This is a genomic window from Streptomyces sp. NRRL F-4489 (assembly GCF_001509485.1).
GTDB lineage: Bacteria > Actinomycetota > Actinomycetes > Streptomycetales > Streptomycetaceae > Streptomyces.
In genome coordinates this window covers 54,994-104,870 of the sequence record NZ_LLZI01000024.1, presented here as the reverse complement: position 1 = coordinate 104,870, position 49,877 = coordinate 54,994, and the positions used below count along the sequence as shown (strand labels likewise).

Annotated in this window: 47 protein-coding genes and 1 tRNA gene (1 of these 48 running past the window's edge); 26 read left to right on the top strand and 22 right to left on the bottom strand. The window is 73.3% G+C overall.

Annotated features, from left to right (window positions below):
* Nucleotides 1–329 precede the first annotated feature (329 nt).
* Nucleotides 330–746 carry a response regulator gene (locus tag ADL22_RS04360; protein ID WP_234430532.1) on the bottom strand — a complete coding sequence of 139 codons (417 nt, stop codon included), beginning with the start codon at nucleotides 744–746 and terminating at the stop codon, nucleotides 330–332.
* 216 nt (nucleotides 747–962) lie between these two features.
* Here ADL22_RS04360 and ADL22_RS04355 point away from each other — a divergent pair.
* Both ADL22_RS04355 and ADL22_RS33520 read left to right on the top strand, forming a co-directional pair.
* Nucleotides 963–1,034, top strand: a tRNA-Arg gene (locus ADL22_RS04355).
* Between the two features lie 183 nt (nucleotides 1,035–1,217).
* Nucleotides 1,218–2,459: a pentapeptide repeat-containing protein gene (locus ADL22_RS33520; protein ID WP_159048575.1), complete on the top strand. Its 1,242-nt coding sequence runs from the start codon at nucleotides 1,218–1,220 to the stop codon at nucleotides 2,457–2,459.
* On the opposite strand, the gene ADL22_RS04340 is transcribed toward ADL22_RS33520, so the two are convergent.
* The gene (locus ADL22_RS04340; protein WP_199836208.1) at nucleotides 2,420–3,718 is read right to left on the bottom strand and encodes a cytochrome P450; all 1,299 of its coding nucleotides are present in this window, start codon (nucleotides 3,716–3,718) and stop codon (nucleotides 2,420–2,422) included. The genes ADL22_RS33520 and ADL22_RS04340 overlap by 40 nt on opposite strands.
* A 461-nt stretch (nucleotides 3,719–4,179) precedes the next feature.
* Between ADL22_RS04340 and ADL22_RS04335 the strand changes: the two genes are divergently transcribed.
* The 4 genes from ADL22_RS04335 (at nucleotide 4,180) to ADL22_RS04320 (ending at nucleotide 8,822) form a co-directional block, all read left to right on the top strand.
* Complete coding sequence (locus ADL22_RS04335; protein ID WP_066974017.1) at nucleotides 4,180–5,559, top strand: FtsW/RodA/SpoVE family cell cycle protein; 1,380 nt, start codon at nucleotides 4,180–4,182, stop codon at nucleotides 5,557–5,559.
* Nucleotides 5,556–7,019 (top strand): penicillin-binding transpeptidase domain-containing protein, encoded by a 1,464-nt coding sequence (locus tag ADL22_RS04330; RefSeq protein WP_066973999.1) that lies wholly within the window; start codon nucleotides 5,556–5,558, stop codon nucleotides 7,017–7,019. Before ADL22_RS04335 ends, ADL22_RS04330 begins: the two co-directional genes overlap by 4 nt.
* 288 nt (nucleotides 7,020–7,307) lie before the next feature.
* Entirely contained in the window at nucleotides 7,308–7,790 is a 483-nt protein-coding gene (locus ADL22_RS04325; protein ID WP_066973997.1) for an HD domain-containing protein, read from the top strand.
* A gap of 249 nt (nucleotides 7,791–8,039) precedes the next feature.
* The gene (locus ADL22_RS04320; RefSeq protein WP_066973995.1) at nucleotides 8,040–8,822 is read left to right on the top strand and encodes an ABC transporter ATP-binding protein; all 783 of its coding nucleotides are present in this window, start codon (nucleotides 8,040–8,042) and stop codon (nucleotides 8,820–8,822) included.
* Between the two features lie 76 nt (nucleotides 8,823–8,898).
* Here the strand turns inward: ADL22_RS04320 and ADL22_RS04315 are convergent, their stop codons facing one another.
* Nucleotides 8,899–9,822, bottom strand: a complete 924-nt coding sequence (locus ADL22_RS04315) for an ADP-ribosylglycohydrolase family protein (protein ID WP_066974016.1) — start codon at nucleotides 9,820–9,822, stop codon at nucleotides 8,899–8,901.
* 234 nt (nucleotides 9,823–10,056) lie between these two features.
* Here ADL22_RS04315 and ADL22_RS04310 point away from each other — a divergent pair, with 234 nt between their 5' ends.
* The 3 genes from ADL22_RS04310 (at nucleotide 10,057) to ADL22_RS04300 (ending at nucleotide 12,165) form a co-directional block, all read left to right on the top strand.
* Nucleotides 10,057–11,004: an AurF N-oxygenase family protein gene (locus tag ADL22_RS04310; RefSeq protein WP_066973993.1), complete on the top strand. Its 948-nt coding sequence runs from the start codon at nucleotides 10,057–10,059 to the stop codon at nucleotides 11,002–11,004.
* A gap of 140 nt (nucleotides 11,005–11,144) precedes the next feature.
* A complete protein-coding gene (locus tag ADL22_RS04305; RefSeq protein ID WP_199836207.1) occupies nucleotides 11,145–11,885 on the top strand; it encodes a TetR/AcrR family transcriptional regulator in 741 nt (246 codons plus the stop codon).
* 10 nt (nucleotides 11,886–11,895) lie between these two features.
* Nucleotides 11,896–12,165: a hypothetical protein gene (locus tag ADL22_RS04300; protein ID WP_066973989.1), complete on the top strand. Its 270-nt coding sequence runs from the start codon at nucleotides 11,896–11,898 to the stop codon at nucleotides 12,163–12,165.
* A gap of 92 nt (nucleotides 12,166–12,257) precedes the next feature.
* Here ADL22_RS04300 and ADL22_RS04295 read toward each other — a convergent pair whose 3' ends face one another.
* From ADL22_RS04295 to ADL22_RS04275, 5 genes are read right to left on the bottom strand one after another with little or no spacing between them, the layout of a single operon-like run.
* Nucleotides 12,258–13,514, bottom strand: coding sequence for a styrene monooxygenase/indole monooxygenase family protein (locus tag ADL22_RS04295; RefSeq protein WP_066973987.1), 1,257 nt, complete (start codon nucleotides 13,512–13,514; stop codon nucleotides 12,258–12,260).
* Nucleotides 13,515–13,572: 58 nt separating this feature from the next.
* Nucleotides 13,573–14,199, bottom strand: a complete 627-nt coding sequence (locus ADL22_RS04290; RefSeq protein WP_066974014.1) for a GTP-binding protein — start codon at nucleotides 14,197–14,199, stop codon at nucleotides 13,573–13,575.
* A gap of 4 nt (nucleotides 14,200–14,203) precedes the next feature.
* Complete coding sequence (locus ADL22_RS04285; RefSeq protein WP_066973984.1) at nucleotides 14,204–14,605, bottom strand: DUF742 domain-containing protein; 402 nt, start codon at nucleotides 14,603–14,605, stop codon at nucleotides 14,204–14,206.
* Entirely contained in the window at nucleotides 14,602–15,099 is a 498-nt protein-coding gene (locus ADL22_RS04280) for a roadblock/LC7 domain-containing protein (protein ID WP_066973982.1), read from the bottom strand. The genes ADL22_RS04285 and ADL22_RS04280 overlap by 4 nt, the downstream gene beginning before the upstream one ends.
* Entirely contained in the window at nucleotides 15,096–18,068 is a 2,973-nt protein-coding gene (locus ADL22_RS04275; RefSeq protein WP_066973981.1) for a nitrate- and nitrite sensing domain-containing protein, read from the bottom strand. The genes ADL22_RS04280 and ADL22_RS04275 overlap by 4 nt, the downstream gene beginning before the upstream one ends.
* Before the next feature lie 630 nt (nucleotides 18,069–18,698).
* On the opposite strand from ADL22_RS04275, the gene ADL22_RS04270 reads away from it, so the two are divergent.
* A complete protein-coding gene (locus tag ADL22_RS04270) occupies nucleotides 18,699–19,544 on the top strand; it encodes a hypothetical protein (RefSeq protein WP_066973978.1) in 846 nt (281 codons plus the stop codon).
* Nucleotides 19,545–19,658: 114 nt separating this feature from the next.
* On the opposite strand, the gene ADL22_RS04265 is transcribed toward ADL22_RS04270, so the two are convergent.
* A complete protein-coding gene (locus tag ADL22_RS04265; RefSeq protein ID WP_066974012.1) occupies nucleotides 19,659–20,105 on the bottom strand; it encodes a MarR family winged helix-turn-helix transcriptional regulator in 447 nt (148 codons plus the stop codon).
* 361 nt (nucleotides 20,106–20,466) lie between these two features.
* Here ADL22_RS04265 and ADL22_RS04260 point away from each other — a divergent pair, with 361 nt between their 5' ends.
* Nucleotides 20,467–21,327, top strand: a complete 861-nt coding sequence (locus tag ADL22_RS04260) for a lysozyme (RefSeq protein WP_066973976.1) — start codon at nucleotides 20,467–20,469, stop codon at nucleotides 21,325–21,327.
* A gap of 90 nt (nucleotides 21,328–21,417) precedes the next feature.
* Here ADL22_RS04260 and lon read toward each other — a convergent pair whose 3' ends face one another.
* The 3 genes from lon to ADL22_RS04245 form a co-directional block, all read right to left on the bottom strand.
* Nucleotides 21,418–23,844 carry an endopeptidase La gene (gene lon, locus ADL22_RS04255; protein WP_066973973.1) on the bottom strand — a complete coding sequence of 809 codons (2,427 nt, stop codon included), beginning with the start codon at nucleotides 23,842–23,844 and terminating at the stop codon, nucleotides 21,418–21,420.
* Between the two features lie 141 nt (nucleotides 23,845–23,985).
* Nucleotides 23,986–24,843 carry a pentapeptide repeat-containing protein gene (locus ADL22_RS04250; RefSeq protein ID WP_066973971.1) on the bottom strand — a complete coding sequence of 286 codons (858 nt, stop codon included), beginning with the start codon at nucleotides 24,841–24,843 and terminating at the stop codon, nucleotides 23,986–23,988.
* A 110-nt stretch (nucleotides 24,844–24,953) separates the two neighbouring features.
* Nucleotides 24,954–25,805 carry a rhomboid-like protein gene (locus tag ADL22_RS04245; RefSeq protein ID WP_066973969.1) on the bottom strand — a complete coding sequence of 284 codons (852 nt, stop codon included), beginning with the start codon at nucleotides 25,803–25,805 and terminating at the stop codon, nucleotides 24,954–24,956.
* A gap of 183 nt (nucleotides 25,806–25,988) precedes the next feature.
* Here ADL22_RS04245 and ADL22_RS04240 point away from each other — a divergent pair, with 183 nt between their 5' ends.
* The 7 genes from ADL22_RS04240 to ADL22_RS04210 all read left to right on the top strand — a co-directional run bounded on the left by ADL22_RS04240 (nucleotide 25,989) and on the right by ADL22_RS04210 (nucleotide 35,160).
* On the top strand, nucleotides 25,989–26,723 hold the full coding sequence (locus ADL22_RS04240) for a spermidine synthase (RefSeq protein ID WP_066974011.1): 735 nt from the start codon (nucleotides 25,989–25,991) through the stop codon (nucleotides 26,721–26,723).
* An 83-nt stretch (nucleotides 26,724–26,806) separates the two neighbouring features.
* The gene (locus ADL22_RS04235; protein ID WP_066973967.1) at nucleotides 26,807–27,547 is read left to right on the top strand and encodes a response regulator transcription factor; all 741 of its coding nucleotides are present in this window, start codon (nucleotides 26,807–26,809) and stop codon (nucleotides 27,545–27,547) included.
* The gene (locus ADL22_RS04230; RefSeq protein WP_066973965.1) at nucleotides 27,544–28,668 is read left to right on the top strand and encodes a HAMP domain-containing sensor histidine kinase; all 1,125 of its coding nucleotides are present in this window, start codon (nucleotides 27,544–27,546) and stop codon (nucleotides 28,666–28,668) included. Before ADL22_RS04235 ends, ADL22_RS04230 begins: the two co-directional genes overlap by 4 nt.
* Nucleotides 28,669–28,905: 237 nt before the next feature.
* Nucleotides 28,906–32,709 carry a multifunctional oxoglutarate decarboxylase/oxoglutarate dehydrogenase thiamine pyrophosphate-binding subunit/dihydrolipoyllysine-residue succinyltransferase subunit gene (locus ADL22_RS04225; protein WP_066973963.1) on the top strand — a complete coding sequence of 1,268 codons (3,804 nt, stop codon included), beginning with the start codon at nucleotides 28,906–28,908 and terminating at the stop codon, nucleotides 32,707–32,709.
* A 193-nt stretch (nucleotides 32,710–32,902) separates the two neighbouring features.
* Nucleotides 32,903–33,082 carry a DUF6104 family protein gene (locus ADL22_RS04220; protein ID WP_066973960.1) on the top strand — a complete coding sequence of 60 codons (180 nt, stop codon included), beginning with the start codon at nucleotides 32,903–32,905 and terminating at the stop codon, nucleotides 33,080–33,082.
* A 99-nt stretch (nucleotides 33,083–33,181) separates the two neighbouring features.
* Entirely contained in the window at nucleotides 33,182–34,066 is an 885-nt protein-coding gene (locus ADL22_RS04215) for a DUF4097 family beta strand repeat-containing protein (protein ID WP_066973958.1), read from the top strand.
* A gap of 2 nt (nucleotides 34,067–34,068) precedes the next feature.
* A complete protein-coding gene (locus ADL22_RS04210; protein ID WP_066973957.1) occupies nucleotides 34,069–35,160 on the top strand; it encodes a PadR family transcriptional regulator in 1,092 nt (363 codons plus the stop codon).
* A gap of 88 nt (nucleotides 35,161–35,248) precedes the next feature.
* Here the strand turns inward: ADL22_RS04210 and ADL22_RS04205 are convergent, their stop codons facing one another.
* The gene (locus tag ADL22_RS04205; RefSeq protein WP_066973955.1) at nucleotides 35,249–35,809 is read right to left on the bottom strand and encodes a Clp protease N-terminal domain-containing protein; all 561 of its coding nucleotides are present in this window, start codon (nucleotides 35,807–35,809) and stop codon (nucleotides 35,249–35,251) included.
* Nucleotides 35,809–36,018, bottom strand: coding sequence for a helix-turn-helix domain-containing protein (locus ADL22_RS04200; protein ID WP_066973953.1), 210 nt, complete (start codon nucleotides 36,016–36,018; stop codon nucleotides 35,809–35,811). The genes ADL22_RS04205 and ADL22_RS04200 overlap by 1 nt, the downstream gene beginning before the upstream one ends.
* Before the next feature lie 173 nt (nucleotides 36,019–36,191).
* On the opposite strand from ADL22_RS04200, the gene ADL22_RS04195 reads away from it, so the two are divergent.
* Nucleotides 36,192–36,926, top strand: coding sequence for an antibiotic biosynthesis monooxygenase (locus tag ADL22_RS04195; RefSeq protein ID WP_066973951.1), 735 nt, complete (start codon nucleotides 36,192–36,194; stop codon nucleotides 36,924–36,926).
* Here ADL22_RS04195 and ADL22_RS04190 read toward each other — a convergent pair.
* The 3 genes from ADL22_RS04190 to ADL22_RS04180 all read right to left on the bottom strand — a co-directional run bounded on the left by ADL22_RS04190 (nucleotide 36,898) and on the right by ADL22_RS04180 (nucleotide 40,044).
* A complete protein-coding gene (locus ADL22_RS04190) occupies nucleotides 36,898–37,518 on the bottom strand; it encodes a HutD family protein (RefSeq protein ID WP_066973949.1) in 621 nt (206 codons plus the stop codon). The two genes, ADL22_RS04195 and ADL22_RS04190, sit on opposite strands and share 29 nt — an antisense overlap.
* A 67-nt stretch (nucleotides 37,519–37,585) precedes the next feature.
* Complete coding sequence (locus ADL22_RS04185) at nucleotides 37,586–38,548, bottom strand: zinc-binding dehydrogenase (protein ID WP_066973947.1); 963 nt, start codon at nucleotides 38,546–38,548, stop codon at nucleotides 37,586–37,588.
* Between the two features lie 266 nt (nucleotides 38,549–38,814).
* Nucleotides 38,815–40,044 carry an NAD(P)-dependent malic enzyme gene (locus ADL22_RS04180; protein ID WP_066973945.1) on the bottom strand — a complete coding sequence of 410 codons (1,230 nt, stop codon included), beginning with the start codon at nucleotides 40,042–40,044 and terminating at the stop codon, nucleotides 38,815–38,817.
* A gap of 560 nt (nucleotides 40,045–40,604) precedes the next feature.
* Here ADL22_RS04180 and ADL22_RS04175 point away from each other — a divergent pair.
* The 4 genes from ADL22_RS04175 to ADL22_RS04160 all read left to right on the top strand — a co-directional run bounded on the left by ADL22_RS04175 (nucleotide 40,605) and on the right by ADL22_RS04160 (nucleotide 44,256).
* Nucleotides 40,605–41,579 carry an ABC transporter substrate-binding protein gene (locus tag ADL22_RS04175; RefSeq protein ID WP_066973943.1) on the top strand — a complete coding sequence of 325 codons (975 nt, stop codon included), beginning with the start codon at nucleotides 40,605–40,607 and terminating at the stop codon, nucleotides 41,577–41,579.
* 74 nt (nucleotides 41,580–41,653) lie between these two features.
* Nucleotides 41,654–42,592 (top strand): amino acid ABC transporter permease, encoded by a 939-nt coding sequence (locus tag ADL22_RS04170; protein WP_066973941.1) that lies wholly within the window; start codon nucleotides 41,654–41,656, stop codon nucleotides 42,590–42,592.
* A gap of 56 nt (nucleotides 42,593–42,648) precedes the next feature.
* Nucleotides 42,649–43,401, top strand: coding sequence for an amino acid ABC transporter ATP-binding protein (locus ADL22_RS04165; protein ID WP_066974009.1), 753 nt, complete (start codon nucleotides 42,649–42,651; stop codon nucleotides 43,399–43,401).
* Between the two features lie 243 nt (nucleotides 43,402–43,644).
* Nucleotides 43,645–44,256 carry a CGNR zinc finger domain-containing protein gene (locus ADL22_RS04160; protein WP_066973939.1) on the top strand — a complete coding sequence of 204 codons (612 nt, stop codon included), beginning with the start codon at nucleotides 43,645–43,647 and terminating at the stop codon, nucleotides 44,254–44,256.
* Here the strand turns inward: ADL22_RS04160 and sodX are convergent.
* The gene (gene sodX / locus ADL22_RS04155) at nucleotides 44,178–44,624 is read right to left on the bottom strand and encodes a nickel-type superoxide dismutase maturation protease (protein WP_066974007.1); all 447 of its coding nucleotides are present in this window, start codon (nucleotides 44,622–44,624) and stop codon (nucleotides 44,178–44,180) included. The two genes, ADL22_RS04160 and sodX, sit on opposite strands and share 79 nt — an antisense overlap.
* Before the next feature lie 165 nt (nucleotides 44,625–44,789).
* Between sodX and sodN the strand changes: the two genes are divergently transcribed.
* Together sodN and ADL22_RS04145 are read left to right on the top strand one after the other, a co-directional pair.
* Nucleotides 44,790–45,185: a superoxide dismutase, Ni gene (gene sodN, locus ADL22_RS04150; RefSeq protein WP_066973937.1), complete on the top strand. Its 396-nt coding sequence runs from the start codon at nucleotides 44,790–44,792 to the stop codon at nucleotides 45,183–45,185.
* Nucleotides 45,186–45,453: 268 nt separating this feature from the next.
* Nucleotides 45,454–46,437: a GNAT family N-acetyltransferase gene (locus ADL22_RS04145; RefSeq protein ID WP_066973935.1), complete on the top strand. Its 984-nt coding sequence runs from the start codon at nucleotides 45,454–45,456 to the stop codon at nucleotides 46,435–46,437.
* A 416-nt stretch (nucleotides 46,438–46,853) separates the two neighbouring features.
* Here the strand turns inward: ADL22_RS04145 and ADL22_RS04140 are convergent, their stop codons facing one another.
* Nucleotides 46,854–47,831, bottom strand: a complete 978-nt coding sequence (locus ADL22_RS04140; RefSeq protein ID WP_066973933.1) for a LysR family transcriptional regulator — start codon at nucleotides 47,829–47,831, stop codon at nucleotides 46,854–46,856.
* Nucleotides 47,832–48,074: 243 nt separating this feature from the next.
* Here ADL22_RS04140 and snpA point away from each other — a divergent pair, with 243 nt between their 5' ends.
* The gene (gene snpA, locus ADL22_RS04135) at nucleotides 48,075–48,734 is read left to right on the top strand and encodes a snapalysin (protein ID WP_066973931.1); all 660 of its coding nucleotides are present in this window, start codon (nucleotides 48,075–48,077) and stop codon (nucleotides 48,732–48,734) included.
* A 229-nt stretch (nucleotides 48,735–48,963) separates the two neighbouring features.
* Here the strand turns inward: snpA and crcB are convergent, their stop codons facing one another.
* The 3 genes in view from crcB to ADL22_RS04120 are tightly spaced (each overlapping or abutting the next) and all read right to left on the bottom strand, a layout consistent with a single transcriptional unit that may run on beyond the window.
* Nucleotides 48,964–49,338 (bottom strand): fluoride efflux transporter CrcB, encoded by a 375-nt coding sequence (gene crcB / locus ADL22_RS04130; protein ID WP_066973929.1) that lies wholly within the window; start codon nucleotides 49,336–49,338, stop codon nucleotides 48,964–48,966.
* Nucleotides 49,335–49,751, bottom strand: coding sequence for a DUF190 domain-containing protein (locus ADL22_RS04125; protein WP_066973927.1), 417 nt, complete (start codon nucleotides 49,749–49,751; stop codon nucleotides 49,335–49,337). Before ADL22_RS04125 ends, crcB begins: the two co-directional genes overlap by 4 nt.
* Nucleotides 49,748–49,877: the end of a fluoride efflux transporter FluC gene (locus ADL22_RS04120; RefSeq protein WP_066973925.1), read on the bottom strand. It continues 308 nt past the right edge of the window; the window shows 130 of its 438 coding nt (coding positions 309–438); the start codon falls outside the window, past its right edge — the gene reads right to left on this strand; its stop codon occupies nucleotides 49,748–49,750. The genes ADL22_RS04125 and ADL22_RS04120 overlap by 4 nt, the downstream gene beginning before the upstream one ends.

Sequence of the window (49,877 nt, the reverse complement as noted above, 5' to 3'; positions counted from 1 at the left end):
AAGCGTGGGGGAGACCGACCCCCCCCACGCCAACCGGTTTCCCCCTGTCGACCCCCCCCCCCCAGCCCCTACCCCACCGCCCCCCGAAAGCCCCTCCGGCCCCGCCCCGCTCCCCCCGCAAACCCCACGGCGAACCCCGGCCCCCACCGCAAACCCACCGGCAGCCCGCACTTCACCCCCAGCAGCGCACCCCACCCGAAACCCACCCCGTGAGACACACCACACCCGCACACCCGCCCCAGGCGCCCACTCCTGCCTCCCGCCGGTGGGCCGGCTGCTCCCCTCCCGCCTCCGGCCCACCGCCGAGCTCCCGCCCCGGACGGCAGGGATCAGCACCCCGAATACCCCTGCTGCCCGCTCGCCCGCTGGCGCCCCTCCCGCACCAGCATCCCCACCGTGCGCACCAGCTCCGTCGGCTCGAACGGCTTCGCCAGGAAGGCGTCGATGCCCACCGACGCACCGCTGTCGACCTCGCCCTCCGTACAGGCGCTGACAATGGCGATCGGGATGTCCCGGGTCCGCGGATCGGACCGCAGCCGCGCCGCGGTATGCAGCCCACCCAGCCGCGGCATGGCGACGTCGAGCGTCACCACGTCGGGTCTGACCTGGTGCACGACGTCCAGACACTCGGCACCATCAGCCGCGGTCACGACCTCGAAGCCCTCCAGCTCAAGGTTGACCCTGATCAACTGCCGGATCACCTTGTTGTCATCGACCACAAGGATCCGACCGGACAAGCCAGGCACACCATGAGACTAGGTGCCCACCTGCGGCTGCGTCCCGGTTTTGCCCACTTCCGCCCCCGTGCGGGGGACCTTTCCCCGACCACCGCCGACAGCCCCTCCCCATGCGGTAAGGGCGCCCTTCCTTCCCCCTCCCCGCGGCCGCCCCCCGAAGTGTTCATGAGCACCCCATCGGAGCTGGTAGTGTTCTACTCGTCGCCGCAACGACCGGCCGACAAAGCCCCCGTAGCTCAGGGGATAGAGCAACGGCCTCCGGAGCCGTGTGCGCAGGTTCGAATCCTGCCGGGGGCACTTCATTCGAAGTGCCAGAAGACCCCGCGACCAGCTTTCACATGGTCGGCGGGGTCTTTGCATATGCGCGGTCGGCAGGTCAACGGTCCCGGTTACCGGGCTCCCTCCGTGCGGGCCGGGGGCTCCTTACGGCGGAAAACCCCGGCGACGAGCCGCTGCTACAACAGCGTCCATGAAGAGGGCATGGGGATGGTGCGCGGCGATCATCGGCATCGCAGGCTTCTTGCTGTTGATGTGGAAGGGCCCTGGTGGCTCGATGGCGGGCATCTGCGCCGGACGGACTTACAACCCGCTGACGGAGCGATCATCACCGGGTTTCGCACGATGCTTGCAGCGCTCCTCGCCGGCGTCGTCGCTGCGCTCGGACTCTGGTATACGCATCGCAATCATGTCCTTGCAAGGCGTCAGTTCGAGGAGACGCTGGCGCAGTTCGAGCACATGAGGCACAAGGATCGGCAAGAGGTGGAAATTGCCCGCGACGGCCAGGCCACGAAGCGGTATGTCGAGGCGGTGCAACTCCTGGCCTCCGAGAAGCTGACCGCGAGGCTCGGCGGGATTTACGCGCTGGAGCGCATCATGCGGGACTCCGAGAAGGACCATGGGACCATCGTCGAAGTTCTGGCAGCGTTTATTCGGCAGAACGCACCGGCGCTCCCGGACGAGGCGGCCGTCAGCAGCGAATACCCGGTACGGGTGGACGGCACGCGGCAACACGTCAGGGAAGACACACAGGCAGCCTTGAGTGTCCTTGGACGCCGCCCCCGGCGCACACAGCACGATGTGATCGACCTCAGCCGCACCTGCCTCCGCCGCGCGGATCTGTCACGCGCACAGCTTCGCGGCGCGAACCTGGCGCATTCTCAACTGGAGCACGCGGACTTGAGTGGTGCGCAGCTCTCGGATGCAGATCTCTGTGAGGCTCGCTTGGAACACGCCCGTCTCACCGGGGCGGGTTTGGAGCGAGCCCGACTGGAAAGGGCCCGTCTGGAGCACGCGGATCTCTCCGTCGCGAATCTTGAGCGCGCTCGTCTTCGTGAAGCGCACTGCGCGCATGCCACCTTCGCTCACGCCCAACTGGCCCGCGCGGATTTCGGCAAGGCACATGGAGAGCACGCCGACTTCACCGACGCGGACGTAGAAGGGGCCAATTTCGTGCAGGCGCATCTGGACGGTGCGCATTTGGGGGGCGCGGTGGGAAATCCGGTGCTGTGGCTTCCTGGGGGAGGTGATCGCGAGCACGCTGGGCATGTCCCGGAGCAGGGCGGGGAGTCACCGGCGTTATCCGCGGCGCTGGGCTGCGTGGGGCGGAGTGGCAGGGGCGGGGCTCGGTTTTCCGGCTTCGGACCTTGGCCTTTGCGTCCCCGCGCCCCACGCCCCCCTTTTTGTCAGCCGTCCACCCGTACCGGCAAGGAGTCCAGGCCGTAGACGATGGAGAGTTTGCGGAAGGCGAGGGTTTCGGGGGAGGTGGCCAGGCGCATGGTGGGGAAGCGGCGGACCAGGGCGGGGTAGGCGGCGCGGAGTTCCATGCGGGCGAGTTCGGCGCCTACGCAGCGGTGGATGCCGTAGCCGAAGGCGAGGTGGGAGGGGATCTTGGGGCGGTCGGGGTCGAACTGCTCCATGCCGGGGCCGAGTCGGTCGTCGCGGTCGGCGCCGCTGAGGGAGCACAGGACGACGTCGCCGGCGGCGATCTTGACGCCGGCGATCTCCATGTCCTCGCGGGCGAAGCGGGGGAAGGCGACCTGGACGACGGTGAGGTAGCGCAGGAGCTCTTCGACGTAGCGGTCGACGGCGTCGTCGCCGTCCTTGAGGGCGGCGAAGTGGCGCGGGTCCTGGAGGAGGACCAGGGCGCCGAGCGCGAGCATGCTGGCGGTGGTCTCGAAGCCGCCGGTGAGGACGCCGTCGGCGAGGCCGGCCAGTTCCTCGTCGCTGACCGCGTCGCCGTGTTCGCGGACGATCATGCCGAGGAGGCCGTCGCCGGGGTTGGCGCGCTCCTTCTTGACGACCTCGCGGAAGTAGGCGAGCGATTCGGATATGGCGCCGAAGGAGGCGTTGGCGCCGCTGAAGAGGTCGAAGCGGGCGGCGCTCAGGCGCTCGAAGTCGTCGCGGTCCTCGTAGGGGACGCCGAGGAGTTCGCAGATGACGAGGGAGGGGATGGGGAGGGCGAAGGCGGTGACGAGGTCCACCGGGGAGCCGTCGCGGCCGGCCTGCTCCATCGCGTCGAGGCGCTCCTCGACGATGTCGTGGATGCGGGGGGTGAGCCGGCTGAGCCGGCGCATGGTGAATTCCGGGGTGAGCAGGCGGCGCAGGCGGGTGTGGTCCGGCGGGTCGGCGAAGCCGAGGCCGCCGGGGTTCTGCTCGGCGCCGGCGCCGGCCTTGCCGACGAGGTTGGTGAAGTCGGAGCTGAAGGCGTTCGCCTTGCCGAGCACCGCCTTGGCCTCCTCGTGGCCGGTGACCAGCCAGACGTTGGCGGCTATCGGCACCGGCAGCTTGCTGATCGGCTCGCGCGCGCGGACGGCGGCCAGCTCGGGCACCGGGTCGAGGCCGTCGCGGCGCAGCGGCATCAGCACGGAGTCCGGGAGGAAGGACATCCGGGAGAGGTCGAAGCCCTTTTTCCTCGTTCTCGCCAGGTAGAGGCGGCCGGCCCAGGCGAAGATCCGGGAACGGAGGGTCGTCATGGCGCTCATACTGCCTTTCGTCGCGGGGGACGGTCACCCGCGCTCGGCCGCCCCCGTGGGCCGAAACGGCGCGGGACCTTCACTCGGCGTGCACTGTGTCGTACGCCATAGCCCCTCGCGTGCGACGCCATGGCGCTGGTCCATGGCGTCGACCGGTGCGAACGGTCGTCCGCATCAGCGTGACGAGCTCGGCCTTCTGCTTTTCGTTCTGACCGAGTTTACAAAGTGCTGACGGAGACGTTCACGGGAACGGGCGCGTGCGGGCCCGGGCGGAACCCTGATTCTTCCCCTAGGGGATGGGAAGGGCGGGCGGCGGGGGCGGGAGGGGCGTTCGGCCCTGGTGCGGCGGGCGGCGGCGGTGGCCGCGGCCGGGGCGGCAGCTTGCGGGCGTTATGGGTGACTTGAGTGGAATGTGGTGAATTGCTTGCTACGTTGCCGCTGTGGACGTGGTGGACGGGTCGGACGGATCGGTGGTGGTGGACGGGGCCGCCGCCGCGGCGCCGCGGGGGGCCGGGCGGCGCGGGGTCGAGCTGGCGCTGCTGCTGGGCGCGGTGCTCATCAGCGTCTGCGGCTATCTGGTGGTGGGGGTGGCCAGATCGCACGCGGTGCCGGGCGGCGCGCTGCGGTACGCGGCCGGGCTGGGCGGTCTGGCGCTGCTGGCCCATCTCGCGGTGCGGTTCGGCGCCCGGCACGCCGATCCGCTGCTGCTGCCGACCGCCGTACTGCTCAACGGCCTCGGGCTGGTGCTGATCTTCCGGCTCGACCTGGAGACCGCCCGCGACCGGGCCGCGCCCGCCCAGCTGGTGTGGTCGGCGCTGGGGGTGACGCTGTTCATCGGGGTGGTGGCGGTGCTGCGGGACCACCGGGTGCTCCAGCGCTACGCCTACGGGTGCGCGGGGCTGGCGCTGGCCCTGATGGTGGTGCCGATCCTCTTCCCGGCCGTCAACGGGGCGCGGATCTGGATCCGGGCGGCCGGATTCTCGCTCCAGCCGGGCGAGTTCGCCAAGGTGCTGATCACGGTGTTCTTCGCGGCGTACCTGGCGGCCAACCGGGAGGCGCTGGCGCACACCGGGACGGCGGTGGGGCGGCTGCGGCTGCCGGCCGGGCGGGTGCTCGGGCCGGTCGTCGGCATCTGGCTGGTGAGCGTCGGGGTGCTGGTGCTGGAACGGGACCTGGGGACGTCGCTGCTGTTCTTCGGGGTCTTCGTGGTGCTGCTGTACGTGGCGACGGGGCGGGCCTGGTGGATCGCGGTGGGGGTGCTGCTGGCGGCGGCCGGGGCGGCGGCGGTGGGCACCCTGGAGCCGCATGTGCACGGCCGGGTGCAGGACTGGCTGCACCCGTTCGCCGGGATCGCGGCGGGCCGGGGGCCGGGGCAGCTGGCGCAGTCGCTGTTCGCGTTCGCCGCCGGCGGGACGTTCGGGACGGGGCTGGGGCAGGGGCACTCCTCGCTCATCGGCTTCGCGCTGAAGTCGGACTTCATCCTGGCGACGGTCGGCGAGGAGCTGGGGCTGGCCGGGCTGTGCGCGCTGTTCCTGCTGTACGCGCTGCCGGCGGTGTGCGGCTACCGGACGGCGCTGGGGCTGCCGGACGCGTTCGGGAGTCTGCTGGCGGTCGGGCTGGCGGCGCTGCCGGCGCTCCAGGTGTTCGTGATCGCCGGCGGGGTGATGGGGCTGATCCCGCTGACCGGGATGGCGATGCCGTTCCTGGCCCAGGGCGGTTCGTCGGTGGTCACCAACTGGATCATCGTGGCGCTGCTGGTGCGGCTCAGCGACCGGGCGCGCGGGCCGCGGCCGGCCGCCCCCGCCGGACCCGCCCGCGCCGCGCCGGACGCGGTCGGGGCGGCCCGGTGAGCCGCGCGATCCGGCGCACCGCCGCGTTCTCCTTCCTGCTGCTGGCCGCGCTGCTGGTCAACGCCGTCCGGGTGCAGGTCATCGAGGCGGACGGGTACAACGGGAGCCCGGCCAACCGGCGGGCCGCGATCGCCCGGTACGCCCAGCCGCGCGGCGCGATCCTGGTGGGCGGCCGCCCGGTCACCGGCTCCCGGGACAGCGGGGGCCGGCTGCGCTACGAGCGGACGTACACCGACGGCCCGCTCTACGCGCCGGTCACCGGCTTCGCCTCGCAGACGTACGGGACCTCGCTGCTGGAGAGCGCCGAGGACGGGGTGCTGGCCGGGACGGACCGGCGGCTGGCCGCGTTCCCGTGGTGGGACCGGCTGGTCCGCCGCCGGCCGCCGGGCGGCCGGGTCGAGACCACCATCGAGCCGGCGATGCAGCGCGCCGCGTTCCGGGGGCTGGCCGGGCGGAAGGGCGCGGTGGTGGCGCTGGAGCCGCGCTCGGGGCGGGTGCTGGCGCTGGTCAGCTCGCCGTCGTACGACCCGGGGGAGCTGTCCGGGAACGGGCCCTCGGTGACGGGTGCGTGGCGGCGGCTCAACGAGGCGCCGGACCGGCCGATGCTCAACCGGGCGCTGCGGCAGACCTATCCGCCCGGTTCGGTCTTCAAGGTCGTCACCGCGGCGGCGGCGCTGGAGAGCGGGCTGGTCCGGGACCCCGACGCCCCGCTGGACGTACCCGACCCGTACACCCTGCCGGGCACCCGGACCGCGCTGGGCAATCCGGCGGAGGGCTGCGAGCACGCCGGGCTGCGGGAAGCCTTCCGGCTCTCCTGCAACACCGTCTTCGCGCGGCTGGGGGGCGCGGTCGGGCTGCGGACGATGGCGGCGGCGGCGGAGCGGTTCGGGTTCAATGATCCGGGGCTGCGGATCCCCTCCCCCGTCGCGCCGAGCACCTTCGACCGGCGGATGGACGCGGCGCAGCTGGCGCTGTCCTCGATCGGCCAGTACGACACCGCGGCCACGCCGCTCCAGATGGCGATGGTGGCGGCGGCGGTGGCCGACGACGGGCAGCTGGCGCCGCCGTACCTGGTGGAGCGGGTCACCGATGCCTACGGGGCGCCGCTGGTCCCCGGGCCGCCCCGGGAGCCGGCCCGGCAGGTGATGAGCCCGGCCACCGCGCAGCTGCTCCAGGAGATGATGACGGAGGTCGTGGAGCACGGGACCGGGCGGACGGCGGCGATCGACGGGTTCACGGTGGGCGGGAAGACGGGGACGGCGCAGCACGGGGTGCGCAACGAGGGCACACCGTACGCGTGGTTCATCGCGTGGGCGCGGGACCGGCGCAGCCATGAGCCGGCGGCGGCGGTGGCGGTGGTCGTGGAGGACGCGGAGGCCGAGCGCGCCGATATCAGCGGCGGCGGCAGCGCCGGCCCGATCGCCCGCGCGGTACTGGCGGCGGGGGGGGGGGTGCGGTGAGGGGGCCGGTGGGCGGGCCGGTGTCGATGCGGCGGCCCACCTGAACGCCCCCGGCGCGCACCGCTTTGTACGACGAAAGCCCGCCGCCTGTGGATAACTCCGGCACGGGTCGGCCGGCCGGAGCATGCTGGGGGCAGGACGAGACGAACGGGGGGTGGATGACATGCATCCGATGCTCAAGCCCGCGCCGCGGCGCGGCTGGCGGGACCGGGAGACGGTGGGCTCCCGTCGCCTTCGGTGTCCGGGACGGGGGCGTCGTGGCGGTCCGCGCGGCGGCAGAATGGGGGCATGGATTCTGACGCGGCGTCCGCGCCGTCCCGCGCGGCGCGTCCCCTGCTCTCGCTCGACGAGGTGGCCGCGCTGGCCCGGCGGGCGCACGCGGGGCAGACCGACAAGGCCGGCCGCCCGTACGCCGAGCATCTGGCGGCGGTCGCGGAGGGGGTGCGGGCGCGCGGGGGCGGTCCGGCGCAGATCGCCGCGGCCTGGCTGCACGACGCGGTGGAGGACGGGGCGGTGAGCGCGCAGTGGCTGGCGGGCGCGGCGCTGGACGAGGCGACCAAGGCGATCGTGCTGGCGGTCACCAAGCGGCCCGGTGAACCGGTCGAGGAGTACACCGCCCGGATTCTGGCCACGCCCGGAGCGCTGCTGGTCAAGGAGGCGGATCTGGCGCACAACGCCGATCCGGCCCGGCTGGCGGTCCTCGACGCGCCGACCCGGGACCGGCTGGCGGCGAAGTACGCGCGGGTGCGGGGGCTGCTGGGGCTGGTGTGATGGGGGCGGGCCGGGCCCCGCGACCCGTGGGATGGCCGGAAACGGGCCCCGCGGTCCCCCCGCGGTTCCACACCCCGGACGCGCGCGCGGAAAGGTGCCCTACGCAGCTAATCTGCCGCGATGACTCCTACGCAGCCTTCGGAACCGCGGCCTTCGGAACCGCGGCCCTCGGAGCCGCAGCCTTCGGCGGACCGGCAGTCCTCGGAATCCCAGCCCTCGGAGCCGCAGTCCTCGGACCGGCGGCCCCCCGTGATCGCCGCGCTGGCCGGCGTCGGCGTCCGCCGCTACACCACCGGCCAGGTCATCCTCGACGGTATCGACTGGACCGTGCGCGCGGGCGAGCACTGGGCGCTGCTCGGCGCCAACGGGGCCGGCAAGACCACCGTGCTGCGGCTGATCGGCGCGCTGATGTTCCCCACCGTCGGCACCGTCGAGGTGCTCGGCCACCGGCTCGGCCGGGTGGACGTACGGGAGCTGCGCGCCGCCATCGGCTTGGTGTCCAGCGCGCAGAAGGTGCCGCAGGACGCGACCGCGCACACGGTGGTGCTGACCGGCGCGACCGGCACCGTTCAGCCGCTGTGGCGGAAGTACGACGAGGCCACCCGGGAGCGGGCCCATCAGCTGCTGGCCGAACTGGACTGCAAGGAGCTGACGGACCGGCCGTTCGGCGTCTGCTCGGGCGGGCAGCGGGCCAGGATCCTGATCGCCCGCGCGCTGATGGCCGACCCGTCGCTGCTGCTGCTCGACGAGCCGTTCAACGCGCTGGACCTGCCGTCCCGCGAGGACCTGATCGACGCGCTGCACCGGCTCGCCGCGGGACGGCCGGAGCTGGCGACGGTGACCGTCACCCACCACCTGGAGGAGCTGTCCCCGGCCATCGGGCACGCGGTCCTGCTGCGCGAGGGGCGGGTGCAGGCGCTCGGCCCGGTGGCGGAGGTGCTGACCGGTGAGCGGATGACGGCCTGCTTCGGGCGGCCGATCGAGGTCTCCCGCCACGAGGGGCGGTGGCTGGCCCGGTCGGGACGGCGGTAGAACGCGGCGGGCGGCCGGGCGATCGGGCGGCCGGGCGATCCGGGGGGGGCGCCTCACCCGCCCGCCTCCCACCAGGTCACAACTCCCGCACCCACCCCGGTAGTTGCTCCCTCCGCCCGCGCCACTCCTCGCCCAGCGGCACCGCACCCGTAGCGGCCCCCACCACTCCCCCGGTGATCGCGCACGTGGTGTCCACGTCGCCGAGGCCGGCCGCGGCGGTCCAGAGGGCGGCGGGGAGGTCGCCGGGGTGGGCGGCGGCGCACCAGAGGGCGAACGGGACGGTGTCGTCGGCGCGGATCCGGCGGCCGCTGCCCAGGGCGGCGGCGGCCTCCTCGGGTGCGGTACCGGGCGGGAGTCCGGCCGCCCGCAACAGGCCGTCGCGGACCGGGCCTTCGGGCGTACGGGCGGCGACCGCGGACAGCGCGGGCGGTTCGCCGCGGGCGTTCAGCGCCGCCGCGACCGCCACGGCCACCGCGCCCGCGATGCCCTGCGGGTGGGCGTGGGTGACCTCCGCGGAGCGGGCGGCCTGCGCGGCGGCCCGGTCGAGGTCGTCGTGGAACCACGCGCCGAGCGGCGCGACGCGCATGGCGGCCCCGTTGCCGAGGCTGCCCTCGCCGCCGAAGAGGGCGCGGGCCACCTCCCGCCACTTGGCCGGTTTGGCGGCCACCCGGGGCAGCAGGGCGTGCATCCCGGAACCGTAACCGCGGCCGGGGTCGGCGCGGTGGGTGGCGGCGAAGCGTTCGGCCAGGGCCCGCTGACGCACCTCGCCGTGCTCCACGAGGACCGCGAGCAGATCCAGCGCCATGGCGGTGTCGTCGGTCCAGGGCCAGTCGGGCTCGGGCGGCAGGCGGCGGTCCGCGATCAGCCGCCGGGCCTCCTCCTCGGGCCGGAACAGCCCGAAGAAGCGCTCACCGAAGGCGTCCCCGTGCGCCAGTCCCTCGATACTGCCGCGGACGGCGGCGCGCCGCCGTTCGCCGGCGGGATCCGTGGAGTGGTCCATGGCCGGATCCTGCCACGCGGTACGGGAGTTGGCGCCGCCGAGGCCGGGAACGAGGACGTCCACGCAGGCGCGGCACGGACCCCGTACGCCCCCTCCCCACCCCCGGGCCAAGAAGTCGCGCCCGAGGGATTGACGTGCTTGCTGACAGGCAGTCTCATAAGAGGCGACCCCATGTGACCGCGGGTAACTCCAACACCCCCCCGCATCCCCCGACTGTGAGGTGTGGCCAGAGCCATGACGAGCGCGCCGACCGCAATGACCGTGGCGGACACCGACGTCCTGCGGGACGCCCTCGGGCTGCTCAAGGACCGGGAGCAGGTCGCCGAGCGGCTGCTCGACTCCTCCGCCAAGCACTCCTTCGACCCCGACACCGAGCTGGACTGGGACGCGCCCCTGGAAGAGGGCAAGTGGTTCTGGCCGCCGGAGCTGGTCTCGCTCTACGGCACCCCGCTGTGGAAGCGGATGTCGCTGGAGCAGCAGCAGGACCTCTCCCGGCACGAGGCCGCCTCGCTGGCCTCGCTGGGCATCTGGTTCGAGATCATCCTGATGCAGCTGCTGGTCCGGCACATCTACGACAAGCCGGTCACCAGCGCCCATGTCCGCTACGCGCTCACCGAGATCGCCGACGAGTGCCGGCACTCCAAGATGTTCGCCCGCATGATCCAGAAGGGCGGCGCCCCCACCTACCCGGTCTCCCGGCTGAACCACAACCTCGCCCGGGTCCTCAAGACCGTGTCCACCACGCCCGGTTCGTTCGCCTGCACCCTGCTCGGCGAGGAGATCCTGGACTGGATGCAGCGGCTGACGTTCCCCGACGAGCGGGTGCAGACGATCGTCCGCGGGGTGACCCGGATCCACGTCGTCGAGGAGGCCCGGCACGTCCGGTACGCCCGCGAGGAGCTGCGCCGCCAGATGGTCACCGCGCCGCGCTGGGAGCGGGAGCTGACCCGGATCAGCTCCGGCGAGGCGGCCCGGGTCTTCTCCGTCGCCTTCGTCAACCCGCAGGTCTACACCAATGTCGGCCTGGACCGGCGGGAGGCGGTCGCCCAGGTCAGGGCCAGCGGGCACCGCCGCGAGGTGATGCAGAACGGCGCCCGCCGCCTGACCGACTTCCTGGACGAGATCGGCGTACTGCGCGGCGCCGGCCGCCGCCTGTGGCGCAGCTCGGGCCTGCTGGCCTGAGCGGGCGGCCCGGAGGGGACGCGCGCGAACGGTGCCCGGAACGGGTCGCCGGCCAACCGGTGTCCGGAACGGGTCGTTCGCGCGCCGTACGCCCCGAGCACCTGTACGACTCCGAATTCCCGGCGGTTACGCTGCTGTTCATGAACGGCAGCGGCACCGCCCCAGCAGTACCCAGACCCGCCTACCGAAGGCTGAGCGTGGAGCAGCGCCGCAGCCAGCTGCTGGCCGCCGCGCTGGGCCTGTTCGCCCAGCGCGCGCCGGAGGACGTCTCCCTGGACGACGTGGCGACCGCCGCCGAGGTCTCCCGGCCGCTGGTCTACCGCTACTTCCCCGGCGGCAAGCAGCAGTTGTACGAGGCGGCGCTGCGCAGCGCCGCCGACGAGCTGGAGCAGTGCTTCGCGGAGCCGGAGACCGGTCCGCTCACCCGGCGGCTGGGCCGCGCCCTGGACCGCTACCTCGCCTTCGTCGACGAGCACGACGCCGGGTTCAGCGCGCTGCTCCAGGGCGGCAGCGTGGTGGAGACGTCCCGGACGACCGCGATCGTGGACGAGGTGCGGCGCGCCGCGGCCGAGCAGATCCTGCGCCACCTGGGCGAGCCGGCGCCGGGGACGCGGCTGCGGACCACCGTCCGGATGTGGATCACGGCCGTCGAGGCGGCCTCGCTGATCTGGCTGGACGAGGGCAAGCGGCCGCCGCTGGACGAGCTGCGGGACTGGCTGGTGGACCACTTCGTCGCCCTGCTGACCGCCACCGCGGCCCGGGACCCGCAGACCGCCCGGGTGATGCGCGCGGCACTGCGGCGGGAGACCGCGGACGGTCCGGCCGGCGATCTGGCGCGCCGGATCCTGCCCGTCGTGAGCGACGCCGCCCACCTGCTGTGACACTGGGCCGGTGCGCAGCGAGAACACCCTCTTCACCGGCGGCCCGCTCGACGGCCGGGTCCTGCCCGTCCTCGTCGGCCCCACCGGCCTGCCCCCGAAGACCTACGAGGTCCCGGTGCCCCGCGACGACGGCCGGCCCCCGGAGGTCCACGTCTACCTCCGCGTCCCCGGCCCCCCGGGCCGCCTGGGCCTCCCCCGGGGCTGGCGCTACGCCTACGCCCCGGAGGGCCGGCCCGACCGCCGCCTGAACTGGCCCTGGCGGGGCCGCGGTTCGCGCTGAGCACGGGTCCCGGGCGGAACCGGCGGGCCGGGCCGGGGCCGCGGCCCTGGCCCGGCCCCGGTACGACCCGTCAGACCCTGATCAGGCCCCGATCAGGCGCCCGTCAACGACGCCAGATACGCCGCCGTCTTCTCCGGCTCGTAGAAGAAGTTCTCGAAGTCGGCGGGGTTGTCGAAGCCGTTGGCGAAGCGGTCGGCGACGGGCTGGAGCTGGCCGGCGGCGCCGAGGAGGTTCAGGATGTGCTCCGGCGGCGGGGCGAGCATGGCGTTGGTCCACTTGGTGACGTGCTGGGCGGTCTGCCAGTAGCGGTCGAAGGTGGCCCGCATCCACTCCTCGTCGAACGGCTCCTCGCCGCGCTCCACGATGGACGCGAGGTAGGCGGCGGCGCACTTGGCGGCCGAGTTGGAGCCCTGGCCGGTGATCGGGTCGTTGGCGACGACCACGTCCGCGACGCCGAGGACCCGGCCGCCGGAGGGCAGCGTGCCGACGGGGTTGCGGACGGTGGGGGCGTAGCGGCCGGCCAGCGTGCCGTTGGCGTCGGTGAGTTCGACCTCGGTGCAGCGGGCGTACTCCCACGGCAGGAAGGTCTTCATCAGCTCCAGCGTGAGGTCCAGGTGCTCCTTGGGGTCCCGTACGCCCTGGAAGGCGTCCACCGGGCCGCCGGGGATGCCCTCCCAGAAGAGGATGTCGGCGCGGCCGGAGACGGTCAGCGTCGGCATCACGAACAGCTCGCCGACGCCGGGGACGATGTTGCAGCGCACCGCGTCGAACTCCGGGTGCTCCGGGCGCGGGCCCATCCCGTGGACGTAGGCGACGGCCAGCGCGCGCTGCGGGGCGTCGTACGGGGAGCGGGCGGCGTCCCGGCCGAACATCGACACCAGCTCGCCCTTGCCGGCCGAGACCAGCGTCAGGTCGTAGCGCCGCGCGAAGAAGTCCAGGTCGGAGACGGCCGCGCCGTGGATGACCAGCTGGCCGCCGCGCTGTGCGAAGGTCTCCATCCAGCCGGCCATCTTGACCCGCTGGTCGACGGACTGGGCGTAGCCGTCGAGCCGGCCGACCCAGTCGATGGCGCGCTGGGTGCCGCCGGGCGCCGCGTGGCTGCCGGGGGCGGCGACCGAGACGCCCAGGCCCTCGATGTTCGGCGCCTGGTTCTCCCAGAAGTTGAGCGCGAGGTCCCGCTCGTGCTGGAGGGCGGTGTGGAACATGCACTGCGTGGACATGACCCGGCCGGAGCGGATCTCGTCGGCGGTGCGGTTGGACATCAGCGTGACGTCGTAGCCCTGGGCCTGGAGGCCGAGCGCGAGCTGGAGACCGGACTGGCCGGCTCCGACGATGAGTATCTTCCGCATGGCGGGGCTCTTCTCTGTTCCTGCTGTTCGGGGGAGGTGAGGGGTGGCGGGAAAGAGGCTATTCGGGGGTGATGTCGAGGGCGTGGCCGACCAGGGCGAGCAGCGCCTGGATGACGGTGGGCCGGCGCCGGGCGTCCATCACGACGATGGGGACCTCCGGCGGCACGGTCAGCGCGTCGCGGACGTCCTCGACCTCGTAGCGCTCGGTGCCCTCGAAGTGGTTGACCGCGACGACGTACGGCAGACCGCAGCTCTCGAAGTAGTCCAGCGCCGGGAAGCAGTCCTCCAGCCGGCGGGTGTCGGCCATCACGATCGCGCCGATCGCGCCGCGCACCAGGTCGTCCCACATGAACCAGAAGCGCTGCTGGCCCGGCGTGCCGAAGAGGTACAGCACCAGGTCCTGGTCGAGGGTGATCCGGCCGAAGTCCATGGCGACCGTGGTCGTGGTCTTCTCCGGCGTCGCCGTCAGGTCGTCGGTCCCCTCGCTGGCCTCGGTCATCACCGCCTCGGTCTGGAGCGGGGTGATCTCCGAGACCGAGCCGACGAACGTGGTCTTGCCGACACCGAACCCGCCCGCGACCACGATCTTGGTGGCGATCGGCGCGTGCGACCGGTCGGTCTGCCAGCTCTGCAGCCCCGCGTCGTCGGTGGCGGGACCGGCGGCGGGTCCGGCCCCGCCCGCTATCGTGTCAGAGCCTGTGAAGTCCACTCAGCACCCTTTCGAGCAGCGCCCGCTCCGGCCGGCCGGTGCCGTGCCCGGTGCCGTAGACGCGAATCTTTCCCTGGTCGGCGAGGTCGCTGAGCAGGACGCGGACCACACCCAGCGGCATCTTCAGCAGCGCGGAGATCTCCGCGACCGAGCGCATCCGGCGGCACAGCTCGACGATCGCGCGCATCTCCGGCATCACGCGGTCGCCCCAGTTGCCGGCGGTCAGCTCGCGCCGCTCGTCGGGGGCGTCCAGCGCGGCCACGAACGTCTCGACGAGCAGGACGTGGCCGAACCGCGTCCGGCCGCCGGTGAGCGAGTACGGGCGGACCCGCGCGGGTTTGCGGTCCCCGCCGCGCACGGGGAGTTTGGGAGTGCTGCTCACTGGGGGCTCTCCATCGACTTGCGGAGTTCGGTGCGGAGTTCGGGGGTGAGGACGTGGCCGGCCCGGCCGACGAAGAGCGCCATGTGGTAGGCGATGACGCTCATATCGCAGTCCGGGGTGGCGTGCACGCCGAGCAGCGAGCCGTCGCTGATCGACATCACGAACAGGCTGCCCTCGTCCATCGCGACCATCGTCTGCTTGACGGCCCCGCCGTCCATCAGCTTCGCGGCGCCGTTGGTGAGGCTGCCGAGGCCGGAGACGATGGTGGCGAGGTCGGCGCTGGAGCCGCGGGGGCCGTCGTCCTCGCCGCCGTGGCCGGGGGCGTTCTCCATCCGCCCGGGGTCGGAGGAGAGCAGCATCAGGCCGTCGGAGGAGACCACCGCGACCGAGTGGATGCCGGGCACCTCGTCGACCAGATTGCTCAGCAGCCAGTGCAGGTTACGTGCCTGAGTGCTCAGTCCCTGTCCCTGAGCAGTGGGCGCTTGCGCCTTCAATCGCGTGCCTCCTCGCCGGTATGGCTGTGTCCCGGGGCCCCCGCTCCGTCGGTGTCCGTGTCTGGGATGGTCTGCTCCGCGGTGTGTTCCGCGATCTCGGCGGCGACATCGCGCCGGCCGGCGGACGCGCCCTGCTGGAAACCGCCGAGGCGGCGGCGCAGCGCCTCGGCGTTGGCCGCGCCGCTCCGGCGCGGGGCGGTGGGCGCCTTCTGCTGCGCCACGACCTTCGGGGTGCGCTTGGGCAGCCCGGTGCCGGTGCGGCGGCGCGGTGCGGGCGCGGCGGGCGCCTGGGGCGCCTCGTCCCGGGGTGCCTGGGCCGGGATGGCCGCCTCCGGGGCGGGCGCCTCCGGGGCGGGCTCGGCGGCGGGCGCCGGGCGGGTGTGCTCGTCCGGCCCGATGGCGTACGGGTCGGCGGCGGGCGCCGGGGCGGCGTGCCGGGCCTTCCCGGGCGCCGGGGCGTCGCCGGCCGGGGCGTCCCCGGGGCGGGTGTGCTCGGCCGGGGTGGCGGCGGGACCGGTGGTCGGGCCGGTCGCCGGTCCGGTGGGCGTGGCGGTCGCGTACGGGCCTGGTGACTGGGGGCCGTACGGGCTGGGGGTGGCGCCGGGGTCGGCGGCCGGGGCGTCCTCGTCCGCCGGGGCCGGGGCCGGGGCCGGGGTGCCGAGGCCCGCCGCGTCGATGGCGCGTTCGGCGGCGGCCACGAACGGGTCGCCGGCGAGCCCGGCGGCGCGGGCCGGCTTCCCGGAGGCGGCGGGGTCGGCGGCCGGTGCGGACGGGGCCGGGACCGGAACGGACGGTTCCGAAGCCGCCGGTGCCGGAGCGGCCGGCGCCTGGGCCGCCGGAGCCGCCGAGGCGGGCGCCGGGGCCGACGCCGGAGCGGCCGCGCCGCCCCCCGCCTCCAGCCGGTTCATCCGCGTCTGGAGCGTGTTGGAGTTGGCCTCCGCGACCGAGCCGGGCAGGACCGGGCCGGCCGCCGCGCCCTTGGCCGGGGCCGGGCCGCCGGCCGCCGCCGGCGCCGGGCGGTTCGGCAGGATCGAGCCGGGCAGCACCACGACGGCGGTGACGCCGCCCTGCTTGCGGTCCCGCAGCTGGACCCGTACGCCGTGCCGGGCGGCCAGCCGCACCACCACGTACAGCCCCAGGCCCAGCGCCTCGTCCACGGTCTCGGAGGTGGCGGCGGTCTCGGCGTCCGAGAGCCGCTCGTTGACCTCCGCGAGCCGGTCCGCGGTCATCCCGATGCCCTCGTCCTCGACCGAGAGCATCAGCTCGCCGCTCTCCAGCAGCCAGCCGGACAGCTCCACATGGGCGTCCGGCGGGGAGAACGCGGTGGCGTTCTCCAGGAGTTCGGCGATCAGGTGGCTGAGGTCGTCCGCGGCGAAGCCGGCGACCTGCGCGTGCGGCGGCAGCGAGGTGATCCGCACCCGCTCGTAGCGCTCGATCTCGCTGACCGCGGCGCGCAGCATGTCCAGCAGCGGCACCGGGCCCGAGTGGCTGCTGCCGTGCTGCTCGGCGCCGGCCAGGACGAGGAGGTTCTCGCTGTTGCGGCGCATCCGCGCGGCGAAGTGGTCGAGCTTGAAGAGGGTGTCCAGCCGCTCCGGGTCCTGCTCGGACTCCTCCAGCGACTCGATGACCGCGAGCTGGCGCTCCACCAGGCCCAGGGTGCGCAGCGAGAGGTTGACGAACCGGCCGTGCACGCCGGTGCGCAGCACCGCCAGCCGCTCGTGCAGCGCGGCGACCTCGTCCTTGAGGGCCTCGGCCTGCTCCTGGAGGGCCTCCCGTTCGGCGACCAGCCGCTGCCGGCCGCCGACCAGCCGCTTGCGCTCGGCCTCCATCTCGGCGGAGCGCCGGGCCGTTTCGGAGACCTGGGCGTGCAGGGAGTTGATCGAGCGGATGGCGGCGGCGTACTCGTCGTTGCGGCCCTTGTAGCCGATCGGCTCCTCGTGGCCGGGGTCGGCCGCCAGCCGCTTGGCGCCCAGCCGCAGCGCGGCCAGCGGCTGGGTCATCGTGCGGGCGGCCCAGACGGCGGTGCCCACGGCCACCAGGAGGCACAGCCCCTCCAGGCCGATGGTGATCTCCAGGGCCGTCACGTCGTCGTCGCGCAGCGCGGCCAGGCGGTGGAACTCGGCGGTGGCGATGGCCGATTCGGTGCCCCGCATCAGACCGATCCGGCTGGTCAGCGCGGCCTGCACCCGGCTCCGGCTGAGCGCCGCGTCGGCGGCGTCGAGGTAGGGCTGGTCGGTGAGCCGGGTCAGATAGCGCTCGGCGGTGTCGACGTCGGTGCCGTTGACGGTGCGCTGGTAGCGGTCCCGGGCGCTCTGGCTGGCGTCCTGGTTGAAGTCGCCGAGCGCGCCCTGCTCGCGGATGTGGGCGATCTGGGCGGCGGCGGTCAGCCGGGGCTGGGAGCCGCCCGCCTTGAGGCCGGCCAGCAGCAGCGCGCGGGTGCCGGCGGCCTGGTCGGCGGCGCGGCCGAGCGCGGGCAGCGCGCGGGTGTCGGCGGCGCCGCCGTCGGCCCGGGCGGGCAGGCCGCGGGCGATCTCGTCGCTGATCCCGCCGAGCGCCTGGACGGCCTCGCTGTACGCGTCGTAGACCTGGTCGGCGGTGGCGGGCCCGGCGAGCGCCTTCTGGCGGGTCTCCGGGAGCTGCTTGAGGAGCTTGTCGGCGGCGGCGAACGCGGCGCTGCCGTCCGCCACGCCCCGGGACTGGTTGCGCAGGTCCTCGATCTGCCGGTCGATCTGGGCGCGCAGGTCGTCGGCGGGGGCCGCGGTGAGGTTGCGGCCGGTGCGCCCGGCGGCCACGTACGCGGTCATCGCGTCGCGTTCGTCGGCGAGGGCGTGCGCGAGGTTGATGGCGCCGGCGTTCAGCCCGGCGAGGTCGACCAGATGCTGACTGGCGTGCGCGTCGCCGGCGGCGGTCGCCACGGCGGGGGCGCCGGCCCCCAGGACGGCGACGGCGACCACGGCCACGGCGCCCATGAGGCGGTTGCGGACCCGCGCGGGACGCCGTCCCGGGCCGTCCGCGCCGCCCGCCGTGCCCGGTCCCGTACCGGATCCCGTGGCCGGTCCGGAGACCGATCCGGCCGGCGAACCCGGCTTCCCTGCGCCGCCCCGAAGCCGCTTCTTCCGCACCGCTGCTCGCATTCCTGTCTCGCCTGCCCACGCCCTGCCGGCGTCGCGGACCCGGCTCGCTCACCGCTCGCGGGACGGATCTGCGCGAAGTCCACGGCAGCGCACGATTCCGCGAGGGCGAACAGTCCGGCTCTGCGCGTCGCGACGGACGTCCTGGCCACCCCGGTTGATCCGGGAGACGACCATTCCACCGGCGCCGCGCAGTGGCTCGGCAACACATGTCCGGCCACCTGAACGAGTGAACAACAATCGGAGTTTGACGTTCAACTTCCGCCCGGCGGTGTATCCCGCCGCAACCCCGCGCAACCCCCGGACGGGTTTGGAGATGCGTGCCGGTCCTGGAAGGATGCCCCGCCCGCCGCCCGCCGGCGCCGCAATCCGGACCAATCGCCCCTGGTCCGGGGGCCCTTCCGCGGCGGTCGCCGGAACGGGCCCGCCACCGGCCCGGATCCGGCCGCCTCCGGCAGACTTCCCCCCATGCGCATCGAACTCGCCACCGAGCCGGGCGACCCCCAACGCCCCAATGAGGACTACGCGTCGGTCGCCCTCCCGGCCTCCGGCGAGGGCGGCGCCCTGGTGCTGCTGGACGGGGTCACCCCGCCCGAGGAGGACTGCGGATGCGTCCATTCCGTCCCGTGGTTCACCGCGCGGCTCGGGGGCGCAATGCTCGAACTGTCGGTTTCACACCGGGACATGACGCTCCCTGAGGCGCTCGCGGCGGCCGTCCGCAGAGTGGGCGACGCCCATCGCGACACCTGTGACCTTTCTCACCCCCGTACGCCGCAGGCGACGGTGGTCGCCGCGCGCTGGTCCGGCGAGGTGGTCGAGCATCTGGTGCTGTCCGATTCCGTACTGCTCCTGGAGAAGGCGGACGGGTCGGTGCATCCCGTACAGGACACCCGGCTGGCCGACCTGCCGGCACCGGTGCCGGCGCTGCGCGCGGCGGTCCGGGCGCTGCCCCGCGGCTCCGCCGAACGGGCCGCGGCGGCCCGGGAGTACGTACGGGCGGTGGAGGCGCTGCGGAACGCCGAGGGCGGTTTCTTCACCGCGGCCGCCGACCCGGCGGTGGCCGCGCGCGCGGTCACCGGCACCACCCCGCGCGCCGCGCTGCGCTCGCTGACCGCGCTGAGCGACGGCGCGAGCCGCTGGGTGGAGGTCTTCGGCGCGGGCTCCTGGGACCGGTGCGCGGCGCTGGTGGCGGCCGGCGGGCCGCGGGCGCTGATCGAGCGGGTCCGGGCGCTGGAGGCGGACGACCCGGAGTGCGCCGCCTTCCCGCGCGGGAAGGCCCGGGACGACGCGGCGGTGGTGCACGTGGCGCCGTGAGCCGGTGGGCGCGGGGCCGGGGCCCGGGGCGCGCTACGGGGGCGCGCGCTACGGCCCGGCGGGGCGCGCTACGGGGCCGCGCGCCTTACGCGTCATCGCCCCGGCCGGGCCCCCCTACGCCTCCTCGCCGTCCTGCTCCCCGTTCAGCCGGTGCAGCAGCCGGGCGAGTTCGGCGACCTCGGCGCGGTCCCAGGAGGCCAGCCGGCGAGCGTAGCGGGCGCGGCGGGCGGTGCGGACGCGGTTGAAGCGGTGCCGGCCCTCGTCGGTGACGCGGACCAGGACCGCGCGGCCGTCCGCCGGGTCCGGGGCGCGGGCGACCAGGCCGAGCTGCTCCAGGGCGTGCAACTGGCGGCTTATGGTCGCCTTGCCCACGCCGAAGTAGGCGGCGAGGTCGGTGGCGCGCTGGGCGCCGGCGTCGGCGAGCCGCACCAGCAGGCCGTACGCGGCCGGTTCGAGGTCGGGGTGGACCTCGCGGGCCAGTTCGCCGGAGGAGGCCCGGGCGCGGCGCAGGAAGACCGCCAGTTCGCGTTCCAGGGAGAGGAACGCCGGGTCGACGCCCATCGGCTCGCCGTCCCCCGTGGTGCCGCCGCTTCCGGTCTCGTGCACGTCAGCGCCCTTTCCCGCCTCGTCCCGCGTGTCCCGCTCCTTGCGCCGCGTTCCCCGCGCCGCGCCTTTCGGCGGGCTGAAAATTTCCGTTCCGGGCGGACGGAGAGCGCAGTTGGGCCAGTATTTCGCAGGAGTAGACCAACGGCAGCCCGCGCCCCCCTCTTGTCACGGGGGTCTACGCGCGTATCGTCATTTATGGCATGGCCGCGCCAAGCGCCCGTGCCGGTTCCCCCCTCCAGAACCGTTCCGTTGCGCAGCGAACCGTTCCGTTCCACGTCATCGCACCGTGATCGACCGAGATCTCCGGAGGCACGCCATGTCCGTGCTCAGATCCGGCTCCCCCCACCGCTCCGCGCGCTCCCGCGCGACCGTGGCCGGGATCCTCCTCGCGACCGTCTCCCTGCTCGCCGGCCTGCCCGGAACGGCCGGTGCCGCGGCCCCCGGGCACGCGCCCGAACCGCGCCATCCCGACCAGGACTGGGCCGGCTCCCAGATCGCCAAGCACGAGGGCGCCCGCACCGGCGTCCTGCCGCCGCTGCCCTCGCTCACCGCGTCCGTCGAGGGCGTGGACGTCAGCAGCCACAACGGCAACGTCGCCTGGTCCACGCTGTGGAGCAGCGGCGTGAAGTTCGCCTACGTCAAGGCGACCGAGTCCACCAGCTACACCAACCCGTACTTCGCGCAGCAGTACAACGGCTCCTACAACAGCGGCATGATCCGCGGCGCCTACCACTTCGCCACCCCCGACACCTCCAGCGGTGCCGCCCAGGCGAACTACTTCGTGGACCACGGCGGGGGCTGGTCCAAGGACGGCAAGACCCTGCCGGGCGCGCTGGACATGGAGTACAACCCGTACGGCGCGACCTGCTACGGGCTGAGCGCGGCCGGGATGGTGAACTGGATGAAGGACTGGTTCGCCACGTACAAGGCGCGCACCGGGCGGGACGCGGTCCTCTACACCTCCACCAGCTGGTGGAGCCAGTGCACCGGCAACTCCACCGCCTTCGGCAGCATCAATCCGCTGTGGGTGCCGCGCTACGGCTCCACGGTCGGTGAACTCCCGGCCGGCTGGGGCTTCCACACCATCTGGCAGTACACCTCGTCCGGGCCGACGGTCGGCGACCACAACCGCTTCAACGGCGCCTACGACCGCCTCCAGGCGCTGGCCAACGGCTGACCGCGCCGCGGCGGCCGGCCCGTCCCGCCGGGGGGAGCGGGGCGGGCCGGACCGCCGGGCGCGCCGGGCCGTACCGGGCCCGGCGGGCCGTTACGCGGCCAGCGGGACCTCGGGCCGGGCGCCGCTCGCGGCCGGGGTCAGGGCCAGCTCCAGCACCTGCCGGACGTCCGCGACCGGATGGACCGTCAGTGTGTCCAGGACCTCGGCGGGGACGTCGTCCAGGTCCGGTTCGTTCCGCTTGGGGATGATCACGGTGGTGACGCCGGCCCGGTGCGCCGCCAGCAGCTTCTGCTTGACGCCGCCGATCGGCAGCACCCGCCCGGTCAGCGAGACCTCACCGGTCATCGCCACGTCCGGGCGCACCTGGCGGCCCGACAGCAGCGACGCCAGCGCGGTGGTCATCGTGATCCCGGCGCTCGGACCGTCCTTGGGGACGGCGCCGGCCGGGACGTGCAGATGCACACCGCGCTCCTTCAGATCGCCCACCGGCAGCTCCAGCTCGGCGCCGTGCGAGCGCAGGAAGGACAGCGCGATATGCGCCGACTCCTTCATCACGTCGCCCAGCTGGCCGGTGAGCGTCAGCCCGGAGCCGCCGGTCTCCGGATCGGCCAGCGACGCCTCGACGTAGAGCACGTCGCCGCCGGCGCCGGTGACCGCCAGGCCGGTGGCCACACCGGGCACCGCGGTGCGCCGCTCGGCCGGGTCCTGGGCCGACTCGGGGATGTGGTGCGGGCGGCCGAGCAGCGGGCGCAGCTCCTCGGTGCCGATGGTGAACGGCAGCTCCCGCTCGCCCAGTTCGTGCTGGGCGGCGACCTTGCGCAGCAGCCGGGCGATCGACCGCTCCAGATTGCGCACGCCGGCCTCGCGGGTGTACTCGCCGGCCAGCTTGCGCAGCGCGGCCTCCTCGATCACCACCTCGCCCGGCTCCAGACCGGCCCGCTCCAGCTGGCGCGGCAGCAGGTGCTCGCGGGCGATGACGACCTTCTCGTCCTCGGTGTAGCCGTCCAGCCGGACCAGCTCCATGCGGTCCAGCAGCGGCTCGGGGATGGCCTCCAGGACGTTGGCGGTGGCCAGGAACACCACGTCGGAGAGGTCCAGTTCGACTTCGAGGTAGTGGTCGCGGAAGGTGTGGTTCTGCGCGGGGTCCAGCACCTCCAGGAGGGCGGCGGCCGGGTCGCCGCGGTAGTCGGAGCCGACTTTGTCGATCTCGTCCAGGAGGACGACCGGGTTCATCGACCCGGCCTCCTTGACGGCCCGCACGATCCGGCCGGGCAGCGCGCCGACGTAGGTGCGGCGGTGGCCGCGGATCTCCGCCTCGTCCCGGACGCCGCCGAGCGCGACCCGGACGAACTTCCGCCCCATGGCCCGCGCCACCGATTCGCCCAACGACGTCTTTCCGACCCCTGGCGGCCCCACCAGCGCCAGCACCGCGCCGCCGCGGCGGCCGCCGACGAGCCCGAGCCCGCGCTCGGCGCGCCGCTTGCGGACCGCGAGGTACTCGGTGATCCGCTCCTTGACGTCCTCCAGCCCGGCGTGGTCGGCGTCCAGCACCCGCTTGGCGCCCGCGATGTCGTAGGCGTCCTCGGTGCGCTCGTGCCAGGGCAGCTCCAGGACGGTGTCGAGCCAGGTGCGGATCCAGCTGCTCTCGGGGCTCTGGTCGCCGGCCCGCTCCAGCTTGCCGACCTCCTTCAGGGCGGCGGCGCGGACCTCCTCGGGGAGGTCGGCGGCCTCCACCCGGGCGCGGTAGTCGCCGCTCTCGTCCTCGGGGTCGCCGTTGAGCTGGGCCAGCTCCTTGCGGACGGCCTCCAGCTGGCGCCGCAGCAGGAACTCCCGCTGCTGCTTGTCGACGCCCTCCTGGACGTCCTTGGCGATGGACTCGGCGACGTCCTGCTCGGCGAGGTGGGCGCGCAGCGCCTCGGTGGCGGCCTTCAGGCGGGCGACCGGGTCGGTGGTCTCCAGCAGCCGGCGCTTCTGCTCGGCCGTCAGGAACGGGAGGTAGCCGGCGTTGTCGGCCAGGGTGGGCACGTCGTCGATCCCGGTGACGCGGTCGACGACCTGCCAGGCGCCGCGCTTGCGCAGCCAGCTCGTGGCCAGCGCCTTGTACTCCGTGACGAGCTCGGCGACCGCCCCGGGGAGCGGGTCGGGGGCCTTCTCCTCCACGGCCGTGCCCTCGACCCAGAGCGCGGCGCCCGGACCGGTGGTGCCGGCGCCGATCCGCACCCGGCCCAGGCCCCGGATCAGGGCGCCGGGGTCCCCGTCGGACAGCCGGCCGACCTGCTCGACCCGGCCGAGCGTGCCGATGCCCGCGTACGTCCCGTCGAAGCGGGGCACCAGCAGCACCTTGGGCTTGCCGCCCGACGGGTCGGCGGAGGCGGCGGACTGGGCGGCCTCGACCGCGGCCCGCACCTCGGTGTCGGACAGGTCCAGGGGCACCACCATGCCCGGCAGGACGACCTCGTCGTCGAGGGGCAGCACGGGCAGGGTGAGCGGTGTGGACTCTGTCGGCTCAGCAGTCATGATCTCCCCTTCGGCAAGCAAGTTGAGCTGTACCCACTCAATGCTGGGGAGACCGCGGATGTTCCCCGTCCGCTGTTCGCTGAGAGCGAATCAGGAACGGCAACTCCGGTACGAGCGACGGCGCATGGGGCGCGGGAGGAGCTACCAGTGGGCGGGGCGGCGCAGCCCCTCCGGGAGCCGGGTGGCCGCGTCACCGCGCGCGGCGTTCACCTGGGCCTGGGTCAGGAAGATCGCGCCGGTCAGGTCGGCGCCGCGCAGATCGGCGTCCCGCAGATCGGCGCCGATCATGTCAGCGGACCGCAGGTCGGCGCCGCGCAGATCGGCCGCGATGAGGTACGCCCCGCGGAGGTTGGCGCCCTGGAGGCCGGCGCCCTTGAGCCGCGCCCCCATCAGGTCCGCGCCCCGCCGCTCCTTCTTCCGGCCCGGCACCTTCGCCCGGACCAGCTCGCTGACCCGCAGCAGCAGGGCGTTGACCGTGGCGCGGTGCCCGGCGACGTCGACCGCGGCCAGCTCGGCGGCGGTGCCGAGGGTCAGCCGCTCGGTCGCCGCCAGCGCGTCCCGCAGCTCCGCGCGCACCGGGCGGGCGGCCGGCAGCGCCACCGCCTCGGTGAGGTACCACAGCAGTTCGTGCAGCTGCCGCATCACGCCGAACGCCTCGAACATCGGCCGGGCGGTCTCCGGCGCGCTCCGCCAGTCCGTACCGCCGAAGGTGACCTGGGAGACCTTCTGGCCGGCGCCGAAGCACTCGAAGACCGTGCACCCGGAGAAGCCGCGCGGCCGCAGCTCCTGGTGGATACCGCAGCGGAAGTCGTCCCCGAGGTTGGCGCAGGGCCGGCCGGCCTCCTTGTCCACCGCGAAGTCCGCGGACCGGGCGAACGGCAGCGCCACACAGCACAGCCCGAAGCAGTCACCGCAGTCCGACAGCAGCGGCAGCCGGGCGCCGCCCTCGGCCTGCGGGGCGGCGGAGCGGTCCTGGGCTGGGCGGCGCGATGGCGACACGGTCTTCTCGGCTCCTGCACTCGGCGGGCGCCTCCGGACGGCACCCGCGTAGGCCCCATTCTCCGCGAGCGAGCGAGCGGGCGTAGGACAGCGGCCAGACCGCCAGGCCCTCAGCGCGTCCGCACCGCCCGCAGCGCCGGATGCCCCAGGTCGCCCAGCAGCGGCGCGGGCCCGCCGCGCCGCGCGTGCCAGTGGCGCAGCAGCGGCCAGGCGGCCACCCCCAGGGCCAGCGCGAGCAGATGGCCCCAGTCGGTCATCGGGTCGAGGTACTCCATCAGCCCGGTGAGCGCCTGGTAGCCGGCGCCGGCCAGGACGGGCAGCCGCGCCCAGCCCGGCAGCAGCCCGGCCAGCGCCCCGGCGCAGGTCATCACGCCGAAGCTGATCCCGTAGTCCAGGCGGTGCAGCGAACTGTCCGGCAGCCCGCCCGCGGCGACCGAGAAGCCGACCGGCAGCTCGGTGGCGAGGGTGGCCAGCGCGTGCCCGCCGAAGAACACCGCGGCCGTCCGCACCCCGCCGATCCGCCGCTCCAGCGCGGTCAGGACGAAGAGGAACGCGACCGCGTACCCGGTGGCGAGCCCGCCGGCGCTCCACAGCGCGCTGGCGACCAGCACCAGCAGCGGCGCCCGCGCGAGATGCGTCACGTCCGTACTGGAGCCCTGGAGCAGCCGGGAGACCAGCGCCGGGTCGCCGTACTCGGCGAAGAGCGAGGTGGCGATCAGCAGCAGCGCGTACCAGAAGGTGAACGGGGTCCCGGCGGGCGTGGGCAGCAGCCGCCAGGGCCACGGACCCGGCCGGCCGCGGCGGCCCGGCCCGCGCGCCACCGAGGAGGCCGAAACCGGGTCCGGGTCCGGAGCCAAGGGCCCACGCTGCCGCGGCATCCCCTCGAGCACCACCGCCGCGCCGCTCTCCGCCGCGCCGCCGTCCCGCCCGGCCGCGACCGCCCCCTGCGCCCCACCGGCCATCGCCAGCCCCCTTCCGCCGCCCCGGGCACCGTCCGGGCACCACTGTGGCCGACCAACCCATGAGTCAGCTGTGTGAGTGACATCCCTCACAACTCCCGGCCCCCGTGCGGGCTGCGCACCGGCCCGGGCACGGCCCGCAAAGGCGTTGGACCGCCGCGCCCGGCGTTGGCCAAGATGGTCCGCATGGCTCCCGTACCTCCCTGGCATCCGACCGCCGGCCCCGGGCCGGCCGTACGCACCCTCGACCGCCGCGAGGGCCCCTACGGAGAGGTGGCGCTCCGGCAGCGCGACCCGGGCGCCGGGGCGGCCGGGCCGGTGTACGAGATCATCGCCAACGGCTGCTTCCTGATGGACACCTCCGACGGCCGCTCCGAGCGGCTGCTGGTCGACGCCGCGCTGGCCGCGCTCCCGCCGGACCGCCCGGCGCCCTCGGTGCTGATCGGCGGCCTGGGCGTCGGCTTCTCACTGGCCCGGGCGGCGGCCGAACCGCGCTGGGGCCGGATCGCGGTCGCCGAGCGGGAGCCGGCGGTGATCGACTGGCACCGCGCCGGCCCGCTGTCGGCGGTCTCCGGCCCGGCACTGGCCGACCCGCGCACCGAGATCCTCGCCACGGACCTGGTGGCGCACCTGCGCGAGGAGGCCGCCCCGGGCGCGTACGACGCGCTGTGCCTGGACATCGACAACGGCCCCGACTGGACCGTCACCGAGGACAACGACAGCCTCTACTCCCCCGCCGGCCTGGCCGCCTGCCGGGCCGCGCTGGCGCCCGGCGGCGTGCTCGCGGTGTGGTCGGCCCAGCCGTCCCCGGCGTTCGAGAAAGCGCTGGCAAATGCCGGTTTCGCGGGCGTACGGACGGAAGAGATCCCGGTTGCCCGAGGCGTCCCGGACGTGGTCCACCTCGCGCTCCGGGCCGCGTAGGGCGCGTAGCCGACGGTCACACCATGCCCTTACGCTGCTGCCCAGCAAGACGCGACCACGCAGGGCACATGCAGGGGCGGGCGATGGACCAGACTCAGACAACCCAGGGCGGCACCACCGCGGCCACGCCGGGCGCCCAGCGCCGGGTGCTGGTCGTCGAGGACGATCCGACGATCGTCGACGCCATCGCGGCCCGGCTGCGCGCCGAGGGCTTCCAGGTGCAGACCGCCACCGACGGTCCGGCCGCGGTGGACACCGCCGAGGCGTGGCAGCCGGATCTGCTCGTCCTCGACGTGATGCTGCCGGGCTTCGACGGGCTGGAGGTGTGCCGCCGGGTGCAGGCGCAGCGCCCGGTGCCGGTGATGATGCTCACCGCCCGGGACGACGAGACCGACATGCTGGTCGGCCTCGGCGTCGGCGCCGACGACTACATGACCAAGCCGTTCTCCATGCGGGAGCTGGCCGCCCGGGTGCATGTGCTGCTGCGCCGGGTCGAGCGGGCCGCGCTGGCCGCGCACACCCCGCGCAGCGGCATCCTGCGCCTGGGCGAGCTGGAGATCGACCACGCCCAGCGCCGGGTCCGGGTGCGCGGCAACGACGTCCACCTCACCCCCACCGAGTTCGACCTGCTGGTCTGCCTGGCGAACACCCCGCGCGCGGTGCTCTCCCGCGAGCAGCTGCTGGCCGAGGTCTGGGACTGGGCCGACGCGTCCGGGACGCGGACGGTCGACAGCCACATCAAGGCGCTGCGCCGGAAGATCGGCGCCGAGCGGATCCGCACGGTGCACGGCGTCGGCTACGCCCTGGAGACCCCGCCCGCATGAGCCGCCGGTGGCGGGCGCGGGCGCGGGCCCTGTGGGACCGGGTCTGGGAGGCGCTGCGGCCGCTGGATCCGTACCGCTCGGTCAAGGCGGCGCTCGGCGCGCTGGTGATCGTGTCGGTGATCATCACCACCCTGCTGGTGTTCGTGGCGATGCACTCGGCCACCGAGCTGCGGGTGATCACGGTCTTCTCGATCATCGCCTCGCTGCTGATCACCCAGTTCGTGGCGACCGGCCTGACCGCCCCGCTGGGCGAGATGACGGATGTCACGCGGTCGATGGCGCACGGCGACTACACCCGCCGGGTGCGCGCGGACCGCCGGGACGAGTTCGGCGACCTGGCCGACGCCTTCAACCGCATGGCCGCCGACCTGGAGGCGGTGGACACCCACCGCAAGGAACTGGTCGCCAATGTCTCCCACGAGCTGCGCACCCCGATCGCGGCGCTGCGCGCGGTGCTGGAGAACGTCGTCGACGGGGTCTGCGAGCCGGACTCCGACACCATGCGGACGGCGCTGAAGCAGACCGAGCGGCTGGGCCGGCTGGTGGAGCACCTGCTGGACCTCTCCCGGCTGGACAACGGCGTGGTGCCGCTGCACGCCCGGCGCTTCGAGGTCTGGCCGTATCTGTCGGGGGTGCTCAAGGAGGCCAATATGAGCCGCGGCGCCTCGACCCTGTCGGGCCTGGCCGGCTCCGGCACCCACACGCGTACGGACGTCCACCTGCACCTCGACGTCTCGCCGCCGGAGCTGACCGCGCACGCGGACGCCGAGCGGCTGCACCAGGTCGTGGCCAATCTCATCGACAACGCGATCAAGCACAGCCCGCGGCACGGCCGGGTCACCGTGCGGGCGCGGCGCGGCGAGGGGCCGGAGAGCCTGGTGCTGGAGGTGCAGGACGAGGGGCCGGGGATCCCGGAGTCGGAGCGCTACCGCGTCTTCGAGCGGTTCAACCGCGGCGGTCCGGGCCCCTCGGGGCCGGGCACGGACGGCGGTACGGGCCTGGGCCTGGCGATCGCGCGCTGGGCGGTGGATCTGCACGGCGGCCGGATCGGGGTGGCCGAATCACCCCGGGGTTGCCGGATCCGGGTCACTCTTCCGGGGCTGGAGTCAGCCCGGGGCTGACGCCGGCTGACGTAGGGTCGGTGGTGGAAGCACTCAGTCCGGGGTGCCCCGGCGATGCGCGCTACCCGCACACCGGCAAACTCCGTGTGTTTCCCGCCAAGTCGTGCCACGAAACCTTCTTCTGAATGTGACGTGCGCGACGAGTGACCCTCCCGGACTGCACCAAAGGTCACAAGAGGCGTAGCCTTTATTCCCGCTGTCCACCACCTTAGGAAGCGGAAGAGGGCGGTTGCCGCCGTGTCGCTACAGTCCCCCAACAGTGCGAGTGTCTCGACCGATCAGGATGAGCAGGGGAAGAATCCCGCTGCCGCGTTCGGTCCCAATGAGTGGCTCGTCGACGAGATCTACCAGCAGTACCTCCAGGACCCGAACTCGGTAGACCGAGCCTGGTGGGACTTCTTCGCCGACTACAAGCCGGGCGGCGCCACCGCGCCGGCCAAGCCCGCGGAGGGCTCGGCCCCGGCCCCGTCGGCACCGGCCCCCGCGGCCCCCGCCGCGGCGCCGAAGCCTCCCGCCGCGCCCCCGGCCGCGCCGGCCACCCCGGCCCCCGCCGCGAGCGCCCCGGCCGCGCCGGCCGCGCAGCCGGCTGTGGCCAAGCCCGCCGCGAAGCCCGCGGCCAAGGCCCCGGCGAAGACCCCGGCCCCCAAGGCCGAGGCCGACGGCGCCGCCCCCGAGGCGCCCGAGTTCGTCACCCTGCGCGGCCCGTCGGCGGCCGTCGCGAAGAACATGAACGCCTCCCTGGAGCTGCCGACGGCCACGTCCGTCCGCGCCGTCCCGGTGAAGCTGCTGTTCGACAACCGCATCGTCATCAACAACCACCTCAAGCGCGCCCGCGGCGGGAAGGTCTCCTTCACGCACATCATCGGGTACGCCATGGTGCAGGCCCTCAAGGCCATGCCGTCGATGAACTGCTCGTTCGCGGTCAAGGACGGCAAGCCGACGCTGGTCAAGCCCCCGCACATCAACCTCGGCCTGGCGATCGACCTGGTCAAGGCCAAGGGCGAGCGCCAGCTGGTGGTCGCGGCCATCAAGAAGGCCGAGACCATGAGCTTCTTCGAGTTCTGGCAGGCGTACGAGGACATCGTCCGCCGGGCCCGGGACAACAAGCTCACCATGGACGACTTCACCGGGGTCACCGCGTCGCTGACCAACCCCGGCGGGATCGGCACGGTCCACTCGGTGCCGCGGCTGATGCCCGGCCAGTCCATGATCATGGGCGTCGGCTCGATGGACTACCCGGCCGAGTTCCAGGGCACCTCGCAGGACGCCCTGAACAAGCTGGGTGTCTCCAAGGTCATGACGCTGACCAGCACCTACGACCACCGCGTGATCCAGGGCGCCGCCTCCGGCGAGTTCCTGCGGATCATGAGCCAGCTGCTGCTCGGCGAGAACGATTTCTTCGACGACATCTTCAAGTCGCTGCGGATCCCCTACGAGCCGGTCCGCTGGCTGCGCGACATCGACGCCTCGCACGACGACGACGTCACCAAGGCCGCCCGGGTCTTCGAGCTGATCCACTCCTACCGGGTCCGCGGCCACGTCATGGCCGACACCGACCCGCTGGAGTACCACCAGCGCAAGCACCCCGACCTGGACATCACCGAGCACGGCCTCACCCTGTGGGACCTGGAGCGGGAGTTCGCGGTCGGCGGCTTCGCCGGCAAGTCGATGATGAAGCTGCGCGACATCCTGGGCGTGCTGCGCGACTCGTACTGCCGCACCACCGGCATCGAGTTCATGCACATCCAGGACCCCAAGCAGCGCAAGTGGATCCAGGACCGGGTCGAGCGCCCGCACAAGTCGCCCGAGCGCGACGAGCAGCTGCGGATCCTGCGCCGGCTGAACTCCGCCGAGGCGTTCGAGACGTTCCTGCAGACCAAGTACGTCGGCCAGAAGCGGTTCTCGCTGGAGGGCGGCGAATCGGTCATCCCGCTGCTGGACGCGGTCATCGACTCCGCGGCCGAGGCGCGGCTGGACGAGGTCGTCATCGGCATGGCCCACCGCGGCCGGCTCAACGTCCTCGCCAACATCGTCGGCAAGTCCTACGCGCAGATCTTCCGGGAGTTCGAGGGCAACCTCGACCCGAAGTCGATGCACGGCTCCGGCGACGTGAAGTACCACCTGGGCGCCGAGGGCACGTTCACCGGCCTGGACGGTGAGCAGATCAAGGTCTCGCTGACCGCCAACCCCTCGCACCTGGAGGCCGTCGACCCGGTCGTCGAGGGTGTCGCCCGCGCCAAGCAGGACATCATCAACAAGGGCGGTACGGACTTCACCGTCCTGCCGATCCAGCTGCACGGCGACGCCGCGTTCGCCGGCCAGGGCGTGGTCGCCGAGACGCTGAACATGTCGCAGCTGCGCGGCTACCGCACCGGCGGCACGGTCCACGTCGTCATCAACAACCAGGTCGGCTTCACCGCCGCCCCGGAGTCCTCGCGCTCGTCGATGTACGCGACGGACGTGGCGCGGATGATCGAGGCCCCGATCTTCCACGTCAACGGCGACGACCCGGAGGCCGTGGTCCGCGTCGCGCGCCTCGCCTTCGAGTTCCGCCAGGCGTTCAACAAGGACGTGGTCATCGACCTGATCTGCTACCGCCGCCGCGGCCACAACGAGTCGGACAACCCGGCCTTCACCCAGCCGCTGATGTACGACCTGATCGACAAGAAGCGCTCGGTGCGCAAGCTCTACACCGAGTCGCTGATCGGCCGGGGCGACATCACCCTCGAAGAGGCGGAGCAGGCGCTCCAGGACTTCCAGGGCCAGCTGGAGAAGGTCTTCACCGAGGTCCGGGACGCCACCTCGGCGCCGGCCGCGCCCGAAGTGCCGCAGCCGCAGGCCGAGTTCCCGGTCCACGTGGACACCGCGGTCTCGCAGGAGGTCGTCAAGCGGATCGCCGAGTCCCAGGTCAACATCCCCGACCACATCACCGTCCACCCGCGGCTGCTGCCGCAGCTCCAGCGCCGGGCGGCGATGGTCGAGGACGACGCGATCGACTGGGGCATGGGCGAGACGCTGGCCATCGGCTCGCTGCTGATGGAGGGCACCCCGGTCCGGCTCGCCGGCCAGGACTCCCGCCGCGGCACGTTCGGCCAGCGCCACGCGGTGCTGATCGACCGGCAGACCGGCGAGGACTACACCCCGCTGCTGTACCTCTCCGAGGACCAGGCGCGCTTCAACGTCTACGACTCGCTGCTCAGCGAGTACGCGGCGATGGGCTTCGAGTACGGCTACTCGCTGGCCCGCCCGGACGCGCTGGTGATGTGGGAGGCGCAGTTCGGTGACTTCACCAACGGCGCGCAGACCGTCATCGACGAGTTCGTCTCGTCCGCGGAGCAGAAGTGGGGCCAGACCTCCGGCGTCACCCTGCTGCTGCCGCACGGCTACGAGGGCCAGGGCCCGGACCACTCCTCGGCCCGGATCGAGCGCTTCCTCCAGCTGTGCGCGCAGAACAACATGACCGTGGCGATGCCCACGCTGCCGTCGAACTACTTCCACCTGCTGCGCTGGCAGGTGCACAACCCGCACCACAAGCCGCTGATCGTCTTCACCCCGAAGTCGATGCTCCGGCTGAAGGCGGCGGCGTCGAAGACGTCGGAGTTCACCACCGGCGGCTTCCGCCCGGTGATCGGCGACAGCGAGGTCAAGCCCGGGGACGTCCGCAAGGTCGTGTTCTGCTCCGGCAAGGTCTACTACGACCTGGAGGCCGAGCGGGTCAAGCGGGGTGCGTTCGACACCGCGCTGGTCCGGATCGAGCGGCTGTACCCGCTGCCCGGCAAGGAGCTCCAAGCGGAGATCGCCAAGTTCCCGAACGCCGAGAAGTACCTGTGGGCGCAGGAGGAGCCGGCGAACCAGGGTGCCTGGCCGTTCCTGGGTCTGAACCTGATCGACCACCTGGATCTGGCGGTCGGCGCCGACGTCCCGCACGGTGAGCGCCTGCGCCGCATCTCGCGGCCGCACAGCTCCTCGCCGGCGGTCGGCTCCGCCAAGCGGCACCAGGCCGAGCAGGCCCAGCTGGTGGCGGAGGTCTTCGAGGCGTAACGCCCCGGAGTCCCGCGCGCCGCGGCGCTTTCGCGAAGGGCCCGTTCCCCCTCCGGGTGGGGCGGGCCCTTCGGGGTGTCCGGGGGCGGGCGGGGGTGCCTGAACCGGTGGCGCGGGCGGGTCCCGCGGCTGCCTATCCTGACCGCACGGTCCGATGACCTGGACCGTTTGCTGAGTATCCGTGGGAGAGCACGTGTATTTCACCGACCGTGGCATCGAGGAGCTGGAGAGCCGGCGCGGCGAGGAGGAGGTCAGCCTCGGGTGGCTGGCCGACCAGCTGCGGACGTTCGTGGACCTGAACCCGGACTTCGAGGTTCCGGTGGAGCGGCTGGCGACCTGGCTGGCGCGGCTGGACGACGAGGACGACGAGTAGGAGCCGGTCCGGGCCGCTTGACTCCCCCCGCCTGCGATATATCGTGTCTTCACGGGACGCGATATGTTGCGTCGTCCGGCTACCCAGGGGAGGCCAGGAATGTCAGCCCGGACCGAGTGGACGGTCTCCGCACCGCGCACGCTGGAGATCGAGGAGCCCGTCGACGCGCTCACCGTGCGGCTGGTGGGCGGCACCGTCAACGTCGTCGGCACCACCGAGGGCGGGCCGGCCCGGCTGGAGGTCTCCGAGCTCAGCGGGCCGCCGCTGGTCGTCACCCGCACCGGCACCACCCTCTCCATCGGCTATGACGACGTGCCCTGGAAGGGCTTCCTGTCGTTCCTGGACCGCGCGGGGTGGCGGCGCAGCGCGGTGGTCTCGGTGACGGTGCCGGCCGCCACCCGCGTCGAGGTCGGCGTGGCCGGCGCCGGCGCGGTGGTCTCCGGGATCGCGGGCAGCACCGAGCTGCGCGGGGTCAGCGGCGAGTGCACCCTGGTCGGCCTGTCCGGCCCGGTGCGCGCCGAGACGGTCTCCGGCAGCGTCCAGGCCCAGGCGCTCACCGGCGACCTGGTCTTCCACTCGGTCTCCGGCGATCTGACGGTCGTGGAGGGCACCGGCGCGGTGCGCGCCGAGTCCGTCAGCGGCGACATGGTCCTGGACCTCGACCCGGCGGCGGGCGCCCGGACCGACCTGGCCACGGTGTCCGGGGAGATCGCCATCCGGCTGCCCGACCCGGCCGACGCCCGGGTGGACGCCAACACCTCCACCGGCGCGGTCACCAACGCCTTCGACGGCCTGCGGGTCACCGGCCGGTGGGGCGCCAAGCGGATCACCGGCTCGCTCGGCGCCGGCACCGGCCGCCTGAAGGCCACCACGGTCTCCGGCTCCCTGGCCCTGCTGCGCCGCCCGCCCTACGAGGAGCCGGACCCCGGCCCGGAGGACGGCCCCGCCCCCACGACCCCGCCCGCCGGGAAGAAGGTGCTCTGAGCATGCCCCCCGTCTTCGCCCACGGCCGCCTGCGGCTCTACCTCCTCAAGCTGCTCGACGAGGCCCCGCGCCACGGCTACGAGATCATCCGCCTCCTGGAGGAGCGCTTCCAGGGGCTCTACGCGCCGTCCGCCGGGACGGTCTACCCGCGGCTGGCCAAGCTGGAGGCCGAGGGCCTGGTGACCCATACGACCGAGGGCGGCCGCAAGGTCTACGCCCTCACCCCCGCCGGCCGCGCCGAACTGGCCGACCGCGGCGGCGAGCTGGCCGAACTGGAGCTGGAGATCCGGGAGTCGGTGGCAGCGCTCGCCTCCGACATCCGGGAGGACGTCAGCGGTTCGGCGCGCCATCTGCGCCAGGAGGTCAGGGAGGCCGCCCGGCAGGCCAGGGCCGGCGCGGGCGGCGGCCGGCCGCGCCCGGAGGCGCCCGGCGACAAGGACGCCTGGCGGCAGGCGAAGGAGGAGTTCCGCCGCGCCAAGGAGGAGTGGAAGGAGCAGGCCCGCCGCGCCAAGGAGGAGAGCCGCCGCGCCCGGCAGGACGCCCAGCGCGCCCGCCAGCAGGCCCAGGACGCCCAGATGTTCGCCCGCGAGGAGATCCAGCGGGTGCTCCGCCACGTCCAGGACCAGGCCCAGGACGCGGTCCGCACGGGCGACTGGTCCTCGGCCCTGCGGGACGTCCTCTCCGAGGTCGGCCGCGAGGTGGGCCGCTATACGGGCAGCGCGTCACACGGCGGGGCGGCGCACGGCGGCGCGTCGCACGGCGGCGCGGAGGAGCCCGTGGACCTCGGCAAGGAGCACGCCGAGCCCGCCGGGGGCGCCGACCGGACTTCCGGGGCGGGAGAGCCTGCCGACCGGGCCGCCGGACGGCCGCCGCTGCCCGACTGGGCCACCGAGCCCGGCAGCGGCGATCCGGCCCGCGACTTCGACCGCCTCCTGGACCGCTTCCGCGACGACCTGCGGGACGCCGCACGCGACCACGGCGTCACCGCCGAGCAGCTCACCGCCGCCCGCCATCTGCTGGCGGACTCCGCCGCCCATGTCGGCGGGCTGCTGCGCCATCCAGCGAACGGCGGGGACGGGAGCCAGGACGCATAGGGCGTACGGGGATCGGCCGGGCCGCCCCAACGGCCCGGCCGCAGGCGGCAGTTGGCACCCGATTCCGTGACGGCGCCCGGCGCCCGCGTCAGCCCGCCCGCCCCGCGGCCCGCTCCCCCAGCGCCCGCTCCACGGCCTCGTACGTCACCCCGTGCCCGGCCAGTACCCCACCCGCCGGGCCGGACCGGGCGGTGAGCGCGAGCAGCAGATGCTCGTCGCCGATGTGCCGGTCGCCGCGCCCCAGCGCGATCCGCAGCGCCCGCTCCAGCACCGCCCGGGCATCCGGCGTGAGCCGCCCCCGGACCCGCTTCCGGCGCCCGCCGGCCGCCGCGCCGCCGGCCAGCGCCCCGGCCCCGTGCACGTCCTCCACCCGCGCCACGACCTCCTCGACGTCGATCCCGAGCCCGGCCAGCGCCGCCGCGTCCGCCGCCGAGAGGCCGCCGCGCCGCCGGACCGCCGCCAGGTCCCCGGCGAGCGCCGTCCGCGGCGCGCCGAGCCCGTCGAACACCGCCGCGGCCGGCGTACCCCGGCCGTCCAGCAGCGCGAGCAGCAACTCCGGCTCGCCGACGGCCTCCTGGCCGGTGCGGTCCGCGTGCTCCACCGCGCCCCGCACCACCGCGCGGGCCTCGGCCGTGAGCCTCTCGAACATCAGCGCCTCCCGTGCTTCTTGTGGACCGCCTGCCGGCTGACGCCCAGTTCGGCGGCGATCTCCTGCCACGACCAGCCCTTCGCCCGGGCGCTGCGCACCTGGACGGCCTCCAGCTGCTCCAGCAGCCGGCGGAGCGCGGCCACGGCGCGGAGGCCGGAGCGCGGGTCGGGGTCGCTCGCCCGCGCGGCGAGATCCGTTGCCTCGGTCATGTCCGTCAACGTACGTTGACGAGGACGCACCGTCAACCCTGGTTGACACGCCCGCGCCGTGAGCGGCGATCACCCTTGACCTCAACCGCACTTGAGGCCGCACGCTGCCCGTAACGCCGCACGCCACCGCCGCGGCGCACCCACCCGCACCCACCCGCACCCACGGAGATGCCATGTCGCCCCTCGACGCCTTCCCGGACGTCCGGCGTTCCGACGCCGGCACCGTTCTCGTCAGCAGCTGGATCGTCCCGGAGGCCCGCTTCCAGCGGCCGGCGGCGGACGCGGCGCTCGCCGCCTGGGAGGCGCGGCGGCGCCCGGACGCGATGCTGGCGCTGACCGCCCTGCTCAGCACGGACGGCACCCATGTCCTGTATTACGCGCAGTGGACGGACGACGAGGCCCACCGGGAGTGGGCGCGGACCGCGCGCCCCGCCGCCATCGAGCCGATCGACCGGGCCATCCCGGGCATCCACCGCCCCGGCGTGGTCCGTTACCGCCGCTACCGCAGCCACACCCCGGAGGAGGCCGTCCGGGCGCGGCCCGGCTACGTGGCCACCCCGGCCTTCGCCACCACCGGCCCGGACGCCCAGCGGGCGCTCGCCGACACCGTCATCGGGCTGTTGGAGAAGGAGCACGTTCCGGGCCTCCTCGCCGCCCACTTCCACGCCTCGAAGGACGGGACGCGGGTGCTCAACGTGGCGGAGTGGGCGAGCGGTTCGGCGTGGGAGGAGTTCGCCGCCGGGGGCGTCTCGGCCCGGCTGCGGGAGGCGATCGGGGCGCTGCCCGGCGTCACGCCCGTAGCGGCGGTGACGGCGGTATCGGCCGAGCACCCCGCCCCGCGGCCCCGGGTCGCCGGCTACCTGCCGTACAAGACGCTGGTCAACGTCCCGCCGCCGCAAGGCCGTTGACGTCCGACAACTCGATCAGCGCGGCGACGCCGGCCGTCCGGATCGCCAGGCGCGGCCCCACCGGTACCGTCTCCGCGGGCCCCGCCACCACCGCGTCGTACCGCCCCAGCCGGACCTCCGCCGCATCGGGCGACGCCGTGGCGCGGACGCGGGTCTCGCCCTCCAGCGCCACCACGACCGCGCACCCGGCCCCCGGCACGGCCACTTCCCCGCTGCTGCCGCGCACCATCGTGACGGCCGCGTCGGTCCGGTCCTCCCGGACCATCACATTGAGGTTGACGACCGGGCCGCCGAGCAGCCGGGAGTCGGTGACGGCGGCCCCGGGGAAGGCGAACGGGCGGTAGCGGCCGGGGAGTTGGCGGACGGTGCCGTCCACGGTCAGCTCCAGCCCGGCGCCGTCGACGACGGTGAGGATCCGCCGGACGCCGGGCAGCGGGGAGTACGGCCCGTCCCGGGTCACCTCGGCCAGGCTCACCCGCCAGGCGAAGGCGTCCCAGTCCGCGCCGGGCGGGTGCGCCGCGATCTCGCGGGTGAGGCCGCCGCCGTTGCGCCACGGCACGGCCGCCCGCTCCGCGGCCCGCAGGATCCGCACGCCGTCCCCTCTCCGCTCCACCGACTCCGGTTCACACCGCAAGGACGATTCACACCGTCTGGACGATTCAGACCGTCAGGACGATCTTCCCGAACAGCTCGCCCTCGGCCATCTTCGCGAAGCCCTCGCGGGCCCGGTCCAGCGGCAGCGTGGAGTCGATGACCGGGCGGATGCCCTTGGCGGCGCAGAAGCTGAGCAGGCCGGACAGCTCCTCCTTGCTGCCCATCGTGGAGCCGACGATCTTCAGCTCCAGGAAGAAGACGCGGTTCAGCTCCCCGCTCTTGGGCGTGAAGCCGCTGGTGGCACCCGAGATGACCAGAGTGCCGCCGGGGCGCAGGGACTTGACGGAGTGCGACCAGGTGGCCGCGCCGACCGTCTCGATGACCGCGTCCACCCGCCGGGGCAGCCGCTCGCCGGTCGCGAACGCCGCCTCGGCGCCCAGCTCCACCGCGCGCTTGCGCTTGGTCTCGTCCCGGCTGGTGGCGAAGACCCGCAGGCCCGCCGCGGCGCCCAGCACGATGGCGGCGGTGGCCACCCCGCCGCCGGCGCCCTGGACCAGCACGGTGTCCCCGGGCCGCACCCCGGCGTTGGTGAACAGCATGCGGTACGCGGTCAGCCAGGCGGTGGGCAGGCAGGCGGCCTCCGCGAACGACAGCTCCGCCGGCTTGGGGAGCACGTTCCAGGACGGTACGGTGACCCGCTCGGCGAAGGTGCCCTGATACCGCTCGGTGAGGATCGAGGGCTTCTCGGCCGGGCCGACGCCGTGGCCGGTCTGGCCGATGACGGAGTGCAGGACGACCTCGTTGCCGTGCTCGTCGATCCCGGCGGCGTCGCAGCCGAGGATCATCGGGAGCGCGTCCTCGGTGATCCCGACGCCGCGCAGCGTCCACAGGTCGTGGTGGTTGAGGGAGGCGGCCTTGACGTCGACGGTGGTCCAGCCGGGGCGGGCGGCGGGGGCCGGTCGCTCCCCCAGTTCGAGGCCGTTCAGCGGCTGGTCGCGGTCGATGCGGGCGGCGTAGGCAGCAAACATGATCCCAAGTTAGGGCGCCGGCGCGCGGTGCGACAGCGGGTGCGGGTGTGACACGCGCCGCGCCCACGCCGCCGGGTGGCCGGATCCGTACGCCCGAATCCGTACGTCCGAACCCGTACGTCCGGATGCCGCCACCGCCCCGGGACGCCGCCCTGTCCCGCAAAGCCGGACGGGCCGGGCGGCCCCCCGTGTTGGGGGTGCCGGCCCGGCCCGTCGGCCAGTGCAATGCAGTGCCGTGCCCTGCCGTGCCGCGTCGCGGCCCGGGGTCAGCGCCGCGCCACGCCCTCCGCACGGGCGGCGGCCGCGACGGCCGCGGTGACCGCCGGGGCGACCCGCTCGTCGAACGGCGAGGGGATGACCTTGTCGGCGCTCAGCTCACCGGCGACGACGGCGGCCAGCGCCTCGGCGGCGGCCAGCTTCATGCCCTCGGTGATCTGCGAGGCGCGCACCTGCATCGCGCCGGCGAAGATGCCGGGGAAGGCCAGCACGTTGTTGATCTGGTTCGGGAAGTCGCTGCGCCCGGTGGCGACCACGGCCGCGTACTTGTGCGCGACGTCCGGGTGGATCTCCGGGTTCGGGTTGGCCATCGCGAAGATCATGGAGTCCTTCGCCATGGTGGCCACCGCCTCCTCCGGCACCGTGCCGCCGGAGACGCCGATGAAGACGTCGGCGCCCTTCAGCGCGGTCTCCAGGGAGCCGGTCAGGCCCGCCTTGTTGGTGAAGCCGGCCAGCTCGCGCTTGACGTCCGTGAGGTCGCCGCGGTCCGCCGAGACGACGCCCTTGCGGTCGCACACCGCGACGTCGCCGATGCCCGCCTCGACGAGGATCTTGGCGATGGCGACACCGGCCGCGCCGGCGCCGGAGATGACCGCCCGCAGCTCGCCCAGCGACCGCTCGGTGAGCTTGGCGGCGTTCCGCAGGGCGGCCAGGGTGACCACGGCGGTGCCGTGCTGGTCGTCGTGGAAGACCGGGATGTCCAGGCGCTCCTTGAGCTTGGCCTCGATCTCGAAGCACCGGGGCGCCGAGATGTCCTCGAGGTTGACGCCGCCGAAGGAGGGCGCGAGGCGGACGACGGTGTCCACGATCTCGTCCGTGTCGGTGGTGGCGAGCGCGATCGGGACCGCGTCCACACCGCCGAACTGCTTGAAGAGGATGGCCTTGCCCTCCATCACGGGGAGGGAGGCTTCCGGGCCGATGTCGCCCAGGCCCAGCACCGCCGTGCCGTCGGTGACGACGGCGACGACCTGGGACTTCCACGTGTAGTCGTGCACGAGCTCGGGACGCTCGGCGATGGCGCTGCACACCTTGGCGACGCCCGGCGTGTACGCGAGGGACAGGTCGTCCTTGTCGCGCACCGGCACGGTGGCCTGGACGGCCATCTTGCCGCCCCGGTGCAGCGCGAAGGCCGGGTCGAGGAGTTCGCCGGACGTGCCGTCCGCGCCTTCTCCCGCGCCCGTCTCGCTGTCGCTGCGAGGATTGACGATCTCCGCTGCCACTGTTCTCTGACCCCTTTGTCGTAAATCTGTTGAGGGTGACCACTCCCTGGTTGGGGGGTGGGCGGGCACCGCGCCCGCGCCCTGCCCGGCGGATGGCCGCCGCGCGGGGGGAGGTACGGACGCCGGGCGCGCCGCACACGCGCCCTGAGCCCCGGATGAGGGGTGTAACGACCCTTTCTACCGGACGCGCATGCGAGGCGACGAGTCAGATGCGTTACCTGCCGGTACAAGGCTCCGACAATAGCGACGGAACGCCCGAAATCGCCGAAGATCCCTCGTGATTGTCCAAATTCCGAGACGCGGCCCGCGCTTCCGTCCCGGGACCGCGCCCCGCGCGTCCCGGCTTTCCCTTGCGCCGCACGGCCGGCGGCGTTCCTTGCCCGTCCGTTATCCGATTTTGACCTGTACGACAGTCCGAATACCGGAGTCCGGATGGCAAGATTCCGTCACCGACCGCGGGCCCCGCCCAAAGGTGCCCAAAGGTGTGCGCCGGCCCCTTCTCACCAGCACACCGGCTGCCCACACTGGCACGTCGGCTCCCCATCCGCAGGAGGATCAGCATGACCGCAGACACCACCCGTCGCGCGGCGGCCGGCAGGTCCGGCAGGGCCGCGGCGGCGATAGCCACGGTCACCGCATCGCTGCTGCTGCTCAGCGCCTGCGGTGACCAGACCGACGCGGCGATCGCCCGGCGGGAGGCGGCCAAGAACCGCAATCCGCACGCCCCGCTCTTCGCCAAGCTCCCCAAGGACATCCAGGAGAAGGGGATGCTCCAGGTCGGTTCGGACATCACTTACAAGCCGGTGGAGTTCCGCTCGAACGGCAAGGTGGAGGGCATTGATCCGGATCTCGCCGCGGCCCTGGGCAAAGAACTCGGCATCAAACTCAATTTCAACAACGCCACCTTCGACACCCTCATGGGCGGGATGAAGTCCAAGCGGTACGACATCGCGATGTCGGCGATGACCGATACCAAGGACCGCCAGCAGGGCGTCGACTCGACCACCGGCAAGAAGATCGGCGACGGCGTCGATTTCGTCGACTACCTCAACGTCGGGGTCTCCCTCTACACCCAGAAGGGCAAGACCAAGGGCATCGACGGCTGGGAGACCATGTGCGGCAAGAAGCTCGCCGTGCAGCGCGGCACCGTCTCCCACGACCTGGCCAAGGACAAGTCCAAGGCGTGTGAGGACGCCGGCCAGGACCCGATCTCCATCGAGGCGTTCGACAACGACTCCGAGGCCCAGACCCGGCTGCGGACCGGCGGCGTGGACGCGGTCTCCAGCGACTACCCGGTCGCGGCCTACGCGGTCAAGGTCTCCGGCGGCGGCAACGACTTCCAGATGGTCGGCGGCGCCCCGCTCAAGGCGGCCCCGTACGGCATCGCCGTCCCCAAGGGGCAGGACCAGCTGCGCGACGCCCTCAAGGCGGCCGTGGAGCTGGCGATCAAGAACCACGCGTACGAGCGCGTCCTGGCCAAGTGGAACGTCACGGACGCCGCGGTCAAGGAAGTGCAGATCAACGGCGGCACCTGAGCCGGCCCTCCGTCCCCGCCCCGCTCGCGCGCCCCGCGCGGCGCCGCTTCCGCCCACGCTGAAAGGCATCCTCCGTGTCAGTTGACGTCGACAAGCCGGCCGAGCCGCCGGCGGCCGCACCGCCGGCCCAGCCCGAGCCCATCAAAGCCGTCCCGGTCCGCCACTACGGGCGCTGGATCGCCGCGTTCGTCGTCATCGGGCTGCTGGCGCTGCTCGTACGGGCCTTCGCCTCCGGGAAGGTCAACTGGGGCGCGATACCGGAGTACATGTTCAACCCGGACATCCTCAAGGGCCTGCGCAACACCCTGTGGATCACCCTGCTGGCGATGGTGATCGGCGTCGGGCTCGGCGTCGTCCTCGCCGTGATGCGGCAGTCGAAGAACCCGGTGACCGCGTCCGTGGCGTGGTTCTACATCTGGTTCTTCCGCGGTACGCCGGTCTACGTCCAGCTCTTCCTGTGGTTCAACCTCGGCCTGGTCTTCCAGTACATCGACATCATGCCGATCTACAAGGACGAGTGGTCGGACTTCATGACCCCGTTCCTGTGCGCGCTGCTCGGGCTCGGCCTCAACGAGGCCGCGTACATGGCCGAGATCTGCCGGGCCGGTCTGAACGCCGTGGACGAGGGCCAGACCGAGGCCGCGCACGCGCTGGGCATGAGCCACGGCAAGACGCTGCGCCGGATCGTCGTGCCGCAGGCGATGCGGGTGATCGTGCCGCCGACCGGCAACGAGGTCATCAACATGCTCAAGACCTCGTCCCTGGTCATCGCCGTCCAGTACTACGACCTCCTCCAGGCCGCGCAGAACGTCGGCCGGGACTCCGGTGTGGTCGTCGAGATGCTGATCCTGGCCGCCGCCTGGTACCTCATCGCCACGACGGTGCTCAGCGTCGGCCAGTACTACCTGGAGCGCTACTACGCCCGCGGCTCCAGCCGCCAGCTTCCGCCCACCCCGTTCCAGCGCCTGAAGGCGAAGCTGGCCGGCCCGAACCGCGCCGGAGGTGCGGCATGAGCAAGTCCACCACGTCCACGGCCCCGTCCGGGAAGTCCGGGAAGTCCGGTGTCCCCATGGTCAAGGCGGAGGGCGTCCACAAGTCCTTCGGCTCGGCCCACATCCTCAAGGGCATCGACCTGGAGGTGGCGCCCGGCGAGGTCTTCTGCCTGATCGGCCCGTCCGGCTCCGGCAAGTCCACGTTCCTGCGGTGCATCAACCACCTGGAGAAGATCAACGCCGGGCGGCTGTCGGTCGACGGCGAACTGGTCGGCTACCGCGAGCACAACGGCCGGCTGCACGAGCTGCGGGACCGCGAGGTCGCCGCCCGCCGCCGCGATATCGGCATGGTCTTCCAGCGCTTCAACCTCTTCCCGCACATGACCGCGGTGGAGAACATCATGGAGGCGCCGGTCCAGGTCAAGCGCGAGTCCAAGGCCGCCGCCCGCGAGCGCGCCACCAAGCTCCTGGACCGGGTCGGGCTGGCCGACAAGGCCGGGAACTACCCCTCGCAGCTCTCCGGCGGCCAGCAGCAGCGGGTGGCGATCGCCCGGGCGCTGGCCATGGAACCCAAGCTGATGCTCTTCGACGAGCCGACCTCGGCCCTCGACCCGGAGCTGGTCGGCGACGTCCTGGACGTCATGAAGGACCTGGCCGCGGACGGGATGACCATGGTCGTGGTGACCCACGAGATGGGCTTCGCCCGCGAGGTCGGCGATTCGCTGGTCTTCATGGACGACGGCGTGGTGGTCGAATCCGGCCACCCGCGCGAGGTGCTGACCAACCCCCGGCACGAGCGGACCCAGTCCTTCCTCTCCAAGGTGCTCTGAACGGCTCCGCGACGGGCCCCGGCGGGCCCTGACAGCCGCGGCGGGCGGCACCCCTCTCAGGGGTCTTGGGCCGGCCCCCCCCCGGGGCCGGGGGGGCCCCCGCCCCCCGGGGCGGCGGCCCCCCCCTCCCGGCTCCCCCCGGCCGCGCCTCTGCGTCCCGGCCGGGTCGTAATACCCTCGTAGGGAAACCACTCATTACGCATGGGTAGCCGTACCCCAGCCCCGCGCCCGTAAGGAAGACAAGTGGACCTGGCCTCTTACTCGGACTACGCCGTGCGGCTGGTCAACACCGAGCAGCCCGAGCGCGGCGGGGACACCCTGACCTCGGTCGAGGCCGTCCGCGAGCTGTTCGGCCCGGCCCAGCAGGCGGCCCGGCGGGCCACCGAGAGCGATGTGACCCGGCTGCGCACCGTCCGCTCCCGGCTGCGCGCGGTCTTCGAGGCCGCCGACCGCGGCGACGAGGTCCTCGCGGTGGACCTGCTCAACGCGCTGATGATGGAGTTCCCGGTCAGCCCGCAGATCTCCGGCCACGAGCACCGCGACGACGACGGCCGCCCCAAATGGCATATGCACATCGCCGACCACGCCGCCAACGCCACCGCGGGCTTCACCGCGACCGCCTGCATGGGCCTGGCCTTCCACCTCACCGAGCTGGGCGTGGACCGCCTGGGCATCTGCGAGGCCAAGCCCTGCCGCAACGCCTATCTGGACACCTCGACCAACCGCTCCCGGCGCTACTGCTCCGACCGCTGCGCCACCCGCGCCAACGTCGCCGCCTACCGGGCCCGCAAGCGCCGGGAGAGCGGCCGCACCGCCGTCAGCGCCCAGGAGAGCACCGCCGCCGGCGAGCGCTGAATCCCGCGCGGCGGCCGCACCCGCAGCCAGGCCCGCGCGATCACCAGCTCATCGGGAACGGCGCCGAACTCCCGGCTGTCGTTCTCCACGTACGGGTTGTCGCCGCGCACCCACCAGCCGCCGTCCCGCCGCTCCACCGCGCGCTTGACGATCAGCAGGTCCTGCCGGAACGGATGGCGCACCACGACCACGTCGCCCGGCCGCACCACCGCCCCGTACTGGACGATCAGCTGGTCACCCGGCCGGAGGGTGGGCACCATCGACGGGTTGTAGACCTCCGCCAGGCCGAACGCCCGCAGCGCCCCGGCCCGCCCGGCACCCGTGCCGCCGCCGCTCTCCCGCTCCGGCTCGCGCACCCGCTCCGGCATCCGCACCTCCCGGTCCAGCCCCCGTGGAACCTCCACCGGACCATCCTCCATCAGTCCCGCCCCGGCACCGGACTTTTGCCCTAAGACCCCCGGGCCGCCCGAGAAAAGCCTTCCCGTACCGAGTAATCTCGCACCTGAGAAGACGATCACGAGGAAGGACTGAACATGCTTTCGCGCCTGTTCGCCCCCAAGGTGAGGGTCAGCGCCCACTGCGACCTCCCCTGCGGCGTGTACGACCCGGCCCAGGCCCGCATCGAGGCCGAGTCGGTCAAGGCCGTCCAGGAGAAGTACCAGGCCAACGAGGACGCGGACTTCCGCACCCGCGCCGTCCTGATCAAGGAGCAGCGCGCCGAGCTGGCCAAGCACCACGTCTCGGTGCTGTGGAGCGACTACTTCAAGCCCCCGCACTTCGAGAAGTACCCGGAGCTGCACCAGCTGGTCAACGACACCCTCAAGGCCCTCAGCGCGGCCAAGGGCTCGAACGACCCGGCCACCGGCCAGAAGGCGCTGGACCTGATCGCCCAGATCGACAAGATCTTCTGGGAGACCAAGAAGGCTTGATCTCCGGCCAGGCCATCTGACCCGCGGTTCCGCGGGTCACCTCGCCTCCCTGCCCGCACCCGGCCCGCAGCCGCCGCAATCCGGCGGTCAGGCGGACCGGGTGCGGTCGTTTGGGGGGCGGGTAACCTGCGGCCAGTCTGCTGACTGTGCTCAATCCCGCCTGTGTCCGGCCGCCGCCGGTGCTGCGAAGAGTGCGCCGATGTCTCCGCAGACGACCGCGGCATGAATAGGGTGGCGGGCCTGCCTCACAGTTCGAGATCATCCGGCCATGTCGGATGACACGCCAGGACAGGACCTTCCGGCCGGCTTCGGATTCCGGCCGTATCGCGGCGACGAAGACCACGGCCCCATGGCCACGGTGCGGCTGGGGTGTGCCGAACGGGACCGGGTCGACGCCCGTTCGGTTGTGGAAGGGCTCCCGACAGCGGCCGAGATCGCCGAAGCCTCGGCCACGCTGGAGGAGCCGTCCAAGAACCAGATCCTGGTGGTGCACGACGGGAGCGTCGTCGGCTACTCGACGATCCGGTGGTGGCAAGAGCGGGACGATACGTGGCTCTACCTGCACCGCGGCTACCTCCTGCCCGAGCACCGCCATCAGGGCGTCGGATCAGCCATGCTGAGCTGGGCCGAAGAGCGGATCCGCCAGCTCGTTCAAGAGCATGGAACGGCGCGGACGGCAGTGATCGGCGCGAACGCCATGGCCTCCGAGCAGGACGCCACGGCACTTCTGCGCGCAGCCGGCTACCGACGCGTCTTCAGCCTGGTCGAGCTGGAGCTGGGCGATCTGCAGCGGTTGCCCGAGCCGGCTGGCGAACTGCCGGCCGGGATACGGACAGGGCCGATCGGGCCCAGTCACTACCGTGCAGCCTGGAGGACGGTCGTCGATTCGTACGCGGACACCGGATTTACTCAGAAATGGTCCTTCCAGGACTTCGTCGACACCGCCGACCCGGCGTGCTGGAGGGCTGCGTGGAACGGGCAGGACATGCTCGGCGTGGCCCTCTGCTCCATCCGCCGCCACGACCACACCGTGGGCGAGGTCGAGGAACTGAGTGTCCGAACGGACCAGCGACGCCTCGGAATCGGCCGGGCCCTGCTGCTGGACGGGCTGCGAAGCCTTCGCAGCCATGGTGCAACGACCGCCCGGCTGTTCACGGGCACGGCAAACCCGCACCGGTCCTACGATCTTTACGAGAGTGTGGGGTTTCGGCGGCAGAACGAGTACGTCCGCTACCGCAAGCCGCTGGCGTGATGACGCAGTCGGCGGAGCAGGCCGCCGAACCGCCGGATGGCCTCTTGCCAGTCCGCAGCCACCTCGTTCGCCCCTGCATCCTCTCGGTATTCCCGCACCGGACTCGTCGATCACCAGGGAACCTCTTATCGCCCTGTTCGGAGTGCGTTCGCGGTCCGTCCACGATCACCACGTGCCGAGACCGGCGGTGGCCAACCTTGTCCCAACGGCAACCGGACAAGAAGGAGGACGACCGTGAGCAAGAACGGCCGCGTGGTGCTGGTCCGGGTAGGTGGAGCGGCTGCGGTGGTGACGGTGATCGTCGTACCGGAGGGGCGGGCTCATGCGACGGCCGTACCGGTACCCAAGCCGCGCCAAGGCCGGCGGCTGAGCGCACTGCGGGTAGCGGGCAGGCCGGCCCGGGCGATAACCCCCGCCTATAGGCCCCTGACCCCCTGGTGGGTCGGGGCGAGGGGGCCGCCGTGGTGGAGGAGCCAGGTGTGGTAGGCGTCGCTGGCCCAGGCGATTTCGGCGTAGGCGGCGGTGAGGTCGGCGAAGAGGTCGCCGGCGGAGGCGGCCGGGGGGCCGTCGGCGCGGCAGGCCATGAAGAGGCGGACGGCGAGCGGGTCGCCGTGCAGGGGGCGGATGGCCATGCCGGGGCGGGAGCGGGCGGTGGGCTGGCAGGGGGTGACCACCTCGCCGGCCATGACGAGGTCGACGGCGGTGAGGTAATCGCCGTGCACGACGCGGGGGTTGATGCCGGCCGCGGCCCAGATGCGGCGCAGGCCGGCCCATTCGCCGTCGACGGTGGGGTCGACCATCCACTGGTCGGCGGCGAGGTCGGCGACCCGGACGACCGGGTGCGCGGCGGCCGGGTGGCTTTCGGCCAGGGCGATGAACTGCGGTTCGCGGGCGAGGAGTTCATGGCAGACCAGGCCGTCCGGGACGCGCAGCGGGGCGCCCTCGACCTCGTGCACGAAGGCCGCGTCGAGCTGGCCCATGGCGACCATGTGCAGCAGGGCGTTGGCGGAGACGTCGGTCCGTATCGTGGTGTCGGTCTCCGGGAGGCGGGTGCGCAGCCGGCGCAGCCAGCCGGCGACGGCGGGGCTGTTGGTGCTGCCGATGCGCAGCCGGGTGCCCTCCTCGCGGACCGAGACGGAGGCGATCTCCTCGACAAGTGCCCGCATCTCGGCCACTATCGGCCGGGCGCGGCAGAGCACCGAGTGGCCGAGCGGGGTGGGGCGGCTGCCGGTGGGCTCGCGGAAGAAGAGCTGGCCGCCGAGGGCCTTCTCGATGCGGTGGAGCTGGGTCGTCAGGGAGGGCTGCGTCATCCCCAGCTGCCGGGCCGCCTTGCGCACGCTGCCGGTGTCGGCGATGGCGCACAGTGCGCGAAGATGCCTTACCTCTAGCTCCACGCCGGGAGCATAAACGCGCGGGCGCGGCTCACACCAGAGTCTTCCGGGGCCGTGAACGCCGGGCTTTCACGGGCCTTTTGCCCCGTGGCCATCGGGGGTATCGCTTCGCGCTATCGCCACCTGGCATCTCCGTCCGGCGGGTGAACTCCGTCCACACTCAACGGCACCAAGAAATCCGCAGGGCCCCGGCCGCCGCCCCACACGGCGGCCGTACGGCCCCTCGGAGACGAAGGAGCCCCCCACATGAGATCTCCCAAGACGGCGCTGTCGGCTGCGCTCGGTCTGGGTCTCGCCGCCGCGCTCGCCGCGGCGGCCCCCGTGTCCGCGACCTCCCCCGCGCACTCCGCCACCCACCGCAGCACCCCCGCCTCGATCGCCGCCTACACCGGTTCGGCGGCCGAGAAGGCGGACACCAAGGCGTTCTTCGACGCCGTGCTGAAGTCGGCCCGGGCGAAGCTGAAGGCCAATCCGCAGCTGAAGACGGTCACCGTCACCTACGACGCCAGCGCGGCCCCCACCTTCGCCGGCGAGATATCCCGGAGCGCGTCCATCTGGAACAGCGCGGTCAGCAACGTCAAGCTCCAGGCGGGCCGCGGCGGTGACTTCCAGTACCGCGAGGGCAACGACCCGCGCGGTTCGTACGCCAGCACCGACGGCCACGGCCGGGGCTTCGTCTTCATCGACTACAGCCAGGCCCAGCAGTACAACCGCACCCGCATCGTCGCGCACGAGACCGGCCATGTGCTGGGCCTGCCGGACCACTACGAGGGTCCGTGCAGCGAGCTGATGTCCGGCGGCGGGCCCGGCCCGTCCTGCCAGAACACCCAGCCGGACGCCAACGAGCGCGCCCAGGTGGACCAGCTCTGGGCGAACGGCCTGGCCGGGGCCCGCTCCGGCGGCTGACCCCCGGGCCGTCCCCGGGAGGCGGTCGGCGGTTCCCGCCGCATCCCGGCCGGGCTGACGGTGGCCGGGCAGCGGACGGGCCGGGGCTGACGGAGCCGGTACCTGGCGGCCGGTTCCGTACCCCCCACCAGTCCCCGTGCATCCGTACGTCCGCCCATCGCGGTGGGGCTCTTCTTCCGGAGCCCCACCGCTTCGCCGTGCAAGGGGAGTTGGCCCCGGGCGCACCCGGTCAGGACAGCAGGGCGTGGGCGAGGGCGACGCCCGCGAAGGCGGCGCCCAGGCCGGCCGCCAGGCTCAGCACGACGTTGAGCGCCGCGTAGCCGCGCGCCCCGTCGGCGGCCAGCCGCAGCGTCTCGTAGGAGAACGTCGAATACGTCGTCAGGGCGCCGCACAGGCCGGTGCCGAGGAACAGCTGGGCGTGCGGGCCGGCGGCGCCGGAGGCGACCGCGCCGGTCAGCAGGCCGAGGATCAGGCTCCCGGCGGCGTTGACGGTGAACGTGCCCCAGGGCAGCACCGAGTCGTGCCGGGCCTGGACGAAGCGGTCGGTGAGGAAGCGCAGCGGTGCCCCGACCACGGCACCGGCCACCACCAGCAGCCAGTTCACGCGGGTGCGCCCTCCCCGCCGGCGGAGCCGTCCGCGTCGTCCGCCCGGCGCCCGAACGTGATCGTCTCGCACGGGTCGAGGGTCACCAGGCCGCCGCCGGCGAGGAGTTCGGCCAGCTGCGGCAGGAAGGCCCGCACCCGTTCCTCGGTGTCCACGACGACCACCGCGACCGGCAGTTCCTCGCTGAGCGACAGCAGCCGCTGGGTGTGGATGACCGACGTCGACCCGAAGCCCTCGACGCCGCGGAAAGCGCTGGCGCCGGCCAGTCCGGCCGCGCGGGCCCGGTGGACGATCTCCGCGTAGAGCGGCCGGTGGTGCCAGGCGTCCTGCTCGCCGACCAGTACGGTCAGCCGCAGCCCCGGGCGCCCGGTGGGCACCCCGCCGGGCCGCGCGTTCGCCGTCCGGTCCGTCATGCCGTCCGCCTCCGCAGTCCGAGGAGCGCGCGGGTGGCCGTCCCGGCGAGCGCGACGGCCGTGAGCGCGGCGAGCAGGGTGCCGGCCAGGTAGGCCAGGGCGAGCGGCAGCCGGCCGGCGTCCACG

Coding starts and splice junctions, on each gene's coding strand:
- ADL22_RS33520 (WP_159048575.1), top strand. CDS start 1,218: ATGGGGATGGTGCGCGGCGATCATCGGCATCGCAGGCTTCTTGCTGTT.
- ADL22_RS04340 (WP_199836208.1), bottom strand. CDS start 3,718: ATGAGCGCCATGACGACCCTCCGTTCCCGGATCTTCGCCTGGGCCGGC.
- ADL22_RS04325 (WP_066973997.1), top strand. CDS start 7,308: ATGGATTCTGACGCGGCGTCCGCGCCGTCCCGCGCGGCGCGTCCCCTG.
- ADL22_RS04315 (WP_066974016.1), bottom strand. CDS start 9,822: ATGGACCACTCCACGGATCCCGCCGGCGAACGGCGGCGCGCCGCCGTC.
- ADL22_RS04310 (WP_066973993.1), top strand. CDS start 10,057: ATGACGAGCGCGCCGACCGCAATGACCGTGGCGGACACCGACGTCCTG.
- ADL22_RS04305 (WP_199836207.1), top strand. CDS start 11,145: ATGAACGGCAGCGGCACCGCCCCAGCAGTACCCAGACCCGCCTACCGA.
- ADL22_RS04295 (WP_066973987.1), bottom strand. CDS start 13,514: ATGCGGAAGATACTCATCGTCGGAGCCGGCCAGTCCGGTCTCCAGCTC.
- ADL22_RS04275 (WP_066973981.1), bottom strand. CDS start 18,068: ATGGGCGCCGTGGCCGTGGTCGCCGTCGCCGTCCTGGGGGCCGGCGCC.
- ADL22_RS04270 (WP_066973978.1), top strand. CDS start 18,699: ATGCGCATCGAACTCGCCACCGAGCCGGGCGACCCCCAACGCCCCAAT.
- ADL22_RS04265 (WP_066974012.1), bottom strand. CDS start 20,105: ATGGGCGTCGACCCGGCGTTCCTCTCCCTGGAACGCGAACTGGCGGTC.
- ADL22_RS04260 (WP_066973976.1), top strand. CDS start 20,467: ATGTCCGTGCTCAGATCCGGCTCCCCCCACCGCTCCGCGCGCTCCCGC.
- lon (WP_066973973.1), bottom strand. CDS start 23,844: ATGACTGCTGAGCCGACAGAGTCCACACCGCTCACCCTGCCCGTGCTG.
- ADL22_RS04245 (WP_066973969.1), bottom strand. CDS start 25,805: ATGGCCGGTGGGGCGCAGGGGGCGGTCGCGGCCGGGCGGGACGGCGGC.
- ADL22_RS04240 (WP_066974011.1), top strand. CDS start 25,989: ATGGCTCCCGTACCTCCCTGGCATCCGACCGCCGGCCCCGGGCCGGCC.
- ADL22_RS04235 (WP_066973967.1), top strand. CDS start 26,807: ATGGACCAGACTCAGACAACCCAGGGCGGCACCACCGCGGCCACGCCG.
- ADL22_RS04230 (WP_066973965.1), top strand. CDS start 27,544: ATGAGCCGCCGGTGGCGGGCGCGGGCGCGGGCCCTGTGGGACCGGGTC.
- ADL22_RS04215 (WP_066973958.1), top strand. CDS start 33,182: ATGTCAGCCCGGACCGAGTGGACGGTCTCCGCACCGCGCACGCTGGAG.
- ADL22_RS04210 (WP_066973957.1), top strand. CDS start 34,069: ATGCCCCCCGTCTTCGCCCACGGCCGCCTGCGGCTCTACCTCCTCAAG.
- ADL22_RS04205 (WP_066973955.1), bottom strand. CDS start 35,809: ATGTTCGAGAGGCTCACGGCCGAGGCCCGCGCGGTGGTGCGGGGCGCG.
- ADL22_RS04200 (WP_066973953.1), bottom strand. CDS start 36,018: ATGACCGAGGCAACGGATCTCGCCGCGCGGGCGAGCGACCCCGACCCG.
- ADL22_RS04195 (WP_066973951.1), top strand. CDS start 36,192: ATGTCGCCCCTCGACGCCTTCCCGGACGTCCGGCGTTCCGACGCCGGC.
- ADL22_RS04185 (WP_066973947.1), bottom strand. CDS start 38,548: ATGTTTGCTGCCTACGCCGCCCGCATCGACCGCGACCAGCCGCTGAAC.
- ADL22_RS04175 (WP_066973943.1), top strand. CDS start 40,605: ATGACCGCAGACACCACCCGTCGCGCGGCGGCCGGCAGGTCCGGCAGG.
- ADL22_RS04165 (WP_066974009.1), top strand. CDS start 42,649: ATGGTCAAGGCGGAGGGCGTCCACAAGTCCTTCGGCTCGGCCCACATC.
- sodX (WP_066974007.1), bottom strand. CDS start 44,624: ATGCCGGAGCGGGTGCGCGAGCCGGAGCGGGAGAGCGGCGGCGGCACG.
- sodN (WP_066973937.1), top strand. CDS start 44,790: ATGCTTTCGCGCCTGTTCGCCCCCAAGGTGAGGGTCAGCGCCCACTGC.
- ADL22_RS04145 (WP_066973935.1), top strand. CDS start 45,454: ATGTCGGATGACACGCCAGGACAGGACCTTCCGGCCGGCTTCGGATTC.
- snpA (WP_066973931.1), top strand. CDS start 48,075: ATGAGATCTCCCAAGACGGCGCTGTCGGCTGCGCTCGGTCTGGGTCTC.
- ADL22_RS04125 (WP_066973927.1), bottom strand. CDS start 49,751: ATGACGGACCGGACGGCGAACGCGCGGCCCGGCGGGGTGCCCACCGGG.